Origin of the sequence: Lacrimispora struthionigena (assembly GCF_048627165.1) — a bacterium.
GTDB lineage: Bacteria > Bacillota > Clostridia > Lachnospirales > Lachnospiraceae > Lacrimispora.
This window is the reverse complement of record NZ_JBMBWP010000001.1, coordinates 1-57,671: the sequence shown is the minus strand read 5'-3', so window position 1 is coordinate 57,671 and position 57,671 is coordinate 1. Positions and strand designations below refer to the sequence as shown.

The following is a 57,671-nucleotide window of genomic DNA, read 5'->3' as shown; positions in this document are numbered from 1 at the left end:
CAGTGCGATGGGTCCGCCCACAGCTGCCTCTGGACAGGTATGGCCGATGGAAGCTCCTCTGGAAGCACCGCTGAACCGTCCGTCTGTGATAAGCGCTACGGTGGAACCAAGTCCCATACCAGCAATGGCTGAGGTTGGGTTTAACATCTCTCTCATTCCAGGTCCGCCTTTTGGACCTTCATATCGGATTACTACCACGTCTCCTGCAACGATCTTTCCGCCCTTGATTGCTTCAATGGCGTCCTCTTCACAGTCAAAGACTCTAGCAGGACCTTCGTGTTTTAACATTTCAGGAGCAACGGCAGAACGTTTTACAACCGCACTGTCCGGTGCTAAATTTCCTTTTAATATGGCGATTCCGCCAGTGCTGCTATAGGGATTTTCCACGGGGCGAATAACTTCCGCATCTTTATTTACACAGCCCTTAATGTTTTCTCCCACTGTTTTTCCAGTTGCCGTAATGCAGTCCAGTTCTAAAAGTCCCAGTTTGCTGATCTCATTCATGACTGCATAAATGCCGCCTGCCTCGTTTAAATCTTCTATATAAGTAGGGCCAGCCGGAGCAAGGTGACAAAGGTTTGGAGTTTTTGCACTGATCTCATTGGCGAGCTCCAGATTTAAGTCTACGCCTGCTTCATGGGCGATAGCCGGAAGATGAAGCATACTGTTGGTGCTGCATCCAAGAGCCATATCCATGGTAAGCGCATTTCTAAATGCCTTCTCACTCATAATATCACGTGGACATATATTTTTCTTTAACAGCTCCATAACCGCCATACCTGCATGTTTTGCAAGCTTCAAACGCTCGGAGTAAACGGCCGGAATGGTTCCATTTCCCTTTAAGCCCATTCCCAGAACCTCTGTTAAACAGTTCATACTGTTAGCCGTATACATACCAGAACAGGAACCGCAGGTCGGACATGCTTTCTGCTCATATTCCTTTACATCCTCTTCCGTCATCTTACCTGCAGTATAAGCTCCCACTGCTTCAAACATGCTGGAAAGGCTGGTCTTATGGCCCTGCACACGTCCAGCCAACATTGGTCCGCCACTGACGAACACTGTAGGTATGTTAATGCGCGCTGCTGCCATTAAAAGTCCGGGAACATTTTTATCACAATTGGGTACCATAACCAGAGCATCAAAGGCATGGGCTCTTGCAAGACATTCCGTGGAGTCTGCAACTAAATCCCTGGTGACCAGTGAATACTTCATGCCAATATGACCCATGGCAATTCCGTCACAGACTGCAATGGCGGGAACCATGACCGGTGTTCCGCCCGCCATGGCAACTCCCATTTTGACGGCATCGACTATTTTATCCAGATTCATATGGCCTGGTACAATTTCATTATAGGAACTGACAATACCAATTAAAGGCCTTTCCATCTCTTCCTCTGTCATTCCCAGTGCATTAAAAAGGGAACGATGAGGTGCCTGCTGCATACCTTTTTTAACTGAATCACTTTTCATCTGCTGCACACTCCTTTTCTTTTTTCATAACTTTCTGATTATATGGAAATCCGGGAGCGTATAAAATCAGATGTTTTATCCGCTTCCGGCTATTTACAAATTTTAAATTGTTGGGTGGCAAACGAGCTAAATAATCCGTTCTGCGATTAAATCACCCATTTCTGTTGTAGACACCTTTTTAAATCCATCGGAGTAAATGTCTCCGGTCCGGTATCCTTCTTTTAAAACCTGCTCCACGGCTGCTTCCACAGCATCTGCTTCCCTGTCTAAATCAAAGGAATAACGAAGCATCATGGCTGCGGATAGAATGGTTGCAATTGGATTTGCAATATTTTTTCCTGCGATATCAGGTGCAGAACCGTGGCTTGGTTCATACATACCAAATTTGCTTTCATTCATACTGGCTGAGGAGAGCATTCCGATGGATCCTGTAATCATGCTGGCTTCATCGGATAATATATCCCCGAACATGTTCTCCGTAAGAATTACATCAAACTGTCCCGGATTCATCACCAGCTGCATGGCACAGTTGTCTACCAGCATGTGATTGAGTGTCACTTCCGGATAATCCTGAGCCACCTCTTCCACCACTTTTCTCCATAGTCTGGAGGAGTCCAGTACATTGGCCTTATCTACACTGATGACCTGCTTTTTCCGCTTCATGGCAATATCAAACGCCTTTACTGCAATTCTGCGGATCTCATTCTCATTATAGGTAAGAGTATCCACTGCAGTCATCACACCGTCCACCTCTTTGGTGTAACGGTCTCCGAAGTAGAGTCCCCCCGTGAGTTCTCTCATGATGACCATATCAAAACCGTCACCGATAATCTCTTTTTTTAAAGGACAGGCATCAGCAAGTTCTTTATAGAGATAGGCTGGGCGGATATTTGCAAATAAATTAAGACCTTTACGGATGGCTAGCAGCCCCGCTTCAGGTCTCAGATTCGGTGCCACATCGTACCATTTTGAATTTCCCACATTCCCCCCGACTGCACCAAGGAGAACGGAGTCGCTTTTTTTTGCTGTTTCTAACGCTTCGTCCGTTAATGGGACGCCGTAAGTATCAATGGATATCCCTCCCATTAAGACTTCTGTATAATCAAACAGGTGGTGATAAACTGCCCCAACCTTATCTAATATCTTTCTCGCCTCTCCAATGATTTCAGGCCCTATCCCGTCGCCAGGGATTACTGCAATGTTATAGTTCATTTGTACTCTCCCTCTGTGTCACTGTAATCTGCTGATATATTTCTTCTCATAATAGAACATTTGTCAGGATTTTTCAACTAAAATAAAATATTTTTACTGGAAAACATATATGAGAAAGGAATTGATACTATAATTAACGGTTATAAAAGAAGAGAAAACAGGAAAAAGCAGTCCCGGAATTTTAGACCGAAACTGCTCTTTTCCTGTTTTGTCATTTGCTTATTTACTGATTTCCTCATTGACAGTCAGACATTTATCAACCGATGCCTTATCTATCTCATTTACAAAGGGAGAATTTTCTGTTCTTGTATAGTAGCAGCTTGAATCCTCATTAAGACTTCCTACTGAAAGCTGGAATGTCTCATCCTTTCCATTTTTGTTATAAGTATAAGAAATAACGGCAGAAGGCTGATCAAGACCATAATCCTTTAACTGGGAATCCGTTACATTATAGTTTGGACAGCTTTTCACCTTCAGGCCTGCAAGGGAATCAGCCAGTACATTTAATGGCGAATTGTCATCTACCTTATTTTCCGGGGAATCTGCAGAGTCCTTATACCACTCAATGGTTCCTTTCTCATCGTCCAGCTTTTTCTTTACAAACTGTTTCCTGCTGTCTGCCTTCATCACAGTAATGCCTGTAATATCGGTTCCGGCAATTGCCGGGAATTCTTCCAGAGCCATAAAGTCACTAAGACTGCTGTCTGTCTCCGTATAAAGGGAAGAACCGATGAGATAAGGGGTATCCTCTCCCTGAATTGCAGCATAGTAATCCCCGTCCGGAGTAGCATTTCCAAGGAGGATTACTGACTTTTTATTGTCTGCACCAGTGACTGTAATGGTACGGATGGGCTGATCCAGTCCATATGCACTAAATCCATCTCCGTCTTCCAGTTTTCTCACTGCTTCCAGCTTAGAGACAGTGGAAGCAATCCCGTCCATTTTGGTCTGCATCACCGGAAATTTCTCATCCTGGTCGTAGATCCATTTTCCATCCTTTTTTGTAAAGGAGATCTCATTGCCATCCCGGTCATAAGAAACTGACTGAATTTCAGAAAAGTCGGTCATATAAACTTTGGACGCCTCTTTCTGATTTTCCGTTTTTTTCTGGGATCGGTCCATGTACTGCCCCACTCCCACATACACTGCACAGAGTACCACTAACGCGGCAGCCCCAAATATCAGTCCGTTTTTTTTCTTCATAAGTCCTGCCTCCTTCTACAGACGTCTGCGCTTTAACCAGATCATAAGTCCGCAGCCAAGGGACGCCGCAGGAATAATTAAGATAAACAGGATTCCCCACATACCGCCATGTGTCACCGTATTATAGGTCACGTCAAGACTCTTGGAAGGGATGGAAACATTGGCTACGTCTTCAAAATTAGAAGTCACTGCGTTCATAAACAGAGTCAGGTTACTTAAGTTGGTAAAACTGGTATTTAAACTTTCATCAATCAGGGATGGGGTTGAAAATACAGTCAGGCGGGCTGAACCCGTATCCAGCTTCTTTTCTGAAACAGCTCCCAGAATATAGGTTCCTTTCTTCTGGGAATCGGGAGTAACCAGCATTCCCGCGTCACTGGTCTGCATAAACGGAGTTACATTGACTCCCTCCGGCAGATTTTCAGCCTGAGTAAATGCACCTGACTGGAGTACCAGTGCTGCACTCTTTATATCCACACCGTTAGTCACTTCACTGCCAGACTCTATGGTCGGGAAAATGTAGTAAGGATTGTTCTGATAAAAGTTCTTGGTATCTGCAGCCATACCATTTTCCAGGTTCAGTCCATATGCGCTCATGACAGAAGTAAGGTTGGGACGCTCTTTTTCTGAATATCCGGCAATGATTAACACGTGGCCGCCTTTGTCCAGATAATCGGAGATCATGGTCTTCTCATCATTGGCAAGATCGGAAGCGGGAGCATTCATAAGAAGAAGTTCGCAGCCCTCAGGAATCTTCCCGTCTTTTAAAAGATTAATGCTGTTAACCGTTAAATTGGATTTACCCAGCATATCGGTTACCGTAGCTCCAAATGCCGCTTCTCCATGTCCCTCTGTGACATAGATGGTTTTGGAAACATTGCTGGTCACATGAGAAATCGCTCCTGTCACCTGACCTTCTCCGTCAAACGCAGTCTCTTTTGCCTGCCCGTAATAGTAATAAGAGGACTCATCCATTTTTATAATATCGGTAAATGGAATGGATTGGGTTTTATTGGTAGATTCGCAGCTTACAAGAATTGTGCCATCTGTAGCATTCAGCTTTTTCACCTGTTCCGGGTGAAGTACAGAATCCACGGTTTCCACCTTAACATGGTTTGATAAATCCTCGTAACGTTTTAAAAAGCTGGTAATCCGTTTATCCACACTTGCAGGATCTCCTACCACATAAATGGTTACATCCTTATCCAGTGCTTTGATTAAGTCACTGGTGGTTCCTCCCAGGGTGTAGATCTGGCTGCTGCTCATATCCCATTGCCGCACCTTTTCGGGAAGACGTCCCACAATCAAATTGAGTATAATTACCGCAGCTATGACAATCACGGAAAGGATTGCAGTATAGCCGCCTTTTTTTAATTTTCTGGTCATTTCCATCCTCCTAACTCCATCTGCGTTTCTCTATGGACTGCACAGTCAGGAATACCAGCAGGAAGATTATGCTGATATAGGTAACCAAACCGCCCAGATCAAAAATATAATGAGTAGCAAAGTTCTGGAATACACCGGTGATTGCAACCTTTTCCATCACATTTGTCAGTGCCCGGTCAAACAAACCTTTTTTGATTAAGTATAATCCAACCATAACTATGATCCCAACTGCTTCTAAAATTACTGCAAGGCCGGTATGGCTGGTGATCCGGTTAACAATCAGCACTGCCAGAGACCAGAGCAGGAAAAATCCAATCAGGGATCCCAGTGCAGTAGTTGGTAAAAATCCCACCAGATTGGGCCACAAAAGCAGGAGAAGAATGATGCCAAAGGTTCCTACTGCAGCAATGATCTGGCTCTCTGTAAGGGAAGAAATAAACATACCAATGGCAATATAAACACATCCCAGTAAGAAAAACGCCAGAATTGCCGCATAGTCTGCCTTCAGATGGGCAGTTCCGTTCATCTTAATAATCAGCGGGCAAAGGCAGGACAAAACAACCGGAACTGCAAATACGGTAACCATGGAAAGATATTTTCCCAGTACTATTTTCCCCACGGAGACTGGAGAAGTTAACAATAGCTGATCGGTCTTAGTCTTTCTGTCATCTGCGAAACTTCTCATGGTCAGAACCGGAATTCCGATCATAATGATGGTTACCATTCCTGATAAGGTATAGGAAAAATACGGATATCCGCTCATCATGTTGTACGCCATGAAGTAAATTCCGATAAACAGCACCATAAATGCTATAAATACATATCCGGTCATGGACTGGAAGTAAGATTTCAGCTCTCTTCTATAAACAGCAGCCATTATAATTCCTCCTCTCCATCACTCTTATTTTCTGCATCTGTGTTTTCTGATTCCATATCTGCATTCAGTTCTCCATCTTCCTGAATTTCTTTTTGAATTTCTTCCTGACCATCTTCAGATTCTGCATCTGCCGTCAGCTCTAAGAATACTTCTTCCAGCGAAGCCTTGTTTACATGCATGGAAAGAATGGGGAGTCGGTTATCTGCAAAAGCAAAGAAGATGATTTCCCTGATATCCACTCCTTCTTCCCCAGTCCCAGCCAAGCGGAACGTTACCTTTTTTACTGCCTCTTCTCCACTTTCTTTCACGGTTACGTCAGCTGCCTGGGGAATGGTGTCAAGAATAGCACGGATCTGAACTTCTTCTCCCTTTATCAGCAGTTCCATACCGGAAGCATCTGCCATCTGGCGCTCTAGGTTTTCCGGTGTGTCGCTGGCAATCAGCCGTCCCCGGTCTATAATCAGTACATGATCGCAGACTGCGCTTACTTCGGATAGAATATGGGAACTTAGAATAACCGTATGCTTCTGACCCAGTTCTCTTATGGTATCCCGTATTTCTATGATCTGTTTTGGATCTAATCCCACGGTTGGCTCATCTAAAATAATAACCGGAGGGAAGCCCAGAACTGCCTGGGCAAGCCCTACTCTTTGTCTGTAGCCTTTGGAGAGGTTACGAATCAGGCGTCCGCTTACATCAGTAAGCTTCGCTAAGTTCATTACTTTAAGGACTTCCTCTTCCCTGTCTTTTTTCGGTATTTTCTTTAATTCTGCAGCAAAATCAAGCTGTTCCTTTACTGTCATATCGACGTAAAGAGGGGGTAGCTCCGGCAGATAACCAATGCACCTTTTTGCCTCCTCCGGATCCTCTAAAATGTTATGGCCATTAATCCACACATCACCCTCGGTCGCACCTATGTAACCGGTTATAATATTCATTGTAGTGGATTTTCCTGCTCCGTTGGGCCCCAGAAAACCATAGATCTTGCCATCCTGAATGGTAAAGTTTAAATGATCCACAGCCAGATGCCCGCCGTAATCTTTTACCAGGTTTTTGACTTCAATCAACTCTCTCTCCTCCTGTTCTATTTTCATAATCGTGTCCTTACTTAGGGTAAAAGGGAATTGTGAAGATTGTGTGATTTAACTTTGTTTATTGTGTGATAAAAGTATGAATTATTTCGACAATAGAAAAGACAAGAACAGCCTGGAGCATTCCATGCCCAGACTGTCCGTCATAAAGAGGTGATTTATTCAGCCGCCAACCGGTTGATTTTATGGTAAAACATATATTGCTGCAGGATTCCTGCATATCCCTCATACCGGTTAAGCGGGAAACCATTGGGATAATATGTGGTTATTATCTGCTTCACATGGGTATCTACCGGGAAAGCACCTACATGGTGAAGTCCGAACAGGCAGACACAATCTGCCACCTTCTTACCAATCCCATACTGTGTTAAAAGTGTTGCATGAGAATTCTCGTAATCCGCTTTCTTTAATTCGGACAACCACATCTCTCCATCCGGTCCGCTGCAGCACTGAGCGATATGAAGAATATACTTATCCCGGTATCCCAGCCCCAGATCAGACAAACCTGGAAGGCCGGCGGAGGCAATGGATTCAGGCGTAGGAAACGTCTTAAAGCTTCTGGTAACCTCATCCCATGTTCCAGCAGAAGACATTACCAGGCCTCTTCCCTTCTTTTCCTCTCCAAACCGGTTGCATAATTCCCTCACACTCCCCTTAATCCGTGGGATATTATTATTCTGGGATATTAGAAATGTAACCAGCATCTCCCATAAATCCTGGCGAAGAATCCTCACTCCCCAGCCGCACCGGATAGCTTCCCGTAAATAAGAGTCCTCTTCCGGTACCTGCTTCTTATATCCGCAGTAATCCCCTTCCAAATCAAAATAATGGGACCATATCTTTTGAAATTCTTCCTCTTCACAGGAAAAAAGAAACTCTTCCCCTTCTTTCACCGCTTCTATGTATTGCGCTCCAGCCGTAACAGACCAGATCCCCTGCTCCAGTTGTTCCATGCGAAAGCACTGCCCTGATTTCGCAATCTGACCCAGATCCATATCATCTATTTTAATCCGTACCATGACTGACTGCTCCAATCTCACTTTTTTCATCTAAATACTTCTCGTACTGATCAGTGAAATACGTGATCTTATGATCCACCTTGCATAAGTACTTCTTAAGTCCGGCAATCTGATCCTCTACTTCCTTTTTGTGGGCTATCAGCATGGAACACCGTTCTTTTAACGTCTCTTTCCCCTGTAGGCTCAGCTCCACAAATTCCCTGATCTGTTTGATCGCCATCCCTGTGTTTTTCAGACAGCAGATTAAAGACAGCCACTCTAAGTCCTCCTCGGAATAACGGCGGATTCCGCTTTCACTTCTGTCTACGAATGGAAGAAGCCCTTCCCGTTCATAATACCGGAGAACGTGTGGCTTTAAATGTGTCTTTTCTGATACCTGTTTTATGGTGTAATTCATTTTTATCCTTTTCCCGCAGATTTTCCAATCTGTCTCTTGACTTAAAGTTAACGTTAAGGTTTACAATACTTACTATACAATAGTTTGATCCTGTGATCAAGCGAAATCAACAAGGAGGTACCTGAATGAAATCTTTATCAGACAACTATATACTGGCTAATGGTGTGAAAATCCCCTGTATCGGCTTTGGCACCTGGAAAGCACAAAATGGAGAAACTGCAGTCAATGCAGTAAAGCAGGCTCTTAAGACTGGCTACCGTCACATCGATACTGCTGCACTCTATTACAATGAGGAAAGCGTTGGAACCGGAATTAAGGAAAGCGGTGTTCCAAGAGAAGAGATCTTTGTTACCAGCAAGCTGCAAAACCCTGAACATGGATATCAGCAAACACTGAATGCCTTTGAGGCGACCATGAAAAACTTAGATCTGGATTACTTAGACTTATACTTAATTCATTGGCCCAATCCCATTAAAACCCGTGCCAACTGGCAGGAAGCCAATGCCGGCACATGGAAAGCATTTGAAGAACTGTATGAGGCGGGCCGTATCCGTTCCATCGGTGTCAGCAATTTCCGGATTCATCACTTAGAAGAACTTATGAAGACAGCAAAAATTGCACCAATGGTAAACCAGATCCGACTTTGCCCGGGTGATACCCAGGATGAGCTGGTTTCTTACTTAAAGGAACACAATATACTGGTAGAAGCTTACAGTCCTCTGGGATCTGGAAAAATATTTGAAGTTCCGGAAATGATTGCACTGTCAGAGAAATATGGGAAATCCATTGCACAGATATGTGTGAGATGGAGCTTACAGATGGGCTTTCTTCCTTTGCCCAAGTCCGTCACAAAAGAGCGGATTGAAGAAAATGCCCATGTATTTGATTTTGAGCTTACAGCCGAAGATGTATCCATCATAGCCGGCTTAAAGGGCTGCTGCGGATATTCCACCAACCCGGATACCACAGATTTTTAAATAATGTATAGAAAAGAGGGGTATTACCATGTTAAATTTTGATTTTCACATTCCTACCCGCATCTGCTTTGGAAAAGACTCCCATAAGGAAATCGGAAGCCTTCTTGCTCCTTATGCAAAAAAGGTACTTTTGCATTACAGCGGGGACAGAATCAAAAAGAACGGTCTGTATGATACCGTTGTCCAGTCTTTAAAAGAAAATGGTATTGAATTTGCTGAGCTGGGAGGAGTCGTACCGAATCCACGGCTGTCACTTGTTTATGAAGGCATCAGACTATGCAAAGACCAGGGTATTGACTTAATTCTGGCAGTTGGCGGCGGAAGCGTGATTGACTCTGCAAAGGCGATCGCCATCGGGGTTTGCTATGAGGGAGACGTCTGGGACGTATATGAACAGGGTAAAGCCATTACTGCTGCCCTTCCGGTTGCTACGATTTTGACCATTCCGGCTGCAGGAAGCGAATCCAGCAACAGTACGGTTATTACCAACGAAGAAAAGCAGATGAAACTGGGATATGGAAGCGATCTGGTCCGTCCGGTCTTAAGTGTAATGAATCCCGAGTTTTTCTTTACTCTTCCGAAAAACCAGATTGCCAACGGTGTGGCTGATATGATGAGCCATATATTTGAGCGTTATTTTACCAATACTCTGAATACGGATCTGACAGACGGTCTCTGTGAAACCACGTTAAAATCAATTATGAGACATGCTCTTCTGGTTTCAGAAAATCCAAAGGACTACGACGCCTGGTGCCAGGTGGGACTGGGCGGCACCATTGCCCACAACGATCTACTGGGGCTTGGTCGCAGACAGGACTGGGCATGCCACGGTATGGAACATGAGCTGAGTGCAATATACGATGTGGCTCACGGTGCAGGACTGGCAGTCCTTACTCCCGCCTGGATGAAATATGTTTATAAAACAAACATCAACATGTTTGTCCAGTTTGCTGTTAACGTTATGGGTGTAGAAGGAAGCTTTCGGGATCCTGATTCCATCGTACTGGAAGGAATCAACCGCCTGTCTCAGTTCTTTGTGAAAATGGGTCTTCCCACAACACTTGAGGAGCTGGGTATTGACAGCACCAATTTAGAGCTGATGGCTAAAAAATCAACCGGAGAGGCTTATGGGGTGGAGCACCCACTTGGCGGTCTGAAAAAGCTGTACTGGCAGGATGTTCTGGAAATTTATAAAATGGCTTCAAAATCATAAAACAGAAAACAGGAGCCTGGGAGAAAAATTTATCTCCCGGGCTCCTGTTTGATTAAGCTTATAGCTTATTCCCAATAAACCACAACATTTTTTGCTGCATCATCTACATACGTCATATACCGTATGGATTTTTCAAACTGACTTCTTGGCATACTGATTAAAACAGAAGTATCCCATGGATTTATTACCACTACAGTATTTTTATTTACACTCTTAATGGAATAGGAATGACCGCCATCGCCAATAATTCCTCTGCCTGGATCTGCTATATTAAAATCACAGGCCGCTGTAATTCCTTCTCCATTCTGACACTTTGCAGCCATGATATTCATAATTTCTGTTTTATTTGTGGACCAGTATGTTCTTTGTCTGAATCCGGTCATCGTTGTAAATACATCACAGGCAAAACAACTGTTATAAACATTCATAGCCTGCTGTAAACCGGCTTCAATTACTCTGGCATCCAGGTCCCCTTCTATGTATGCGTTCTCAACATCCATTTCCGATACCGTTTGTCTTCCGGAACCAAAATTAAGTGTATAAGTTCCATTATAATTATCTGTAATCATTTTTCTAAAAATTTTTCTTCCATATTTGCTGTTATCCAGTGCCTGTATGGCAGAAACTGCTCCACAGTCATTGGCATCACCCTGATGGAATGTGCTTAGCTTCCCATCCAGTTGTGTTGCAGGGTCACCAGCATAAGCTGTAATTGGTGTAAAGGTGGCTCCAGCTGCAATTCCCACTGCTAAGCAGAAAGCTCCGAATTTAGTTTTGATTTTTCTCATATTAATATTCATTCTAATATCTATTCCTTTCGTTTCTCAAGTCTGAATTTGTAACGATGTCCGCAAGACTTTTTCATACTGTCCTTCTTCCACTCATAATGTCCCAAGTATTTAGTTCTGATTGATTTTCCTAGCTGCTGTTCATATCGATTCATCCCCCTGTTTCTTGTTTGTCTTTTGGATTCGCTATCGGATTAATTATACACTATTTTGTCACAATATGACGTATCATGTAAGAAATAGTAGTCTGCATGTAACTTTTGGTGGTTTTTTCGCTATTTTTCGACAATTTGCTTTTTATTTTATTACAAAAAAATCAGGGAGTTTCTGCTCCCTGACCCTTTGGCTTTTTTATTAATCATTTAATTTACTCAGACATTCCTTCAGTGCTTCAATATTTCTGTCAGCAAAGCAGTAACCTTCCATACCGCATTCCCTTGCACCTTCCACATTCATAAGCAGGTCATCAATAAAAAAGCATTCCTCCGGTTTTAGATGAAACCGTTGAAAGAGATGCCCGTACATCTCCTTTTGCGGCTTCATGCATTTTACTTCTGCAGAAAAGAGAACTCCATCAAAATACTCGATTCCCGGTATAATAGTCGTATAAGTCAACAGGCGGAGAGATGCATTGGAACATAAATAGATCCCATACCCCTGTTCCTTTAACTCCCGCACAAGTTCTCCCATCTCTTTTACAGGATACATATTATATTCATGCCAGTGTTTCAGGCAGAGCTCTGCCATTTCCTTTGCGTGGTCTGTGGACAGACGGGACTGCATTCTCTTTAAGGCATCCTCCTCAGATATCAGACCCATATCAAGCAACAGCCATTCCTGGGAATCGAAAACCGATGTGCAGACTTCCTTTCGTTCCGCTTCATCCTCCATAAATACTGCGCCAACCTTATGTCCTTCATAATCAACCAGTACTTTTCCCATATCGAATACTATGTTTTTTATCATCTGTCACTCTCCTGTAGTAATTCATTTCTATTTTTAAACCAAAAATAATAAGGTACTTCTGCAAGAAGCATGCAGGCCCAGCCGATGAGGCTGGCATATGCAACTCCCTTCATTCCCATCACAGGGACGAGAAGAGATACGAATACCACCCGCACAGAAATCTGGATCAGAGTTGAGATCAACGTAATGGACATATTCCCCATACCCCTGAAAAATCCCTGAATCCCATTGGTAAACGCAGGCATGAGGTAGAAAAATGCCATCAGCCCCAGATATTGTACACCGATGCCAACCATTCCCGTATCATTCTCTGATACAAACAGCTTCATCACAGGCTCTTTTATGATAAGGATTAGTATGCAGATGAAAACCCAGTATCCTGCCTCAATCATAAGTCCTGCACGAAATCCCTTCCTGATCCGGCTGCTGTTTTTTGCCCCTCTGTTCTGGGCTACAAAGGTCATGATCCCGCTGGAAATACTCTGCTCCGGCGTAAACGCAAAATCATCCACTCTGTTTACCGCATTGAATGCTGCAATGGTACTGACTCCAAGAGGATTGATCATCCCCTGAATCAGAAGCTTGCCGATGGGTTGGCAGGATTGCTGCAGCGCCGTAATTGCTCCCTGTCTTAGCGTCAGGTTTAATAACTCTTTGTCCAGCCGAATTTCCTTCCTGCCCACTCTGAGAAGTGGAACCTTTCTATATATGTATAGAATACAAAGCCCGGCAGATACCGCCTCTGCAATAACCGTAGCAACCGCTGCTCCGATCACATCCATATGAAACCATGCTACAAACACCACATCTAACAGTCCGTTTAATACAGAAGCCGCAGCCAGAAACCGAACCGGAGTTTTGGAATCTCCCACACTTCTTAGTGCAGATGCCACCGCATTATAAAAAAACGTAAAAGGCATTCCAAGAAATATAATCCGCAAATACATGGCTGAAGCTTCCAAAATCTGATCTGGGACCCGAAGCAGCCTTAAGATCCCCCTGGACGCCATAAATCCCAGTGTAGCAATAATGAGTGAAAAGAAACACCCAAAAATAAGTATGGTAGAAACCTCTTCTTTCAGCCTTTTTTCATCACCTGCTCCGAAGAATTCACTCATCAGCACCGATGCTCCGATGCAGATTCCTGTAATTCCTAAAATTACAATGCTCATAACAGGGTTTGCCGTTCCCACTGCAGCAAGGGCATCTTCTCCCGCATAACGCCCGACTATAATGGAATCCACCGCATTGTAAGTCAGCTGAAATAAATTACCCAGAACCAGAGGAATGGAGAAACGTATCAGCTGGGAGGAAATATTGCCTTTTGTCATATCTTTCATCTAGTAAGCCTTCCTTTAACGGATTAGTAGCTTCTCAACTGATCGCTTCCATCATCCTTAGTTTTCTCCAGACGTTTCACCTCTACGTAGTAGCCTGTTTTATCATTTACCTTAACATAAATACGGTCTCCCACTTTATGTCCCAGAATAGCGCTGCCAAGTGGTGACTCAGAACTGATTAAACCCTTTATGGAATTTCCACGGACGGTTGTCACCAGTTTATAGGTCTCCACCTCATCATCATCTTCAAAATACAGATCCACGGTATTATAAAGCCCGATTTCATCTTCTTTGGAATTGTCAGTAATAATTTGAGCCGTCTTAATCATTTTTTCCAGATAACGGATTCTGCTTTCGTTCTGATTTTTATCCTTTTTGGCTGCATGATATTCAAAGTTTTCGCTTAAATCTCCATGGGCTCTTGCTTCCTTAACCGCTTCCAGGGCTTCCCTGCGAACCACCAGTTTGCGGTGTTCTATTTCCTGTTTCATTTTTTCAATATCAATTTCTGTCAATTTGTCAAACACGTTACCACTTTCCCTTTCTTCCTGCTGGTTAAGAAAGGCTTTTACTCCCTTTTGGGCTTTCTTCCACCGGTTTTCTTTTATAGAGGGACAAAAGCCTGTCTAAATAAATGGATTTCAGCTGTTTGCTAGCCATTGCCTGCTTTAGCGGAGAAAGCTTTAAAATCGTTCCAAAAAGCGCTGCCATAGCACGGTGGCTGGCAAATGCCTGATTATCAAATATAAGATTCTGCAGAGTTCCCTTTTCAATGGCCTGGAGCACAAAGCGATGGGTACTGTTCACCGGCGTGATAATCTGTTTTGCCCTTTTTTCCAGTTTGATCGCTTTTACACTGCAGTTTCTGGCGCATACACCGCAGCCAAGGCAGATTTCCTCATCCACTACAGCTTTTCTCTTTCCATGCTCATCGGTTTCCATGGAGATTGCCAGAATGGGGCATGCCTTCTCACATTTGCCGCATCCCACACAAGTTTCCCCGGATATATGGGGAATGTAATTGGTAGTCGCAACGGGCTGCATGGGACTGAATTTTCTGGCTGCCTGAAGTGCTTCACAACAGCATCCGCAGCAGTTGCAGATAAACGCCGGGTGCTCCCGGACATTTTCTCCGATCTGCACCAGATTGCTGGCATAGGACCGTTCCAGTGCATCCATGGCTTCCTCTTTGGAAACCAGTCTTGTATAATCCCCATGTTCTGCCAGAGAACGGGCAACATTGTCAAAGGTCAGGCACACATCCCAGGGAGCATTGATTTCACAGGGATGACCGGCATGGGACATCTTATGACGGCAGTAGCAAAGCCCCAGTCCGATGTAATCCGCCTCCTTAACGATGTAGGAAGCCCGTTCATAATCCAGAATATGGTTGGTTTTATCCGTCATCAGCACAGGTTCCTGTACATAGACTCTTCCTAGTTTTGTTTCTGTAGCAAAAAATAAGTCCTTTATAAAGTCCTCTTCTACATTCATGTATTGATAGTAAAGCTCGCTTAAGTATTTCTGGTCAATATCTCCTCTTGTCCTCATCAGGGCAAATTCAATAAAACCAGCCATGGGAGGCGGCATAACAAACTTCCGGATTCCATTATGATAAGAATCCACCAGAAGGGCTTTTTCACAGAGATGGTTTAATAGCCGTTCTGCTTTCAGCTCCGTTGTCTCCCAGATTTTAGCTGCCTTTTTCACCGTAAACGGCCGTACCGGCAGCAGTGCCACCCATTTTGCTTCTTTCTCCGAATACAAAACCTGAAGAATTTTATAAAGCGTCTCCGACTCAGGCGCCCCTTGTGTAAACCAGTTAATGCGGTCACTTAAATTTAAGTACGCATCACGGGCTGTCAGATGACCCATTTTCATGCCTTCTTTCTTTATGCTTTTTTTGCAATAATCTCAATACGCCTCAAAGTGGTGCCCACACTCTTACTGGACTCAACCGTCATCCCAAACAGCCTTAACAGATTCTTCGTTCCCTCTTTGGTTAAATAAACCTCCGAAGCAGCCTGCCGCCAGAGAGTATTCCCCTTCTTTTGCAGAAGATCCATGGATTTATCCAGATCTGGTCCATCAAACCAGAGAATTCCACCATCTGCCAGGTTTTCAGTCGCTTTATCGAGAATTGCATTCATGTCCCGGTTGTCCGTGAGATGTTCAATGATAACCACTGCATAGCTCCCCTTTATAACGGGGCTGATGGGCTCAGTTCCATTTAGAACATCCATCTCATAACCAGCACTCACTGCCTCTTTATATAATTGACTGTTTTGACTGCCGATAAACAACATGGTATTGCCAGAGGCAAGCCTTTCAATATCCGCCAGTATTCTTTTACATTTTGCCTGAGAGTGTCCTGCTCTCTTTTTCCTTTTTACCACCCAAGGCTCTTCTTTTGCCAGATAGTAATTTCCGCACTCTTCACACTTCATAAAGATACGGACCGGACTTAACAGTTCTTTCCCCTCTTCATCTCCTTCAATATAAAGGGATGCTCCGTAATGCACCGTCCCTTTTCCTGCACAGACGGGGCAGATCTCAATCTCTGCAAACATTAAATTTCTCAGTTCTTTTAAAGCCTTAAAATACCAGCGGTACAAACGATCCCGGAATTCCCCGTCATAAACAAACAGCCAGTTTTTTATGACTTCTGCCAGCCATCTTGTCTCATGGATCACAGACTTGTCCGCCTGAAGTCCTTTTAAGTTTTCTTCCAGCGTGAGGAGTCCGGAAACAGCATCCTCTTTCAGCCGGTCATTTCCCTGAGAAGTAATCAGATGCTCGATCCCTTCCACTACACTGCTGCATAAATTGACCATCACTACCAGCTGATTCATTTTGCCTGTCGCCATACGTTGATCCTTTCCTGTCACTTGTTTCAGTTCCTTTGTACATATCCCCTGTTATTTTAGCACTTTTAAAAGGGGAAAGGCAAATACTTTCTTGTAGAGTGCCTGCAATCGGTCTATAATAATATCATTAAATGCAGGGATAGAAAGTTGATAATCAGAGAGGTTAACATGAATTTTGATAAAATAAAATACTTTATTGACTTGGTAGAATGCAGGAACTTTACAGAAACTGCAAAGAAAAACTTTGTATCACAGACTACAATCAGTCTACAGATTGCATCACTGGAAGAGGAAACAGATATTCAATTGATAGACAGGAAAAAAATCCCTATTGAACCTACCCCTGCCGGATGGCTGTTTTATGATGAGGCTGTCACCCTTTGGAAGCAATACAATCATATGAAAACCACATTGAATAATTATAAAATGAATCACGATCTGACAATCCGCGTAGAATATGCTGCAGCAACAGATATTCAGAGCATGCTTCGCTTAATGCCTTCTTTTAAAGAAAAGAATCCTAATATAAAATTAGAATTGGATAAAGTGCTGCTAAAAGATGTATCAGAATATCTGCTAAAGGGATTGTATGATATTGCTATCGCCTTTGATTCGGAGTTTAAGGATAAACCCGACATTCTCACTTATCCACTTTACAGCGGGCAGTATTGTGCAGTTGTCAGCCGCAGCCACCCTTTGTTTCACCATAAAACGATTTCCAAAGACGAATTGTATCAATATCCACTGATTATGCTGAATCCCGAATCCATTGGCAGTTCCTATGAACTGATGATACAGCATGCAGCCTTAGATGGATATCACCCCCAAATCGTCCGGTCCGCAGATGATATTGAGACTGAGCTGTTTTACATTGTTACTGAAAACCTGATTGGATTTTTTCCGGATAATTATAATCCTGCTTATTTGGAAAATGATGTCCGAATGATTCCTTTAGATGATACAAACCATACATTCCGTATCGAAATTGCTTATTTAAAGGATAATAAAAATATTGCTTTAAAACATTTTCTTAAGCATATAAAGAATTAGTTTTTTGAATGACCCATGTAATTATTTCATTGGACTTTGTTTAATTTTTAACATATTATAAAAATATAAACAAACAGAAGGAGGAACAATAACTATGGGCAAATTATTATTAACTGGAGCCGATGGTAATTTAGGTAAGCAGGCGGCTAAATATCTATTAGAGTTAGTTGAGAAGGACAAACTCATTTTTTGCGGTTATAACCAGGAATCCTTAAAAGAATTTACAAAACAGGGCATCGAAACTCATGTAACGAACTTTAACGACAGGGAAGGACTTGCCGAAGCCTTTGCCAATGCAGACAAAATTGCTTTAATTTCCATGCCTTTTGTGGGAAAAAAGCGTCAGAATGCTCACAAGAATGCAATCGATGCCGCTAAGAAAGCCAACGTCAGACAGATCATCTATACCTCTCTTGTAAATGCGGCAGATGAATCAAATCCCAGTGTTGAAAAAATCGACCATGCCTTCACAGAGGATTACATCAGACAGACCGGACTGGATTATATATTCCTCCGTAATTCACAATATGCAGAAGCCATGATTACCAACTATTTTACCTTTGCCAAAATGGATGGCGTATTAAAAAACAGCCAGGGAAGCGGAAAAATGGCTTATATTTCCCGTAAAGACTGTGCCAAAGCAATTGCTTATTCTCTTGTATCCGAACAATATCATGAATCCATTCTAAATATTAACGGACCTCAGTTAATGACCATTTCTGAATTTATCGAATATGGAAATCAGGCTACTGGAAACCATGTAACTTATGAGGAATTAACGGACGAAGAAAACTATGCCATTTTTGACTCTATGGGAGTACCAAGAACCACTGACGGAAAATTTAAGGATGATTCTGAAGCACCATTTTCATCAGAGGGTATGGTGACGTTTGCTCAAGCTATTCGCCTGGGTAAAATGGATATATTTACGGACGATTTTAAGAATCTAACCGGTCAGGAGCCGCTCACAGTTCAATATATGTTTGAACATGCAGATGACTTCCAGATTGGTGAACGGCATTCAAAGGATAATTAATAAATCAAAATCCATGGATTTCTGCTGGGTTTTTACAGAAATCCATGGATTTTCCTATGTGATACGATTTGATCAATAAACTTGTTTTGCATCCGGGGGAAGTTCTCTGACATGATTTAAATATCCCATACAGTTTGACGCTTCGGTTATGTCATAGAAAAAGCCACACTCACCTGACACAAATCCTGCCACCTCATGAAACAGGTTACACATTATTTCTACTGCTTCCCAGATATGTTCTGCCTCTGCATCCGCAAATGTCTTTAAAAATCTCTCCCATTCTCCCTCTGACAACCACCGGTACATATCCTTACCGGCCTTTCCGATACTGCATGAAAAACCGGTCACAATTCCGATCTTCCAGGATAACAGTGCCACCAGCTGGGGCCGTATGTAATGATTGAGCATATCCTGCACATATGGGATCTCGTTCCTCCACAATCCCTTGGCTACGTTATCAAGACACCACCAGAATTCATTACAGGTACATAAGAATTCTGTCTGCGTGGGCTTTTTTACCCAATGGCTTTGATCTGATGATTCCGGGATTACAGGTAGAATGTTATCTTTGTCCAACAGAATTTTACAGAGCCGGTCGGCATAGATATCTTTTAATGCATAATCCTGGGTCACCACAGTAAGATCCAATCTGTTTCCGTCAGAAAACTGCATTAACCACCCATAGCTTTCGTCCTTCTTATGGGGAAACGCCGGGTTTTCATCTGGATACTGCATAAAAAGCCGCTCTCCAAACCGGTCGATCCATGGTATATCTTTAATAAAAGACTCCGTCTCTTTTACTATGTAAACTACATCATAATCCTGAAACAGATCCCGCACTGCATTTGGATTTGTTCTGGACCCGCCCATGTAAACTCCTCTGATTCTGTCATCAGCCTCAGCTGTACCAAGGATCAGATCATACATTTCTTTTTCGGTTCTCATCATTTACCCCTCCTCTAATTTCATCCCCATTCTGCTTTCAGACAATCAATCAGACCAGAGAATTTATTAATATGGTAATCCGCATATTCTAAAATCTTTATTCTTTCCACCTCCGGTTTTACATCCAAATATTCGGAAAATACCGTTTTCATTCCAGCCATTTTTGCCCCCTGCAGCTCATCAGAACCGCCATCGCCTGCAAATACGCTCATTTCCGGCGTAGTGCCCATTTGCTCCATGGCATATTGGTATATCTTAATGTCAGGCTTTAACATTTTTACATTACATGAAAATATAGATAAATCAAACAACTCATAAAGTGGTGAATCTTTCCAATATTTACAGTCAATTACATCTGCATTACTGATCAGACACGTTTTAATACCCAGAGCCCTAATAGCTTTTAACGTTTTCAAAATCTCCTGATCCACATTGCCGAGGGCCCTCCTCATCCGCTTTTCCCGCCTATCCAAAAGCAATTCTTCCTGCTCTTTTGTTACAGGAAACGAGAGTGTTTCCACTATACCCTCAATAATCTTCTGTTCTGTATGAACCTCCCCCAGGGCCCGTTTCTTATAAAGGGCTGCCTCTTCTGAATAATGCTCCCATTCTGACGGACTAAGGTTTAAAACATCACATTCCATTGGACTTTGATTATGTGGGACAATCAGTGTAAAAAACAAATCACAAAAAAGTACTTTTATTATTTGTCACCTCCAGATAAGAAAACTTCACAACGAGAACAGATGATATGGTAAAAGATATAGCCTGAATTAGTGTCTGCACAGGCAGGAGGGCAGACCTTCGTACTGCCCTCCTGAAATTATTACTTATTTTCCTCCAGCAGCTTTCTCACATTACCAGAAGTAATTGCTTCCACATTGCGTTTTACTTTCTCTTCCGGCCAGTCCCACCATCTTAAAGAAAGAAGTGCGTCAATTACTGGCTGTTCAAAGCGGGGACGAATTGTTTTTGCAGGAACTCCTCCTACAATTGAATAAGGTTCCACATCCTTTGTTACAACCGCTCTGGTGCCGATCACTGCCCCATCACCAATATGTACTCCCTGCATAATAACCGCTTCATAACCAATCCAGACATCGTTTCCGATTACAATATCCCCCTTGTTGTCCCATGTATCCGTAATGCGTTCCACAGGAAGATCCCACTCATCAAAAAAAATTCCAAAAGGATAAGACGACAGAGATCTCTGGGTGTGATTGGCGGAAGTAAATATAAACTTCGCTCCGCATGCAATCGAACAGTACCTGCCAATGATCAAACGCTCTTTGTTAATTGGATAATGATAAAGCACATTATTTTTTTCAAAATTCACAGGATCGTTTACATAATCATTATAAATCGTATAATCCCCAACTGTAATTGCCGGGTCTTTTACTACATTCTTTAAGTATACCGTTTCTTTATCATGTTTTCTTGGATAAATTAAACCGCTATTCATACTTCTCCTTCCAGAATAACTTCCTGGCATTTCTATAAAATACCTTCTCTGCTCCATCCCTGCCAAATATTTCATGAACTGTATCATAAAAGCCTTCATAGCGTTTATAGCTGTCCCTGCCAAACACAGACGCGTCCGTTCCAAACAGGATTTTTTCCGGTCCGCATTTTTTAATGGCTTTTATCATCTCTTCTTTGGAAACTAAAGTAGTATCCCCATAAAGGTTTGGACAGCTTGCGATTAAATCACTGGCTCTTTCCCTGTCACCGCCTAAATCCATATGAACAGCCACAAATGTGACATCAGGATTATCAGCAGCTGCTTCATACACATACTCTATATTGCTGTATCCATCCCTCTGGGTATGAATACAAAACGGTATGTTATGCCTTCTGCAGATCTCTATATATGGCTTATAATCAGCAGAAGAAAAAGGTACGCCTGCAGTTTTGGGGTGAACCTTTAGCCCTCCCATACGCTCTTTATTTTCCAGCAGAAAACTGGAAATCCGTTCTTTATTCCGGTCAAATAGAGGACGCACCCAGAAAAGCAGCAAAAACCTGTCTCCATATACATTTATGCGCTTAAGGGCACAGCTGTTTAAAGCGATGGTATCCTGATCCGGGTATCTCTCAATTCCCTGTTCATCAAGGGAATTGAGACCGATATCAGAGATTACCGCCTGATCCACACCAAATCGGTTCATATCATTTACAAGTTCTTCTAATCTGATTTCATAAGAACCATAGCTCCCCATATGCACATGGGAATCTATGATCTTGTCAGTATTTTCCCACATCACGTTATGTTACGGCTAAATAAATCCGTCTCCTCTAAAAGGCTTTCGATCGTATCAAGATTTAAACGGTGAAGCAGCTCAATCACATAGGGATTTTCAGCCGGATGCTGATAGGTTGCTTTTTCTCCATATTCATTAACCAGCTCAGTTCCTTCCTCTTTACCCAGAATCGATCTTGGTCCGCCTACGCAGCCGCCCACACAGCCCATTCCTTCATAGAAGTTGGCATCAATCTTTCCGTCCATAATATCCTGAATCATCTTTTTGCAGGCAGGGACTCCATCCGCCTGCTTTGTGCGAATCTGAATTTCCTTCTGAGGGCTGATTGCCTTCACGGTATGTTCCACTGCTTCGCTTACTCCACCTTTTCTTGCATAGATGCGGCCTGCTTTGGAGGAATGATCCTTTTCACTTTCTTCCATTACTGCGGGATCAATTTCCAGAGCATCAAAAATATTTTTCACTTCCTGGAACGTAAGAACATAATCAACTGCACCAGCTAAATCCTTTTCCCTTGCTTCAGCCTTTTTTGCAAGACAGGGACCAATAAATACAGTCAGCGCATCTGGATGTAGTGCCTTTACCACTTTGGCACAGGCTACCATGGGGGACACGGAACCAGGTACATGGGGGACCAGCTGGTGATAAACCTTGCGGATCATACCAATCCACATGGGACAGCAGCAGCTTGTCAGCTGATAATCTCCGCTGCCCTTAATATTTTTATCAAATTCCAAAGCTTCTTTTAACGTCAGAATATCCGCAAATAAGGCAACTTCAAGCATTCCGTCAAATCCCACTTCTTTTAATGCACTTCTTAACTTTCCAGGTGTAACATCACTGGAAAACTGTCCTAAAAATGCCGGAGCTATCATGGCATAAACAGGCCCCTCTGCGCTTCTTACTGCTTTGAGAGCAGGAATGATATCGGTACTTGCCGCCAGCTTTTCTCTGACACAGCCGTCAATACATTTTTCGCAGCCCAGACATAATTCCGGTTCTACCACTATTCCATCTTTCTCAGCCTTAATCGCTCCAAACGGGCATCTTTTGACACATTCCTTTTGTTCCCCTTCTCCACAATCACAGTCACCTGTACGAATTACAATTGGATGCTTTTCGGGATTCAGCAGGCAGTCCAGATGATAGGGATCATAAGTATTGCCGTTTTCTGTTTCCGCCGGATCAAAATTTCCTGACAGTGCCTCGCTTACTGTACGCTCGTAAAGTTCTTTAAATGTCTGCATAAATTACCTCCCGCATGTATGCTTTCTGTTCTGTATCACATAATCTATTATCATTCCTTTTTTCTTTCTTACTATTCCAGTAAACTCCTAATCACAACGAATGATTGAAATATAAGTCTTTTGTGATTGCATATAACGTGTAATCACAGATTCCCATATTATTCTTACCTGCCTGGCGCATGGTTCCCTCATACAGCATTCCAGCTGCTTTCATAACTCTGCCGGAATTAGGATTATTGGTATCATGTCTTGCACATACCCGGTTTATGCCAGCTTCTTCAAACAGAAAGCCCATCACTGCCTTTAAAGCTTCCGTCATAATACCCTTTTTCCAATACTCTTCACCAATGCAATATCCGATCTCTGCCTCTTCAATCTCTTCATTCATACGTACCACCCCAATACTGCCAATGGCCTGATGGTTCTCCTTCCATTCAATACACCAGTTGAAATTCTTAGGATTTTCGTAATCCTTCACCCATGCGTTAAGAATCTCCTCTGAATCCGCTACTGACTTATGAACCGGCCATGTTAAAAATCTGGTCACATGACTGCTGTTTGCCCAGTTATAAAACATATCATGGGCATCCGCTTCGCAAAACGGACGTATAACCAACCTTTCTGTTTCCAAAACAACCGTACCTGGGAAATTCATCGCAATTCCTCCTGACTGATTTCTTTTACTGGAAAAGTAATCCAAATATAGCTTTATCATATCATATTTATCAATAAGGGAAAACAAAAAAATCAGGACAACATCTGCTGTCCTGATTCATTTCTGCTAAATAAAATACTCAATGGTATCTGCCGGTTTTCTCTGGGTTTCCCTGTTAAACAGGATTGTCGCCTCTCTTGTTTCCACCGGTCCAAGTGCATATGGCTCTTTTCCCGTCCCATTCATCAAATCCCATGGAACCTTCCGGTTTCTGAGACAAGGCATATCAGTAATCAGCTCCAGATTTTTCTGCTTGAACGGCTTTTTCCTGTAATAGGGATCAAACAGATAAACATAATCCTGATCGGAACCTGTTATCAGCACATAATGCCAGCAGCCATACATCACCCTGGCGACCACAGCACCCCCCTGCTGAAGTCCGTAAATTATTTTACTGTTTTCTCCCAGATACACATCGCTCCCGGTTAAGTAGTCACTTTGGACGGGAAATTTCTTCACTTTTCCAAACTGGTTAAACCAGTTGCTCATAAACATCATTGCCATCTGAGAAGTTCCATTTTTGCCAAATTCCCCCTTTGTATTGTAAGCGTCAAGACAAAACAACATGATGTGCTTGATAATATCAGGCGGTATTTCCTCCCTGCGGAAAAGAAAACTCATGGCATTCAGTAATGTAGTGGGTCCGCAATCAAATTCTGTCACCTGATAGCTTAATGGGTTTTTCATAAATTCAGCCCTTTCCTGCAGCAATGAAAAGCATTATATTTAAAATCGTCAAGATCACACCTATGGCAATAAGAAGAATCTTATCCCGAAGCCCATTTTTATATTTACCCATGACACTCTCTGAGGACGTGAGATAAATCTGCAAAAATACGGTAATGGGAAGCTGTACACTTAAAAGCATCTGGCTGTATACCAGCCCCTTAAATGGATCACGGATCAGGAAAATTACAAACGCAGAAATCACTAAAATCCACGTTACTCCAAACCTGGTATGAGGATCATCGGGATCATAAGGTTCCCCAAACATTCCCGCAAATATGGAACCTCCTGCCATTCCTGCAGTGGTAGTAGATGCTATTCCGGAAAACAGCAGTGCAACCGCAAAAATAATACTTGCCCCCGGTCCCACCAGTGGTTTTAGCATCTGTGCTGCCTGACCCAGCTCTGAGACATGCTCGCCTTTCGTGAAAAATGTGGTGGCTGCCAGTATAATCATCGCGCTGTTGATCGCCCAACCAATTATCATGGATAGTAAGGTATCAGCAAATTCATATTTCAATTGAAGCTTCTGAATGGATTCATCCTCTAAATTCCACTGTCTGCTCTGAATAATTTCCGAATGGAGAAATAAATTATGAGGCATAACCACTGCCCCCAGCACTGACATGATAATCAGCATGGAACCTTTGGGAAACTCAATGGTAGTCCATCCCCTTACTGCCTGATTCCAGTCTACATTTACCAAACTAAGTTCATAAATAAAAGACAAACCAATGATGGATACAAAGCCAATAATCCATTTTTCCAGCTTCTGGTAGGAATTGGTAAACAGCATCCATAAAATTAAAGCCAGTATGAGTACAGAAGCCAGCTTTACCGGAATCCGAAACAGCAGATTAAGCGCTATGGCCGCTCCAAGGATTTCCGCCATAGCGGTCGAAACAGCTGCCAGAACTGCGGTTGATAAAACAATTTTTGAAAGCCAGGGCTTTAAATGCTTGTGGGCTGCCTCTGCCAGGCAGTCTCCTGTTACAATTCCAAGGTGTGCCACATTGTGCTGGAGTATAATCAGCATAATGGTTGAAAGAGTGACCATCCAAAGCAGTGTGTATCCATAATCTGACCCTGCCGCGATATTGGAAGCCCAGTTTCCCGGATCAATAAATCCCACCGTGACTAAAAGCCCCGGTCCTACATAATGAAGCAATTCCTTAAGTCCAAACTTAGGTTTGTGATGTTTTGTGTTTTCCTTTTTTAAAAAATCAAACATGCCAATTACCTCCCTTCTTTATCTCTGACTATATTTCTTTCTCATGTATCCGTATGGCATCCCTTGTAATTTTAGCCTGATATAATGCCTGATCAGCACTCATAAACAATCTGGCGGCATTCATCCCGCTTCCATATTGTGCCAGTCCAAAACTGGCTGTCATCTGTAATTCCGGGTGCTCCTTCAATTCAACTTTCTTTAACTGATCCTGAATTAAAACCGCCGTCTCATATGCCTCATTTATATCAGTATGATGAAAAATGATACAGAATTCATCCCCGCCATACCGGTATACATTTGCCTTTATACAATTGTTTTTTAACAGCTGGGCAAAAGCGATCAGGCATTTATCACCGGTCTGATGTCCCCAGCTGTCATTGATGTTTTTAAATTTATCAATATCCGTGATCCCGAATATATAATTATCCTGGGGATTGCAGTCTTCTAAATCTCTCATGGCATCATGGAGTGCTTTCCGGTTATAGATTCCCGTCAGCTCGTCCATCTTCAGCCGCTTTGTCAAAGTGACCCGTTCTTCTTCAATGCGGATACTGGCCCGGTTTTTCCGCTTTTCATAGTGAATTACCACCATACAGATCATGGATACGGAAAACATAATAAACAATGCAATCAGAAAATTCCCCAGCCTGAGCGTACTTTGAAAAATTGAGGGTTTATCCACATCCCAGGTAATAAACAGCTCAGATATCACCAGTAACGCCATTCCACTGACAGAAGTACAGAGTGTAACCAGATAACTTGCATACACTGTGGTTAAAATTATGGCTGTCACAAACACATAATACGTAACAGTGAATGCACTGTGGGCCGTAAACAGGGAAAAACAGATGACTGTGTTTATTATGGATACTGTATAAATCTTAGCGGTCTGAGAAATTTTTTCTGATTTGACCACCATATGATCTATTACTGCACATAATCCATTCACGCCACTTGGCACCAGTATAAATTTGAAAACAAATCTGGGAACCGTCGTATTCAGCATGTCTGAATTCACCAGTATGAGACCCATAATGCATTCTACTGCCAGGGCAAATAGTACCATTCCGATGGATATCTTATAATGAAGACTGAGCCAGTCTTTATCTATTCTGGTATATTCCTTTTGTATCTCATTCACTTGGGCGGTTTCATTTGGTTCGGCTGCCATAGGTTTCTCCTGCTAGTTTCGTTCCTTATATTCTGAAATTGTAACACCAGTCAGTAAAACCGTCAATTTCTTTCATGGCAGCCGGTTAAAATTTATAACAAATCGTTTATTTATAAATAGTTAAGTATGAGCCAGTTCCGGAATCCGTAAACAATCCCCTTCAACTATGTCTAACGCTGATCCCTTTACATGCAGTACCGTATCGCTGTCTTTTATCTTTGAGCAGGTAAAACCCTGCTTATCAATTGGAGAAAACCCTAAAACCAGACTCTTTACCTCTCTCCCAAAGGCTGCAGCAATCCGGTCCAAATCCACCTTTTCGGGGGCAAAAACCTGCTGCAGATGCAGCTGCCCTTTCTTAAGAACGGCAAATACATATGCCTCCTGATCCGGAATAAAATAAATATATTTACTCATATAGTCCAGTGCATAAAACATGGTAAGTTCTTCATTGCTTTCCAACCACAGACTGCTTTGGGGGCAGCTTTCTTTCATCCCCCGCTTAAGCCTGAAAAGCTGATCATTTTCTCCAATCTGTATTTTTACAGCAGTTGCCTCCTGATCAATGGTCATGTTCTTAGCATATTCAAATTCATCTGACCTCCTGAAACCAAACTTCGGATAAAAATCCAGTACACTTTCATTGGCAAATAAAAACCAGCCTTCCGTCTTTCCTTCGTAATCACGCTGAATTTCCTCCATCAGCTGCCTGATCAGCCCTTGATTGCGGCAGGCTTTACTGGTCATTACCGTCCCCAGCTGAATGTAATGCCGCTGCACTCCATTTTCCCGAAACACCATGGGACTTACGGAAACATTTGCCAGGACCTCATCTTCCTTAAGAATGGAATAAGGGATATAATTATTCTTCCAATATCCGTTCTGATACCAGTTTTCGAAATCCAGACCAAATATCTGCCCAGCCAGCCGGTTAAAACTATTTTTTGCCCTTTCGTCCTCCTGATATCCTTTTCTTAACACGTAACCATCTCTCATCTTACTTTTCTCCTTTTATGAACTTGCACTATTATAATGCTGTATTCCCTGCTTCCAAACAAAAGCCGTCAATAGGGTAAAGCCTGCTGCAACCAGAATTCCCCACACAGCCCCGGCAAACGTCAGCTCCCCTGTGAGAAACTGAACCGGTATGGTCGCCATGATCCCATAAGGCAGAATCACATAAAAAATCACTTTGTAAACTCCGTAGAACACAATTCCCGGCAGCTGCATACATAAGGTGAGCCCTGCTTCCTCCAGAATGATTGTATTTCCACTGGTCAATATAAAAAACGTAAAAGACCGGATCAGTACCTCAACCAGATAATACAATACCGCCATAATTGCCACCCAGAACACATAACCCAATACCAGGATGGGAGTGATCTTAATTCCCCCCTCTTTAATCCCATAGGCAATAATCACTCCACTCAAAAACAGCAGTGGAACAGAACCCGGATTGATCCGCTCAAACGTCAGCCGAAGCAGCGGACTCCCCGGTTTCGTCAGATATAAATCCATATCTCCATTTTTAATTTTATCCGGAATGGCATTAATTCCGAAAAAATAGACCACCATATTGATGGCATTAATCATGGAAAATGTTCCGATATAAAGAATCATCTGCCCTTTCCCCCATGATCCAATCCGGTTCACATTGGAATAGATCACCTCAAACACACAAAGCTGGACGAGAAAAACGCAGCTATCCACAAAGAAAGGGCCGAAAAATCCCAGCCGGAACATCATTAAATTCTGCAACCGCAAATTAATTAAGACTTTTACTATCCGTAAATTTCTTTTTATTCTGCCCATCATATTCCCACCCCGTCATATTTAATTCTGTAATTCTGCCATGTAATGTGAATGACTGCCTGAAGAACCACGCACCAGCAGGAAAGAACCAGAAGCCCCAAACCCAGTTCCCCCTTAAGCCGCCCGATCAACAGCATGGAGGGCAGATATGTCACATAATAAAAAGGAAATGCTTTCATCAGCCAAAGGAAACGCTCCGGCAGCAGCGTAAGTGGAATAATACTGCCCGTGACAAACGCCACCAGATTATCTTTTATCATAAGAAAGGTTCCGATTTCCTCATACTTTAAAGTAAGGAGCCCCAGATAATAATTAAGCTGAGCCATGAAAAACAGCCCCAGTAGAATTAAAATACCTATTCCTGCCACAATCGCCGGATCCGGTGCAAAAACAAATCTGATCCGGAATACAAAAATCCAGATAACAGACGTAACAAAGTAAATAATAAGATGAAATAGCACCATCCCCATCTCCATGGCGACAAAATATCCCTGAATATTAACTGGCAGCACCATATATTTTGAAAATGTCCCATTCCTGATTCTCTGGCTGATCTCCATACTCACTTTAGTAGACATATCCAGCTGAGTAAGGAAAGAGCTGATAATATAGTAAGACATCATGCTGCTTAAGGTAAACCCCGCCACCTCATCTCTGCCAGCAAATATGGTTCCCCATAGTAAAGAGGCAAACAGAATCTTTGTTAATGAAAATAAAATCTGAATGACCGAATCTCCCCGCCAGGCAAGCTGGGTCTTAATAAAAATTATGAGTATTTCCAGGTATTTACGCAAGCCCGTCTCCCCCCTCCCGATAGATTCTTTCCACTATGGTTCCGATTTCCTCTTCCTCTACCGTTATATCAGTGGGAAGCAGATTCATTAGTTCTCTCAGTAGTCCAGCCGCATTTTCTTTCGGCACCATAATCACCTTTTTATAAGGTGTCTGTTCCAGAATCCTGGCTTCGAACTTAAGATTGGGCATTAGCGTGGGTTCTGAAAAGGTGAAGGTTATTTTTTTAAACTTCTGAAATCTCTCAAACAGCTTTTCAGTATCTCCATCATAGATCTTGCAGCCATGATTGATAACAATTGACCGTTTGCACAAAGCCTTAATATCCTCCATGTAGTGGGAAGTGAGTATAATGGTGGTCCCCCTTCTTTCATTAATCTCTGCCAAAAATCCCCTGATCTGTTTCGACGCAACTGCATCCAGTCCAATGGTGGGTTCATCTAAGAATATAATCTTTGGATTATGAAGCAGTGCAGCAATGAGTTCCATCTTCATTCTCTCTCCCAGAGACAGCGTCCTCACCTGAACATGCATCAGATCCTGTACCTGAAACAGTTTCACAAAATAATCCCTGGAACTTTTATACTCCTCCTCCGGTAATCCATAGATTTCTTTAAACAGGCGAAGTGTATCTTCCACGGTCAGTTCAAAGAACAGCTGACTCTTCTGACCCATAACGACTGCATACTGCTGTTTAAATCCATGCTCCAGATCATTGGGATAATACCCCAGTACGCTTACAGAACCACTCGTGGGTGCAATAATACCGGTGAGCATCTTCACAAGCGTTGTCTTGCCCGCTCCATTTGGTCCGATCAGGCCTACAAATTCTCCTTCCTGAATGGTAAGATCCAGATTACCAACCGCCTGTTTTTCTTCATATTCCCGTCTGATCAGCCCCTTAATACTTCCTATCATACCTGCCTGTTTCTTAAATCTTTTAAAATTTTTGGTTAACCCAGCCGTTTTAATAATTTCCATGTGTTTTCCCCTTCAATCAATAAAAAATGACCGCCGGTTCATCTGCCCCACAGGCATAATGCTTTAGCGATCTCAAATAAGACCTGCTTCCAGACAGATTGAGTAAAAAAGACAAAAAAAGCATAACTATACCGTTATGCTTTCAAAATGTCAGTCTGGAACAGACATATATTTGGAAGGTATGCGCTTTTGCAATGCAAAAGTCAAGCATTCAGTAAGGCAGATTTATCGGCATGGCAGCCGAAAAAGGGCAGACTAATCACGTAAATCGTCTTCGTCTTTCCTTTTCAACTATTTAGTTAGTTGCGATCTCCAATACTGACACACGTAACATACACTTACCTCTCTTTTCTTTATAATAATCTGATATTACCTTATAATGTAATATATGTCAATCTTTATCAGATACCACTTGTTTATAGGCTGCAAGAATGGTGGTATTACCAATACGGAATACCATTTCTACCCTCTCAAATCCCCCTTTTTTTAACATGGCAATCTGATTTGTAACAGTACATGGTGTATCATAATGGTAAAAATCCCCTTCTGGAATGCCCAGCTCATCTCTGAGCCTTTTATTCTCGGCAAAATGAAGATCTTCCTCTTCCTGATCTTCTACCATGTAGTCGCATTCAATGTAGCGTCCGTTACCTTTTAGGGCTTCAAAAATTTTCTGATATAACCCGATCTTTGCTTCATGCTTAAAATGATGCATTGTCTGAAATGAAATGGCACAGTCAAATGTATTCCTTTTCAGATCAACATCAAAATAATTTCCGCATATTAAATTCAGTTTCCTGCCGGGAAAATTATGCTTTAATTGATCAAGCATTTCCCTGGTTAAGTCAATGCCTGTAACCGACAGGTCCGGAAACCTTTTAAAAACCTGTTTTAGCTCCAGACCTGTTCCACAGCCCAGGTCCAGTAAATTTCTGCATGATACAGAAAGCAGCGATGGAATCAGCGCATAAGCCTGTTCACATCCTTCTACCCCAGAAAGCATATGCTCTTCATATTCATCAACTCGTGCTGCGAAAAAATCCTCCATCCGTTCCATATTAACCTCTCCTATCAACGTTTCAACCCCTTGCCATAAGAGTATCGCGGATGGGGGACTCACGCAACCTTAAACTTTTTTCTGAATTATTCAGCTCCTTATAATAACCTTCTTCGCACCGGTACAAGCCTGTATATCCAGCTTTGTTGCTTTAAAAAACTCCCGGAATCTTTTGGGACTTGTAATAATCAGTTCAGGAATCTCATCTTTCATGGACAGCTGCTTTTCCGTCTTTTCCTTCCGAACTGCTCCAATCAGCTCCTTCACCTGTTCCCCAAATTCCAGATAAATCTTGTTTGCTTCTCTCCGTTCCCAAAGCGTCTGGTGGATGGACAACATTTCCTCATGACTCCGATAAAAGTCCTGATAAATATACTCTGTTATGAACGGGGTATAAACTGCATACAGCTTCAATATACCAAGCAGACTGTAATACAGCCCATATTGTCCGGAATATCGTTGTGTTACGCCATGCTTTTCCGGCTGATAAAGACGTTCCTTTACAATTTCGATATAGTAATCACAGAAATCCCGCCAGAACAGATCATCAATTTCATGCCTTGCCTGACCAATTTCAAAATCGTCTAAAAGATCCTTTACAACACTGGTGGTTTCATTTACCCGTTCCAGCATCCACCGGTCAATAGGCAGCAGGGTCTCAGGATTAAATTCTTCCTTCTGTTCATAATCATTCAGCTGCATAATTGCAAACTTCGCCGCATTATAAAGCTTCGTCAAAAATCTCCTGGAACCCTTCATTTCATCTTCACTGAAAAATGTATCTGTACCCAGTTTGTTGCTTGCTGCCCAATACCGGATTGCATCCGCCGAATAGGTTTCAATAAGTGTCAGGGGCGAATTAGATGCATTGTTTTTTGATTTACTGATCTTCTCTCCGGGTTTTGCCAGTACAAACCCGCTGATCATAATGTCCTTCCAGGGGATTTCACCAGTGTGATAAAGACTTTTTACAATGGTATAAAACGCCCAGGTACGAATGATTTCATGAGCCTGATTTCTCATTCCCATAGGCAGAATCTCTTTGCTTCTGTCATAATCCTCACCATATCCGGCATTGATAAAAGGGGTAACGGAGGACGTTGCCCAGGTATCAAATACAGCTTCCTCCGGGAGAAACTGTGTGCATCCGCAGCTGCATGCCTTTCCTGGCAATTCCTCCAGTGGATTTACAGGCAGCTGGTCTTCTTCCGCAAAAACAGGTTCTTTGCATTCCTTACAATACCAGACCGGAAATGGAACTCCGAAATACCTCTGTCTGGAAATACACCAGTCCCATTTTAAATTCTCAACCCATATCTGATATCGTTTTTTCATATGAGCGGGATGCCAGCTGATCTCATCCGCTGCCTTTAAAAATCTGTCCTTTTCCGTCAATACATCAATATACCACTGGTTGGAAGGAATGATCTCCACTGCCTGGCCGCACCGTTCATGAACAGCCACACTGTGAGAAACTGCCTCCTGCTTTACAAGCAGCTCCCTGCTTTTTAATTCTTCCACCATGGTCCGCCTGGCCAGGGTGACTTCCATTCCCCCAATATAAGGAACTTCCCCGCTTATGGTTCCGTCCGGCAAAATTATTTTCTTATAAGGAAGATGATGGGTCTGGTACCAGGAAACATCTGTAGAATCACCAAAGGTTGCACACATAACAGCGCCCGTTCCTTTTTCCATGGATACCATTTCATCTGCCATAATGGGTATTTCAAAATCATACAGGGGAACTCTGGCCATTTTCCCGATGAACTTGTGATATCTTTCATCCTGGGGGTGAACAAAGACGCATACGCAGCCATACAGCAGTTCCGGTCTGGTGGTTGCGATCAGTAAATCTCCCAGAGAAGTTTTAAAATTCAGATAGTGAAAGCTGGATTCCAATTCCAGAGTTTCAAGCTCTGCCTGTGCGATGGAAGTCTGGCACTGGGTGCACCACAAAACAGGCGACTCTTTCCTGTAGGCCTTTTTCATCTTTACCAGATTAAGAAATGATCTCTGGGATATTTTCTGAGACAGAGAGGACACTGTCTGATAGCTAAACTCCCAGTCGACACTGAATCCAAGTTTTTGAAACAACCCCCTAAAATCAGTTTCATACGTTTCTATAGTCTCCACGCAAATATTCCGAAACTGGCTTCTTGGAAGCTGTCCCGCACGGATCTTTTTATCCCGTTCCACCAGCCGCTCCGTGGGAAGACCGTTGTCATCAAATCCCAGGGGATAGAATACATCATACCCCTGCATGCGTTTAAACCTGGCTATTATTTCAGCCTGTGTATAGGAAAACACATGACCGATATGAAGCGTTCCGCTGACAGTGGGAGGCGGCGTGTCAATGGAATAAACCGGCCGTTCCTTTCCCTGTCCATACTTGTAAATTTGGTTTTCTTCCCAGAAATTTGTTACCTGTTTCTCTGATTTTTGAAAATCATACTTCTTATCCATGATGGATACCTCCTGTAATATTTACTACAAAACAGACAAAAAAATTCACCCCAAGCTATGCTTAGGGCGAATTAACGTGTCCGCGGTACCACCTAAATTCAGAAATAATTTTCTGCTCTCAATACAATACGGGAAGATAAAAAAACTTCTTCCGATATCGCTTCCCCTGATAACGGTGGGAATCTCCGTTGGAGTCTACTGAGATAAAATCCGTTCAATCCAAAGCTCAAAGGCTACTTCCATGCTTCCATCACGAAGATTTTCACCAGCCATCTTCTCTCTGTTCATCCGGAATCGCATGTACTCCTCCTCGTCAACGCTTTTGTCTGTGTTTGTTATCCTAATTTTATCACAATTTTTCACGGTGTCAACGGGAAAATAACTGTTTTTTTATGTGATCAGAAAATATTTTCTCACAAACGGCTGAAATTACAATTAATGGATTTGCTTTTTTTTGCCTCCTATGGTATACTTATGTCAATTGGATATAAAAGAACCGTCTATCAGAGAAGGGCTTTTGCTGGTTTCATAGGATTTTGGAACCATTAAAAGCCCTTCTTTTTCAATAGCGCCCAATATATCCAAAAAATTTTACGAGGAGGATCACAATGAATACTATTACAGTGGAAAAACGTAATGAACAATTAAAAGCAAAACAATTGCGGAGAAAAGGCATTGTGCCTTGCTGCATTTTTGGTGGCAGTCTTCCCAACTCCATCTCAATCCAAATGGAGGAAAAAACTGCAGAAAAACTGCTTCGCAAGCAGAGACTTGGAAGTAAAGTTCAGCTTAAATTAGAAGATCAGACAATCGTAACTCAGATTAAGGACAGCAGCAGATGCTTTACAGATAGTAAAATCGAGCACATTAACTTCCAGGCTCTTGATCCAAAGACAAAGGTGAACAGCCTGGCACACGTTATCTTAGAAAATGCCGAATTTGTTACCGGAGTCTTAGATAAGATGCTGATGGAAGTCCCATATGCTTCTTTACCAGAAGACATGATCGATACCGTTACTGTAGACTTAGAGGGCAAGCCAATTGGTACGATCATAACAGTGGCTGATATTCCTGAATTCTTAAGTGACCGCATTGAGCTTCAGGTGGAAAAAGAAAGCATTATTATCAGAATTTCTGAAAAGAAATATGCTGCTGCAAGGGATGCAGAGCAGGAAGCCCAATAACGGGTACATAGAATAAGGGTGCTTCTATTAAGAGCCTTGATTGTCAATTTGCAATAAGACATGAGAGGCTCTGTGTTTTATTTCAAAAAAGAGGTGTAAAAGGTGCCATATATTAATCAGTGTTCCTCTTATCTGCAGGAAATAAATATTTTCTCCATCATAGTAAGACTGGGTATGTCCCTGATCGTCGGTGGTATATTGGGAACAGAGCGGGGGCTGCGAAATCGTCCCGCCGGTTTTATGACTTATGTACTGGTGTGTATTGGTTCCACAATGGTCATGCTTACCAATCAATACATCGCAGTTACTAATCCCGGAACTGACCCGACCCGGTTAGCCGCACAGGTCGTCAGCGGAATCGGCTTCCTGGGCGCCGGTACTATCATTGTTACCAGAAATGATGAAATTAGGGGTCTTACCACCGCTGCCGGACTGTGGTTGGCGGCCGGACTTGGAATTGCCATTGGAACGGGCTTTTACTCCGGAGCTGTTATCGGTATGTTCTTTTCGGTCTTTGCATTGATTGTATTAAAAAAAGTAGATATCTATATCAAACAGCACGCAAAAAGCATGGAGGTTTATCTGGAACACAATTCTCAATTTTCTCTGCGGAAGCTATCCGATTTTGCATGTGAACACCACTTTGTTCTGTATGATATGCAGCGGGGAAAAGTAAAAACGCTAGAGGAAGAATTCGGAACACTTATTTTTACAGTTGGCACTTCCCAAAAGTTCAATCATTCTGATGTACTGGAAAAAATATATACATTAGATGGAATTGAATACGTACGGGAGATTTCATAGATACAGGGAGGATCAGATGTCGGAAACAGAACAGCAGAATGTGGATGCAGCAGTTTTAGAAAAACAACTTGATTCAAATATAGACGATTCCATAAAAATGTATTTATTACAGGCAGGGGAAGCGCCTTTACTGACCAGGGAAGAAGAATATAATCTTGCCATGCTCTGCGCACAGGGCGATCAAAAGGCGAAAGAAACTCTTATTTGTTCGAATCTAAGGCTTGTAGTCAGTATTGCAAAAAAGCATGAAGCATATGTTCAATCCCTAACCCTGCTTGACCTCATTCAGGAGGGCAATATCGGCCTTATGAAAGCTGTGGAACGTTATGATTATAAACTGGGATACCGTTTTTCCACCTACGCCACATGGTGGATTCGTCAGGCTGTCACCCGGGGAATCGCAGAACAGGACAGAACCATACGACTGCCGGTGCATTACAAAGAAGATGTTAACATGATCAATCAACTCCTGCGCCGGTTTGATCAGGAACAGGAATCCTTTACAACCAAGGATATATCCGATATCACTGGACTTTCAGTTGATAAAATAGAGCGGATTATGATGGATTCTGCATCAGTTATATCACTGGATACCCCCATTGGCGATGATAACGCAAGTTTTTTAGGAGATTTTATTGAGGACAAAACCATATTATCTCCGGAAGAAAGTGTATCTGATATTATGTTAAGAGAAGAAATCAATAAGCAATTACAATCTCTGAAACCGAGAGAGCAGGTCGTGGTAAATATGAGATTTGGTCTTAACGGACATATGCCCCATACTCTGGAAGAGGTAGGAGATCATATCGGTGTTACAAGAGAACGAATCAGGCAGATTGAGGCCCGGGCCTTACGCACCCTTCGTCTCCCGAACCGAAGAAAATTCCTGGTGGATTTTATATAGACCCGACAATATAAGGGCAGACAGTTTAAACGCTGTCTGCCCTTATATTATTATCTTTATTAAACTTCCAACAGATAATTATTTTCTTCATTGGCCACTTCCAAGGTCCTGATTTCAAATGTTTTACAGCCCGATGAAATAAAGGGATCTGCCATTGCAATCCTTGTGGCTTCTTCCAGATTATCAGCTAAGTATACAACCATCCCACCCGGATAGTCACTGAACGGTCCGCAAATCACTAGTTTACCCTGGCTTTTCAGGCTTTTTAAATGCTCTACGTGTTCCTTAATTAATTCTTCATTCAAAGGCTTTTGATTTTTCATGAAATAAACATACATGGTCCTATCTCCTTTTATCTACCGTTCCATTACAAAGTGAGCCAACTGAACGTTCCCATCCATCTGAGTCCCGTCAATTTTAAATGGAAATTTTTTTGTATAGAAATTAACGTTTTCTTCTTTATCCGCTGGTGTGATTAAAGTAATCTTCTTCCAGTCCGAATAATGATCTAACATAAATTCAAGTGCACGCGAGCCAATTCCCTTTCCCTGATATTGTGGAATCACACAAAGGCAGCCAAGATAATATTCACCGTTTCCCAAAATTTCTACAGCAATGACACCAACAGCCTTATTATCACAGTAAATAATCTCTTTCGGGTACTTTTCCAGGGAATTCTCCATATTTTCACTGGATCTTCCATAAGCGGGGCATTCCCCATATCTGACATAATCGTCGTAGAATGCTTCATTATAAATATGAACTAATAAATCAGCATCTTCCTTTTCTGCTTTTCTATATGATAAATTCATGGTTATCCCTCCTACTTTTTTTATAGTGTTCTTTTACAAAAACTCTTTTTCATACTTTTTAAAAAATTGATAGTAAGCCTGTACATTAGACAGCTCCGTCCATTTTTTAATATCAACCGGATTCTCATCCATATCGTAAATCTTCGCCCCTCTCATGGATAGAAGAAATGGAGAATGAGTCGCAATAATAAACTGGCAATGAAAAAAACGCGCCGAATCTTCTAAGAATTTCAGCAGCTCCTGCTGCCGTTCCGGTGATAAACTGTTTTCAGGCTCGTCCAGTAAATACAGACCATTTTCCTTAATCTTTTCACAAAAATACAGATAAGCACTTTCTCCATTGGAATGCTCTCTTACATTCCCCATCAGGTTCTTTCTGATAAAACGGGACTGGGTATTACTCCGGGACATGTTAACCTTCTTAAGCTTCTCATAATCATCCAGAGATTTCATCTGAAAACTGGAATACTTTGAGTCCAGATATTCATCAAACAGCTTTTCCCGTTTTTGATGTATCCCCTCATTTAAAGACCTTATATTAAGCATAAAGTCAAAGACATCGTCGCTGGTAATAATCCGGCTGTCTCTTGTGATTGGTTCTTCCACCTCATAAGAACAAAGATCCGTATAGTCCTTAAAAAAATTAGACCGGTTGTAAAGGGCTTCCCGGGTAAGGCAAAGCTTCTCTGCAATTACGTTTAAAGCCGTTGTCTTACCCGACCCATTCCCACCATATAAAATCGTAACCGGCTCAAAATCCAGCCTGGTCAGATGATTCTTTGACAAAATCTGAAATGGATAAAAGGTATCATAACAAGTTCGTTTCTCTCCCATAGTGAAGCTGTATTCTTCTTCTATATCAGGAAATGAGAATTGTGACAGATAAATCATTTGTAAACTCCCCCCTATGTTAACTTTATCCACTATTGTACTATTTTACAGGTGAGATATCCACTCTTTTCTCAGATAAGATTCATAACCAATGATCCGTTCATCGATCCTGCGATGATAGCTGTAAGTGTAATTCTTAAAATGCTTCCCCCAGAAACGGAGTGCGTTTGGATTTAATGTTTCGCAGTCCACCCCCAGATAACGGATTCCTTCCTTTTTGCACACATTGCAGATATAATACAGCAAATCATCCGCCACATGGGTTCCCCGATATTCTTCTTTTACAAATGCACCGCAAATATTTTTCATGGATTCCGTTTCGCTGATAAATGTTTCCCCTTTGTCTTGTATCGACATGTATCCGATTACCGCTTCCTCTTTCAGGGCTGCAAATATACGGGTTTGTTCTTTTGGAAAATGCATCATATATTGCCGGATATCTGTTGGGAAAAAAATGGGCGAATCAGACATATGCTTTACTAATCCATATCTTAAATCAAGAATGCGTCCTTTATCATCTCCAATCAGCTCTGTAAAAGTAAAATCATTATGAAAAATATCCCTTAACTCAAATTCATTTAAATCCATAACAGCATCGCTGCACCGGATACCAAAACCATTTAATACCAGAGACCGGTCTACAAAAGGATCATCTGCATACCTGCTCAGGGCAACACTGGTAACTCCGGCCTCCTTTAATAATTGCTCCATTCCCGCTTCCATCAGCTTTGAGCAAAGTCTGCCCCTGTCATGACCGGAAAAGGCATTTCCGCCCAATGGAGAATAAGCTCCCCTGCAGGTTCCAAAGTACCCATCTATGGGTCCTGTAAATGCAAGATACCCGGCCATCTCCCCTTCACACATAGCAACTACTCCATAGTTTTTACGGAATAAACCAGTGATCAGTCCCCGTAACTGTTTCGTAACGTCAATTACCGGCAATTGCTTTATCTGTCTGCACTCATTTTCATATTCTCCTATTGCTAACTTCAATGCTTCTTCCACATGAACTTCTTCTGCTCTAATAATCTTCATTTACCATTCTCCCCTGCTTTTTTTATTACACTTCTTTTTAATAACAGCCTGCTTCCGGCTTTCCTTCGTTGCCTGAAACTTAGACTCTTTTTGGATTTTCCAGTAATTTTTCCACCTTTTTTCAGTCAATGTCCCCTCTTTCAGTGCCTGAGCAACTGCACATCCCGGTTCCCCGTTGTGGGTACAGTTACTAAATCTGCACTGTATTATTAAATCATTGATATCCGTAAAGCTGAAATCCATACCGTCATCCACAATCCACATTCCCAGTTCCCGCATCCCCGGTGTATCAATAATCCTGGCTCCATTATCCATTACGAACAGCTGGCGGTGAGTTGTTGTATGATGCCCTTTTGAATCATCTTCTCTGATTTCTCCAGTTTCCATAAGCTCTTTTCCCAGCAGATAATTGGTGAAGGTGGATTTTCCCACCCCTGATGACCCTAGGAATACAGTGGTCTTTTCAGGCATCAGATATTTTTTTAACTGTTCCATGCCTTCCCCCGTCACAGCACTTACCACACAGACATCAACACCCAGCGCAATCTGATTTACCAGTTCCACTTTTTCCTGAATATCTTCTGCAATATCTGCTTTCGTAAGGACAATAACAGGCTTCCCCCCACTTTGCCACGAGACGGTCAGATAACGCTCCAGCCGCTTTAAATTAAAATCATAATTCAGAGACATTAAAATAAAGACATAATCAAAATTAGCTGCTACAATCTGCTCTCCCATTCCCACATCAGGATCTTTCCTGGAAAATGCAGTCTTTCGTTCCAGTGTCTTAATAATCAGACAGTCACCCAGAGGATTATACTCTAACTCTACATTGTCACCAACCGTTGGGAATTCTTCCTCGCAATGATCCGTATAATATATTCCCGCCTTTAACCTGGCATACAGATCTTCCCCGTTTGCTCTCACCTCATAACGTTCCCTGTGAACTGCCGTGATAAAACCAATCATTTTTTCTTTCAAAAACAACCTCTCTTCCTGTTTTCTGTCAGTAAACGAATTACCAACGATTAAAAAAGGGCATAAAAATGCCGCGGTAATAGCCCTTATGAGCTGTCACTGCGGTTGGCTTTCCAAAAAAAGGCACAAAAAAAACACATCTTATCGTGTGTTTAACAGAGTTAAGCGATATATAAGAGTCTAAAAGCGGCATACAAAACATGTCTGTTATCCATATGCCCAATATTCAGTTATTCTTTCATTACCTCTTTCACAAATAATGCATTTGACATATCACATTCTCCTTTCAAGACCACTGATGGGTTATTTTGGTAATAACACTTCCAATTACACTTAAGATAACACATATTTTACCCATCGTCAATCATTACTTTTATACCTCCCACCAGAAACTGGTGAGAGGTCACTGAGAAGTACACAGTTATCAAATTATTTATTGATTTTTACAAATCGTTTTTTGCCAATCTTCATGACATCGCTATTAATCAAAACACTATTTATTTCATCCTCTTCCAATTTTTCACCGTTAATCTGGATTCCACCTTGTCTTATCAGGCGAATAAATTCACTTTTGCTCTTATATATCCCAGCTCAATCAGTCCCGGAATGCTGTCATTTACCGTATCTTTCTCCAAATCCAGGAGCAAGATGGGAATATCATTTGGGATTGCTTTTTTACTAAACGCCATTTCATAGTAAGCAATTGCGTTTTGCACCTCTAGTGCATTGTGGTACAGCCCAGTAATGATTTTTGCCAGTTGATACTTAATATCCCTCGGATTGACTCCATTTTCCAGATCGGCTTTTACCCTGTCAATTTCGTCCGGGTGTTCATCAGTGGTCAGCTCGTAATATTTAATGATCAGATCATCTGGCACTTCCATCACCTTTTTAAACATCACTTCTGCCGGCTCACTCACTCCGATATAATTTCCCAGGCTTTTACTCATTTTCTCTATGCCATCAAGTCCTTCAAGAATTGGCATAAATAAAGCGATTTGCTGGTCAGTTCCCATAGACTTTTGAAGCGTTCGCCCCATCAAAATGTTAAAGGTCTGATCTGTCCCCCCTAATTCAATGTCTGCTTTTATTTCTACAGAATCATAAGCCTGCATCAGCGGGTAAAAAAATTCATGGATTCCAATGGGAACACCATTCTTATAACGGTTCTGGAAATCATCCCGTTCCAGCATCCTGGCAACCGTAGACGTTGCAGCCAGTTTTATCACATCTTCAAAATTCAGCTTTGAAAGCCACTCACTGTTGAATCTTACCATTGTTTTTTCTTTGTCCAGTATTTTAAATATCTGTTCGCAGTAAGTCAGTGCATTTTCCTTTACTTTTTCGTCGGTCAATGCAACTCTTCCTTTTGATTTCCCAGTAGGATCTCCAATCCTGCCTGTAAAATCCCCGATTATAATAACTGCCTGATGTCCAAGCTCCTGCATCTGTCTGATCTTTCTTAAAACCACAGCATGACCAAGATGAATATCTGGTGCGGAAGGATCAAGTCCTAATTTAATGGTCAGCGGCTTTTCCTGTTTATAGGATTGTTCCAGTCTGGCAAGAAGCTCCTCCTCATTTACGCACTGGTGAACCCCTTTGCAGATAATACGCATTTGCTCCTTTGGTGTTAACATAACTCAAATTCTCCTTGTAATATTATTATTAATATTTGCATGCCTGATAAGAAATCCAGAAAAAAAGAGCTGAGTTAAATCAAATTAAAAAAACTCCCGTCCTTCTGTTACCAAAAGGACGAGAGTGACTCTCGTGTTACCACCTTAAGTTTATAGACAACTCACATTGTCTACCTCATCGGGTACGGCCATGGCGATACCCTTGCACCTGATTACGGTGTGCTCTCCGTCGCAGCCTACTTCTTAAATCGGTTCGGTGCGCAGCTCCAAGATGTATTCACACTTTCTATCCATGAGCCTCTCATCAACCGGCATCTTTCTGTTTGGAATTGAAAATGCTACTCTTTCTTTTCATAGCCTTTTCTTATACTCCGAATTATATATAATTCTTTGTAATGCAAATATTTAATTGAACAAATATTATCATGCTTTTTTTGTTTCGTCAAGCCTCAGTTTGACAGCTGCATAACGGTTCCTGGGTCCATATCTGTATTATTTCTTCCCTGATGTCATCATAATGCTTACCTGTCAGTCCAAAATCCATTTCTTTGTAAGTCCATATGGAACAGCCAATCTGATACTTCTCAAATATATCATGTACGTCACGGAACCAGCGCAGTGTGTCCGGAACAGGTGCCTGATCTATCACACCAAACTCTCCGCAGTACAGCTGAGTACCAGCTTTTTGTGCAGCCAGAACTGCTCCCTTCACCATTATCTCTAAAAACTCTTTGCCAATTGTCTCGGCTGTTGAGTTTAGGACTGCTTCCCCCTGTTCTCCCAGTACGGCAGACTGTAAGCGATAATATTCCATGCTTTCGGGATAAAAAACATCCTTTTGTGGGTCCATCTGTTTGACCCAATGTGCCTTTTGGTGGGTAAATAAAAGGGGCTCGTAAAAGTGAAAAGTAAAGATAATATTTTTATCTACCGGTTTTTTCAGTAATTTCAATGTACTTGCGCTGTTCCACTGAATACCGCCATAAATTATGGGTACAAATAAATCAATTTTACGTATGGCCGTCACCGTTTTGTCAATCAGGTCATTCCAAAGCAACGCATTTTCCTTTTCTACAACCTCGTTGAGCAATTCAAAAGCGACGTTGTCATAGTTTTTAAATTCCGTTGCAATCCTCTCCCAAAGATTCACAAAACGTTCCTGTAAATAAGCATTATGAAACAGATCATTTTTCTCCCTGTCCCCTGCATTATTAAAATCATAGCCATACGCTTTGTGAAGATCAAGGATTACATCCAGCTTATTTGCCCTGCAACAGTCACAGATACAATGAACCAGCCGGTAACCTTCCTCTTTGGGATTGCCTTCCTGATCTTCCAGAACTTCGTAATCAATGGGAAGGCGGATATGATCAAATCCCCATGCTGCAATCTGCTCAATATCCGCTTTTCCGATAAATGTACTGTAATGTTGCATATTGTGAGTGCACTGAGATAAATATCCCCCTAAATTTAACCCTCTTTTCAGTTTCATATCGCTTTACTACCTTTCCTTTCAGATAATTTTATACTATCTGATCTGACTTGCAAATGATATCATTTTCTTTTCTTTTATGTCGTTTTCATGATATAATATTAAAAGAAAATAACGGTGCTATGGAGGGTCTTCCCATGAATATAAAAAAAGAACTGGCATTTCAGGAATTTGTAAGAAGAGAAAATAATTTAATCCGCGCTCCTTATACACCTGAGCAGGAATTTTATTCCGTCATAAAATCAGGAAACACCACAAAAGTTCGGGAACTTTGCCAGGAATCCCTTTTATTAAAGAATGGACTGGGCATTCTTTCGTTTAATCACCTTCAAAATATAAAATATCATTTTGTTATCACTGCTGCACTGGTGGCCAGATATTGTATGGAGGGAGGAATGGAACTGTCAACAGCCTTCAGTCTCAGCGATTTTTATATACAAAAAGCGGATAGCTGTATGAAACCGGAAGAAGTTGCCGCGCTGCATCCCATTATGTGTCTGGACTATGCAAAACGCATGAAATTTATAAGAAAAAATAAAGCAACCTCAAGACATATAGCGGCATCCATTGACTATATCTGCGACAATCTTCATACCCGGATCACCATAGAAACACTTGCTTCTGCCATCGGATTAAACTCCTCCTATCTATCCCGCCTGTTCAAAAAAGAAGTAGGTATGACAGTCAGCCAGTATATCAGGGATAAAAAAATAGAGACTGCCAGTAATATGCTGATTTATTCCGACTACTCCCCCTCGCAGATCGCCTCTATATTGGCGTTTCCCAATCAGAGCTATTTTACAGAGATATTTCATAAAAAAACTGGAATGACTCCTCTCAAATATCGTAATCTCAACTTTCGAAATACAGAGATTGGAATTGAGGATTAGGTGTCTGAAGATAATTTTTTTCCAAGCATATCAACGAGCCTTTTCATCACTTTTCCAAAGAAACGTTTTACTAGATTTATATCCGCATCAAAAAAGTAAGGAGCATCAATCCAGCCCTTATCTCTCCAGTAAATACGATCTGCATCTGATGTATATATTTTACTTCGCAGACAGTTAAATAGAAATATATCATAGAATGTGGGTACTCTTTTATCTCTCTGCCCCATTATTTCATACAACTTTTTTGCCAGGCTTTTTATTCTCTTCTGCCCTTTTGCATATACGCGCTTATTAAATTTAAAAGTACCTTTGGGTTCTCTATTTTCGAAATACATAGGGGAAATAATCTGTACATCACCCACCAGATCCATTGCCCAACCAGATACTGTCATTTTTAAGTACTTGTAAACCTGTTTGCTCCCTCCTCCATCCGTGGTAACTACAATAAGTGCCGGTTTCCCACAAAGCTCCGGCCTGTGAAATAAATAAGACAAACGATCAATAAACAGTTTCATCTGTCCCGTAACCTGATAGGCATAGACTGGACTGGATAGAATAATTGCATCTGCATTTTTCATCTTCTCTTTTATTGACCCGATCTCATCATCCTTACAGGGACATAATAATTCACTTTTTTGAAAGCAGATGGCGCAGCCCCTGCATTCTGAAATATGGGACTGGCTTAATTGTAAATACTCGAACTCAATCCCAGAATCATACTTCTTTAATTCATTCAAAATCTCCATGCAGACCTGAAAACTATCTTTCCTCCTGGGACTTCCTGAAATAACCAAAACATTCATTTCCCGCTCCTTACTATCCAACGTTGGATATATAGATATTTTTTTGCACCAAAACCATAGTTTCGTTTTGGTGCATGATTCACAATTTAGCATTCATAATTCATAAAGTTTGTTTCTTTAATCAACGCTATAATCTCATCTGTTTCCTGAATGATTTTGTCCAGATTGTCTAACATCAGTCTATGCCAGTTTATCTGACTTTCTATGGTTGTTATCATATAATCCAAAGTAATTACTTCCATGGAACAGGGGTTTTGCTCCTTCTCTTTTCTCCAGTCATTAATCCGGCTTTTCTGCACTTTTAAATCACCCATATGGTTTTCCACGCATTGAATGATCTCTTCCTTCTGAAGGCTGGCAATTATGGGATATAAAAGAAATTTTTCCGATGCTGCTCCCTGCAAAGGCCTGCCCAACTCCTTGTATGCCAATATCTTAAGTACGTCTCTGCCATTTTGTGTTATTTCATAAATCTGCTTTTTCTTTTCTCCTTCTTCTGGTTTATCAATCATGCAGATATATCCGTCTTTTTCTAATTTTTTAATAGCATAATAAATAGAACCGGATTTTATGTTATTCCATTCAGACATACGATTGAGACTAATAAACCTCTGAATTTCATAGCCATGTGTCGGCTTAATACTAAAAAAGAATAGAATGAATAATTGTACCATGAAAAACACCTCATCTGTAATGATAAAGTAATTATATATCCAACGTTGGATATAATCAAGTTTTTTATTATTAAATCAGAGCAATGTGAAGTGCACCGTCCAGGATTGACTTTATCTGCTCTGGTGATAGCTTCATTCCATCTTCCACCCATCTGATCAGCATTCCATTTAAACCGCCTAGGCTGTAGGATAGGCAATAGGAACGTGTCATATCATTAAGTTCTATATCTGGTTTTACTTTTTGAAAAACAGCCGGGGCTATTTCTCCAGATATACGATAAATTATTTCCAGCATTTTATTTTTTTTAAGCAGGTTTAAAAAAATCTCATGCTGTTTCCAGAATTCAAAATATAAAGCAGCAACTTCCGTATAGTGGTGGGGAGACGTTTCGGTCACCATATGAATAAATCCCCCTGCCAGCATACTCATATATCCATCTAAAATATCCTCCCTGGTATTATATAAACGATAGAAGGTTCTGCGCGACAGTCCCGCTTCCTGACAGATCTGAGTTACCGTAATCATAGAGAAATCATACGTCTCCATCAGCTTAATTAAACCGTCCATCAGCATCCTTTTCGACTGTAGTGCAATTCTGTAATTCATTTTATTCATGTGATACTCCCCTAATCTGTCACGATTCCTTTGAATCTGTAACACAATAATGAATGCCATTGTAAAGTCCATCTCCATTCATTATAATAAGTCTCGTAATATGCGTCAATTGTAATACATTAGAATTGGAGGCGTAGAAGATGACTTATATAAAAAATATAACAGGAATTCAACAGCTTGATTTTCAAATAAACCGGGTAATTGCTTACGGGGATTCCGCCGGCGATGCAAAGAAAATTATTGAAAAAACCCGTGGCATCAAAGATCTGACAACATGGTTTCAGGTCTGGTCTGATCTGGGTAATTACTACAGCAATACGTCCCAACATTTGCGTACTGCTTATGCTTACAGAATGGCAGAATTTTTTCTAAATGAAGATCACCCACAAAAAAATCATATGTATGAAGAGTCTTATAAATATTTTCATATGGCATTCAGGCAAATGGGACTAAACTATACGGTACATGAAATATCTTTTATGAATACATACATACACAGTCTCTGTTTTAAAAGTGAAAGTGAAAAAAATATTGTATTAATATGCGGCGGCTACGATTCCTTTATTGAAGAATTTGTCCCTGCTATCCTTGACTTTGCAAACAATGGTTATACTGTCATACTTTTTGAAGGGGGAGGACAGGGAAAAACATTAAAAAATGGTCTTACATTCATGGCCGACTGGGAAAAACCGACTTCCTGCGTGCTGGATTATTATAATATAAATTCCTGTACCATGGTTGGTATCTCATGGGGCGGATATCTTGCAGTCAGGGCTGCCGCCTTTGAGCCTAGGATCGAAGCAGTGGTTGCCTTTGATGTACTTGAAAATGGTTTTCTCTGTATGACTGACATGTTCCCATCCATTATAAAACCTATGGTAAGGTATTTTGTACTTCAAGAGAAAAAAAGAATCTCCAACCGGATTCTTCAAATTCTCAGAAAGAAAAGCCTGATTGCCGATTGGGCTATGATGCAGGGAATGTACATAACAGGAACTAAAACACCCTATGATTTTTACAGAGAGTTATTAAATCACTCTTTGCCCAAGGATATATGTGACAAACTGACCTGCCATGTACTACTGCTTGCCGGGGAAAAGGATCACTACATCCCAAATGATCAGTTTTACCGCCTTTCAAATAAAATCAGACATGCTAAAAGTCTCACCACAAGGATGTTTACAGAAGCAGAGGGTGGGGAACAGCACTGTCAGACAGGGAATTACCAGTTAGCAGTTGACGAGATACTGAATTGGATAAATCAACGAAAAAACTAATTTGCCGTTTCCCTGACGGTTTTCTGATGTAGATATAATATCACTTCTAATAAAGATGGCAGGATCATTTCCGTCATTTTTTGATATTTTATGTTTGGTTTTTTTATGTCCGGTACACAGATCACAGGAATCCTGGCTGAGTATGAAGCCTGAATTCCTGCCTCGCTATCTTCCAGTACAAGACATTTTTCAGGATCAACCTTTAGTTTTTTACATGCTTTCAAAAATATATCCGGATTGGGTTTTCCCCTTTCAACTTCTGTACCAAACACCATTTCATCAAAGTAACCATCTATTCCATGTTGTACCAAAGCATATAATGCTCTGTCTTTGGTACTGGATGATGCCAACGCAATTTTATATTGATTATTCTTTAAATAATCCAACAACTCTCTGACACCCGGTTTTAACGAAACACCTTTTATAAAATACTCTTTCTCCCGTGATAACGTGTAATCCAGTCCTTCCTGTACAGAAATCGGAAGCTGGTAAAGATCCACCAGAGTTTCCATATTCCCCAGTTCTGTTTTTCCACTATAGTTTTGCGCATAATTCTCTATGGTAAAAGAGTGTCCATATTTGTTTAGTAGCTCCTGGTATAATTGATATGATATTACTTCACTATCAATTAACAATCCGTCCAAATCAAAAATAACTGCTTCCATCATGCTCTGTTCCTCTCTCTTTTTAAATAATTTTATTCTCCTGCTGAAATCCGGGTCTCACTCAGGAAAATTCCCTGCGGTAAATAAATGGAGCTGCTAAAATAACAAGCGCGCAAATCACCCATAAAACGGGTTCACAGACACACACAGCTATGTACCCCCACACAGGCACAATCCAAAGTGAAAACCAGACTTTTCCAATCAGTTCGATAACACTGCATAACAGAGGTATTACCGGATGCCCCATTCCCTGCAAGGCACTCCGCATGATTACCAAAAAAGCCATAGGCGGAATCATCGGAATACTAATTTGAAGGTAAAGCACTGCACTGGAAACAATTTCCGTACTGCTGCTCCCTGTAATTAACTTTATTGCATTTTCCGCAAACAGAAAGGTAAATGTTATAGCAAACAGCCACCAGATGCCATAGATCAGCAAAGATGTCTTAATACCTTTTGTAATTCGGGAACGGCAGTTGGCTCCATAGTTCTGGCTGGAATAAGTAGCAATACTTACTGCAAGGGCAAGACCCGGATTATAGAACAATTCGGCCAAACGGCGGGCTCCCATCTGAGCAGCAATATAAGCGCTGCCAAGGGCATTGATACTGCTTTGTAAAACAACGCTGCCGATATTATAAATCGTATTCATAAGCGCCATACTAAGCCCGGTCCATAGCAATTTCATAACAAAACCCCGCTTTACCTTTATATCATTTTTATGGATACGAAGTTCCTGATAGTTTTTGACTATATAAATAAAACATAGAACAGCACTGATTCCCTGGGCAGATACAGTTGCCAACGCTGCTCCCTGTACCCCCATTGCCAGGTTTCCCATAAACAAAAAATCCAGTCCCACATTCAATACACTACTAAAAAGAAGAAACAGCAGTGGAGTAACGCTGTTGCCAACCGCCTGAAGCAAGCTGAATTCCAGATTATAAGCCATGGACAGAGGTATCCCTGCCAGTATAATGGTAAAGTAACAAAGTGCTCCATCTAATGTATCTTCCGGAACTTGTATCTTCAATAAAAGCAAATGCCTCACCATAAAAAAACCGGCTGTAAGAGCTGCTGCAAAGATGCCGGAGATAATTGCCATCCAGCAAACAGACTGTTTCATTTCCTTTTGTTCCCCAGCACCAAAATACTTGCTTACAATTAAGGCCATACCATTATTTAATCCAAAAGCAAAATTAATAATCATGCTATAAAGTGCCACAGTGGCACCAATTTGCGCCAAAGCACCGTCACCAAGCAGGTGCCCTGCTATAGAAGTATCCGCCAGACTATAGAACTGCTGCAACAGATTTCCGAAGAAAAGCGGCAGAGAAAAACGTAAAAGTAAATGAAACGGGCTGCCTTGTGTCATATCAAGAACGCGACTTTTGTAATTCGTCACCATAAAAAACCTACCTCTCTGATATACGACTGAAGCATAAATGAAAGCTTACGATTTACCTGTTATTTTTAAACTTATTATAACCGCAAATTCAAGTTGCTGCTTTCACAGAAACGTCATATACTATAAAAAAAACGACAAAAAGGGAGAGGCTTTTATGATACGAAATAGTTGTTTTGTTTCAACGGATTGTAGCAGAAAGGAATTGCTGGAACACGACTCACAGCTCTTCAATCTCCTTGCCAACGAAGGTGATATTCATCAGTACATTGCCAGCTGTATCCCTTCCCACTGGCACTGTGAATTGGAAATTATTATGTTATTGCAGGGCAGTATACAGATCCAAATCAAAGACAATACCTATTACCTGGAATCCGGAGAAGGGTGCTTTATCAATACTGGTGTACTGCATTCCCTTACTGCCGTTGTGCCATCCCCTTGTGTATATCATTCTTTTGTATTTGATCACGGGATTGCAAGTGGTACACCTGGCAGTATATTCGATACGAAGTATGTTCGTCCTTTACTAGATACAGGACCAGATTTTCTAAAATTCACAACGGTTGCAGGAGATAACCCATTTTTTCAACAGTTTGAAATTGCTTTTACTGCCTGTACAGAGGAAAATTACGGATATGAATTTCAAGTTCGGGAAGCACTGACAAATATTTTGCTTTATGCAAAGGAAAAGCATCAGATCAGCCCCTCCCGCAGAATGCCGACTCTTCAGGAATCCCGTATAAAGCAAATGTTAGAATGGATTAATAATAATTTAAGATGTGTGATAACAGTAAAGGAAATTGCAGATACAGCAAATATCTGTACAAGAGAATGTCAGAGAATATTTAGCCAGTATCTGCATTACAGCCCCATGGAATATATCCAGCATAAGCGGCTTTTAAAAGCTGCAGAGCTGCTTTCCGCCACAGATGCCTTGATTACTGAAATTGCTTTAGACTGTGGTTTTTCCAGCTCCAGCTATTTTTCAAAGCAGTTCAAATCATTGGTTGGCGCCACCCCCACCCAGTACCGCGCTGCAATACAGAAAAACCGGCTCTAATATGAAGTTTACTAGGGAGTCGCATCATTTTCCTCTTCGTATGCATCCTCCATTTTCACCGAATCTTCCATCTGCTCCTCAAGGAACTTCACACGGATAACTGCCTGAGGCCAGTTAATAGAAATCTGACTATGTCTGCTTTTCCCCCTGGCTTCTCCTGCTATTATTTGCAATAGTTCCTCCATAACAGTCTTCGTGAGATATCCGCCTCGCCAATGAAAGGTGAAGACTTTCCCTTTCTTGATTGCCTGCTGGCATCGCTTGGCTATCTCTTCCATTTTGGTGAAAGAAAGTTTTTTGTCCTTGTAATAGAAATGATCTCCATCTCCGCACGCCGGAATCATAGATATCACAGGTTCATGATCCTTGAAAATCCCCTTATCATCCAGGTTAAAATAGTCATACCTCAGTTCTTTTTTTCCTAATGTATTATCAAATGTGGCGTCCAGATGATACCACATCCCATTGATCCGAACCACGTTCCAGGCGTGCCTGTATTTGATGTTCTTTTCCGGATTGTTTTCTGAAATAACAACAATACAGGGAATGGAAAGCCGGTCACAAAGGATCTTTACCGACTTTGCAATTCCCTCACAAACGCCCACTCCCTGCCCCAAAGGACCCAGGATCTCATGGGAATACTGTTTTTTCAGCTTATCATAAGTAACATTTTCACAGATAAAATCATGAATGTATTGTTCTTTCTCCCAATCACTTTTATCTTTCACCACCCTGGCAAGCTTCTCCACTCTGGCGGTCATTGCCACCTGATGTTCTTTAATCTTATTCTTATCAAATAAATAAACCGGCTTCATCTTTACCAGTGTGGAGTTATCGTAAAAGGAGTATTGAAAAGTAGAAGCATAAAATATCTCCGGACAATCCAATCTTAACTTAAAAAAGATATCGCTCAGCTCAGCCCCATCGATTCTTTGAACATCAAAGCTCTGTGAAAGTGACTCCAGGCCGCTCTTAATGACCTGGTAAATTCTTTGTTGCTGCTTATTCATCTGACTATAGTAATATGGTTCCATTTAATATATCTCCTGTTCTATCTCAACCCCTATACGCACTACCCCCAGCAAAGTTCTTTCAGCGTCTGTAAATACAGATCTTTATCCCACCTCTGAACAATGTCAATCTTGGAAAACTCTCCCTTACCCTGGGTAATCTTATACCCCTTGTAACCAGCCCTGATTGCCTCACTGAATATTTCAAGACAAGTGCTTTCCAGATATTCCAGATCCCCATAGCAAATATCTTCAAATTGTTCTTTCATAAAATTAAGCAGCTCTTCATCTGTAATCTCATCCTGCATTTCATTCTTATACAGAAAAAATACTTCCTGGAGTCGGATCAACGTATCCAAATAATTATCCTGTGAAATAAATGCAGAATCGCAGAAGATATATATAATCTGTGGAATCACGCTCTGGCCAAATTCAACTCTGCGTTCTGCTTTCAGCGTATGGTTTTTCTCTTCAATCAAAAGTCCCGTATCTTCTTCCGATAATTGAAGCCCATATTTTGATGTATACTGGTTCGTTTCCTGTATCTGCTTCATCCACTGCTGCCGATTCATGACCTCAAGCCAATTTTGCTCATCCATATACATACCTCCATTCGTGTAAGTAGTATATCCCTTTTGGGCTGAATTTTGTAGTCTTGAGTTTTAACCGTTTTCATGGTAAAATATAAGTGTAGAGAGGAGATTATCCTCTCTACAAATTCGTTTACTGCATGCTCTTATGATACAAGTCAGAAAAATACATTCCATTCTTTAATAGTTCATCAAATGTTCCCTGCTCAACAATATACCCATCGTAAAACACAATAATCCGGTCAAAATTTATGATGGAGGTCAGTCGGTGTGAAATTGCTATGACCGTCTTCTCTGACAAAAGATTCAAGACTTCATTCATAACAGCCTCTTCCGTTATATTATCCAAGGCAGAAGTCGCTTCATCCAGTATAACTACATTGTTTTTTTGAAACCACAGTCTGGCTAATGCCAGCCTCTGCCTTTCACCTCCGGATAATATCATACCACGTTCACCGATAAGCGTATCAATTCCATTATCCATTTTTGACACAGAATCATCCAACCTCATTTTCTTTAATATTTCCCGGATGTATTGGTCATTTTGATTCTGGTTATGAACAATATTTTCCCTTACGGTACCGTCAAATACCGGAGCCTCCTGTGAGATATAGCTTACATTTTTATACAGACTCTCCAGACAAATGTCCCTTAGTTCATTACCATCTATCTGAATACTGCCAGAATCATATTTTAATAATCCTAATAAGAGTTTAATCAGTGTTGTCTTTCCGGAACCACTGCTCCCCACAAGCGCTATTTTTTCCCCCTTGTGAATCTCAACATTCAAATTATTAATGACTTTCTTGTTATTATATTGAAAGCAAAGATTTGTTATTTTAATTTCGCCTTGTTGTACTTTAACACTCTTTCCTTTCTCTAATTGCTCATCCTCTTTCATGTCAAGAATTTTTTCAAATCTGCTGTATGTAGCCTTATCCAGTTTATACTGGACAGTTAATACATTAAAGATCGCAATTGGTGTATAGGCATTTTCAACCAGAGAAATAAGTGCCACTGAGGTTCCGATAGAAACAGATTGATTCAACCAGGCGTACACAAGGATTCCTACATTTAGAAATGCCACAAGTATTGCGAATATGGTGAAGAATGCTTCATGGATCATATTCATCTTTACTTTAGATTTTATAATCTCATTTTTCGACTTTATTGCCTTTTCTATTTCATAAGGGAATCGGCAGCTCATTCGGAATGTCACCATCTCCATAAATCCACGGACCAGATAATGATTCATCATTTCTTCATTGCACAAGATTTTTTCTTTGATTGAATATAGTAACTTCAGTAGTAAATTCGTTGTGATAAATACAAAAACATAACCGAACAATATTAAATAAGTGATAAACGGGTTCAATTTCCATATAAAAAAGATGCTGAATAAAATAGTTGGCATTAATTGTCTGCAAACGCATAACCAATAATCAAAAATAATTCCTTTTCCTGCATTTGCCCCATTCTCAATGCTTTGTGTAAGCTTTCCTGTACCCAAAGTTTGATACTCAATATACTGGATTTTACTAACCTTTTTTAAAGCCTGTACTTTAAAATCCAGATAAATTCCATTTCGAAGCTTTTGCTTAGGATATTCGTCAAAATAATTTAACAAGTAAAAACTAATTAATACAATTCCATATACCACAATAGTATTTAATCTGATTGTGTGATTATTGAACTCATCAATTATTTTTTGAAAATATTTTATTTTATAGTTTGTTAAAAATGCAATTAATAAACCTGTTATAACGTATAAGGCAATCGCCTTTTTATTCTCTTTTATGATTTCTTTTATTTGGCTCATTCCTGTACTCCTTTTTTATTTAAACTGAAAAGGGTCAGTACAGTTGAGACTGTTAACATATTTTAAAATTTACCTCAGCACAATCTGCTAACAGATTATATCAACTGTACTGAGTAGTTACCTCGGATGCTTTTCAAAAGGATACACCGCCTGTCTTTGATAATTATATTCATTTACCTGGGAGCTAATTTATATTAGTCTATATTAATATAATCAGCCCATCCATTTTTTTAAATGCCTTTTTTATCTGCTTCTACCTCAGGAAGATCATAAGTGGATATCATTCCATTTTCTAACTGAGCCTTTGATTCCATTAACCAATCATAATAACTTTTATTTCCCTTTACAAATATATTTTCAATCATATTGTTATAGGATTCTTCAGATAGCATAATAACATTTTTGTTACCCTTTCTTGTAACTGTTATTGTCTCATAGTCATCTGTGATTTTATCCATATATGTCTTCATATTATCTCTTAACGTTGTATAGTTGACTGCCAGCATAAAAGCACCTCTCTCTGGTACAGATGTCTGTACGGCAATAGTAATATTATATATTCACTTTTATATTAGTATACTACATAAGAAAAAATAGTGATATAGAGATTTATCTTACTACTATCTCTTTTTATATTTGTATCTTATGTTATCTACTAGTCTATATACTTTCTATCAAGAAGCTGTATCAATTCTAAAGTATTCTCTTTTATCAAATCCAGAGATCTATTATCATAAATCACTTCAATTCCACTGCTTAGTAACTCCTCATATATATTATTTGCAATTTTTTTTCAGCATTTTCATCAGATCGAACCGCACAAATATGAACTTGCCAAGGTGCGATTACCATAGGCCATATTGGACCAAATTCATCATGATGGGCCTCACAAACTGATGCAGCCAGTCTACCGATATTAATCGCGTAATACCATACTAGGATATTGTGTAGTTCCTTCTTCATCAGCATAAGTCATATTCATAGATTTAGTATATTTTGTTCCAAGCTGAAATATATTACCTACTTCAACTCCACAAGAAATTGAGATGGATCTTTTACCACAGCATAGGCAAATACCACCATCTTGAATTTTGGCAAGTTCATGAAAAGTAGCATTTTCTATAATCAATATTTAATATTCTCTTATATAGTCTTGCGACAAGTTAGCGACATAGCTTTTACTACATTTCAACTACTTAACATAAGCTATTTTTGAAGTAAAATTGACTGACTAAGAAATATTTGTCAAACATTGTTGACATCTGATTTTGGATATGTAATAATAGATACGTAGAATCACGTTTTTGAAAGGGGATATTAATATGAAAGCAACATACCAAGAGTTTATCGAGTCAAACCCAAATTACAGAAAGTATGAATTTAATAAAGAGGCAAGAGAAATTTTCGAAAATATCTTATCAAAAGACACCAACATTATTTCAATGATTGAAGCATCTGAAACAGGCAAGCCTGCATTAACAGCATGTGTTCTGGAAATTGAAAATTATTATGATAATTCTCCAGTAAAAGAGTTTGATTTAGAAGACAACTTTACAAAACAAGGTCTTGGACGAATGGTTAAAAAAATACTAGAGCCGTTCGGTTATACCGTGGTGGGTCAAAAGGATATGCCGAAAGCTCTAAACACACGCTATGTTGTATCAGCAAGTACATATAAGCTTACAGAAACACCAAAACTAAAAATTGTAAAAACCATAGTTAATTGCTAAGGTTTAGCATAATCATATAAAGCCCCAAAAAATAAAGTCCCGAAACACTGTGTTTCGGGACTTTTGTAAACTTTAAAATTATCTCTTTGGACTCTGTGAACGCCCATTAATAGGCGCTTTTTTTATGCTTTGCAAGTTACAAGTATATTACCATTATAGTCTTGTGTATTCTCACGCCGCCCCGCCATTATAATTCCGTACAGTAATCAAGTGCTATCCAGCCTGCTCCACTCTTTAATTTTCCCCAGCCTTTCACGCTGCCTTTTCCCTCTTTCTCTTCTGTAATAGTAAATGTACCTTTTCCTGTGCTTTCCCCTGTCGCTGCATAATTTGTGCCCGCTCCTGTTCGTATGCGTAGGTTTAAAATATCAACCTTAACCTTATATGGCGTTTTTATCTCCGCTGCCTTTACCTCGCCTTGGCTGCTGTTGTTATCCCCAGCATATTTGTTGTAATAAATCGCCCCGTATTCAGCCCTCTTTTTCTTCACTATTTCGCTCTGGTCTGCTGGCTTCTCGTAGCCAGTTAATACCGCATCAGATGCAGCCTGCACCGTTCCTGCTCCCTTTAACGCTGTTATAGCTCCGCAATGCCATGCTATGTTAGCATCTTCCACGCTCTGCCATATCTCCCCGTCAAACCCAATAAAATAATGAGCTGACGCATTGCGGTTGCTACCAGCGTAATATTGGCAATTTGCTCTTGCACCGCCCTGCGCTCCTACGTAGTGAATGACAATATACTTTATTCTTGAAATGCTGCCCGTATTGTGGTTGTATCCCGTTAATAATAGATTAATTGATTTCATATATTTACCGCCTTTCTGCATAAAATAAGCGCCTGCGGTTTCCCGTAAGCGCTTAAGTTTGTCTACAAACTTCAATTTTACTGTTCTTTTTATAAACTGACTACTATTTATATCATCTTAGTAAGTCGATAAACTGAAATTTTTATAGATTTTATTTTCTTCTCTTTTTAAAAAAAATATTATATAAATAGCTTCTTAGTGTAAACGATTTTACATCACTAGGTAAAATCTGTAGCATTTCTTTTTTTTCACTTATTAAATCTTTTATTACTTCTTGGTCATAATAAT

At 40.9% G+C, this 57,671-nt stretch carries 59 protein-coding genes and 2 other annotated features (1 of these 61 running past the window's edge); of the genes, 11 read left to right on the top strand and 48 right to left on the bottom strand.

Annotated features, from left to right (window positions below; all coding sequences use genetic code 11):
• From ilvD to ACOAOT_RS00260, 8 genes are all read right to left on the bottom strand, one after another.
• Positions 1–1,473 carry the 5' portion of a dihydroxy-acid dehydratase gene (ilvD, locus tag ACOAOT_RS00295; protein ID WP_420215113.1) on the bottom strand. It extends 189 nt beyond the left edge of the window, so 1,473 of the gene's 1,662 nt are visible here — the first part of the coding sequence; the start codon lies at positions 1,471–1,473; the stop codon falls past the left edge of the window.
• Positions 1,474–1,599: 126 nt separating this feature from the next.
• Complete coding sequence (leuB, locus tag ACOAOT_RS00290; protein ID WP_104438331.1) at positions 1,600–2,685, bottom strand: 3-isopropylmalate dehydrogenase; 1,086 nt, start codon at positions 2,683–2,685, stop codon at positions 1,600–1,602.
• A gap of 219 nt (positions 2,686–2,904) precedes the next feature.
• Positions 2,905–3,888 (bottom strand): DUF4340 domain-containing protein, encoded by a 984-nt coding sequence (locus ACOAOT_RS00285; RefSeq protein ID WP_420215112.1) that lies wholly within the window; start codon positions 3,886–3,888, stop codon positions 2,905–2,907.
• Between the two features lie 15 nt (positions 3,889–3,903).
• Complete coding sequence (locus ACOAOT_RS00280) at positions 3,904–5,274, bottom strand: Gldg family protein (protein WP_420215111.1); 1,371 nt, start codon at positions 5,272–5,274, stop codon at positions 3,904–3,906.
• A gap of 10 nt (positions 5,275–5,284) precedes the next feature.
• On the bottom strand, positions 5,285–6,151 hold the full coding sequence (locus tag ACOAOT_RS00275) for an ABC transporter permease subunit (protein WP_420215110.1): 867 nt from the start codon (positions 6,149–6,151) through the stop codon (positions 5,285–5,287).
• Positions 6,151–7,218 (bottom strand): ABC transporter ATP-binding protein, encoded by a 1,068-nt coding sequence (locus ACOAOT_RS00270; protein ID WP_420215109.1) that lies wholly within the window; start codon positions 7,216–7,218, stop codon positions 6,151–6,153. The genes ACOAOT_RS00275 and ACOAOT_RS00270 overlap by 1 nt, the downstream gene beginning before the upstream one ends.
• 182 nt (positions 7,219–7,400) lie before the next feature.
• Complete coding sequence (locus ACOAOT_RS00265) at positions 7,401–8,291, bottom strand: DNA-3-methyladenine glycosylase family protein (protein WP_420215108.1); 891 nt, start codon at positions 8,289–8,291, stop codon at positions 7,401–7,403.
• Entirely contained in the window at positions 8,248–8,658 is a 411-nt protein-coding gene (locus tag ACOAOT_RS00260) for a MerR family transcriptional regulator (protein ID WP_170820951.1), read from the bottom strand. The genes ACOAOT_RS00265 and ACOAOT_RS00260 overlap by 44 nt, the downstream gene beginning before the upstream one ends.
• 125 nt (positions 8,659–8,783) lie before the next feature.
• On the opposite strand from ACOAOT_RS00260, the gene ACOAOT_RS00255 reads away from it, so the two are divergent.
• Together ACOAOT_RS00255 and ACOAOT_RS00250 are read left to right on the top strand one after the other, a co-directional pair.
• Positions 8,784–9,635 carry an aldo/keto reductase gene (locus ACOAOT_RS00255; RefSeq protein WP_420215107.1) on the top strand — a complete coding sequence of 284 codons (852 nt, stop codon included), beginning with the start codon at positions 8,784–8,786 and terminating at the stop codon, positions 9,633–9,635.
• Positions 9,636–9,663: 28 nt separating this feature from the next.
• Positions 9,664–10,848 (top strand): iron-containing alcohol dehydrogenase, encoded by a 1,185-nt coding sequence (locus ACOAOT_RS00250; RefSeq protein ID WP_420215106.1) that lies wholly within the window; start codon positions 9,664–9,666, stop codon positions 10,846–10,848.
• Positions 10,849–10,913: 65 nt separating this feature from the next.
• Here ACOAOT_RS00250 and ACOAOT_RS00245 read toward each other — a convergent pair whose 3' ends face one another.
• The 6 genes from ACOAOT_RS00245 to ACOAOT_RS00220 all read right to left on the bottom strand — a co-directional run bounded on the left by ACOAOT_RS00245 (position 10,914) and on the right by ACOAOT_RS00220 (position 16,809).
• Positions 10,914–11,636: a hypothetical protein gene (locus ACOAOT_RS00245; RefSeq protein WP_420215105.1), complete on the bottom strand. Its 723-nt coding sequence runs from the start codon at positions 11,634–11,636 to the stop codon at positions 10,914–10,916.
• 354 nt (positions 11,637–11,990) lie between these two features.
• Positions 11,991–12,602 carry an HAD family hydrolase gene (locus ACOAOT_RS00240; RefSeq protein WP_420215104.1) on the bottom strand — a complete coding sequence of 204 codons (612 nt, stop codon included), beginning with the start codon at positions 12,600–12,602 and terminating at the stop codon, positions 11,991–11,993.
• The gene (locus ACOAOT_RS00235) at positions 12,599–13,942 is read right to left on the bottom strand and encodes an MATE family efflux transporter (protein ID WP_420215103.1); all 1,344 of its coding nucleotides are present in this window, start codon (positions 13,940–13,942) and stop codon (positions 12,599–12,601) included. The genes ACOAOT_RS00240 and ACOAOT_RS00235 overlap by 4 nt, the downstream gene beginning before the upstream one ends.
• A 23-nt stretch (positions 13,943–13,965) precedes the next feature.
• On the bottom strand, positions 13,966–14,469 hold the full coding sequence (locus ACOAOT_RS00230; protein ID WP_420215102.1) for a GreA/GreB family elongation factor: 504 nt from the start codon (positions 14,467–14,469) through the stop codon (positions 13,966–13,968).
• Between the two features lie 28 nt (positions 14,470–14,497).
• Positions 14,498–15,817, bottom strand: a complete 1,320-nt coding sequence (locus ACOAOT_RS00225; RefSeq protein ID WP_420215101.1) for a 4Fe-4S dicluster domain-containing protein — start codon at positions 15,815–15,817, stop codon at positions 14,498–14,500.
• Positions 15,818–15,834: 17 nt separating this feature from the next.
• Positions 15,835–16,809 (bottom strand): hypothetical protein, encoded by a 975-nt coding sequence (locus ACOAOT_RS00220; protein ID WP_420215100.1) that lies wholly within the window; start codon positions 16,807–16,809, stop codon positions 15,835–15,837.
• 168 nt (positions 16,810–16,977) lie between these two features.
• Between ACOAOT_RS00220 and ACOAOT_RS00215 the strand changes: the two genes are divergently transcribed.
• Positions 16,978–17,859, top strand: coding sequence for a LysR family transcriptional regulator (locus ACOAOT_RS00215; protein WP_420215099.1), 882 nt, complete (start codon positions 16,978–16,980; stop codon positions 17,857–17,859).
• 94 nt (positions 17,860–17,953) lie between these two features.
• Positions 17,954–18,895: an NAD(P)H-binding protein gene (locus tag ACOAOT_RS00210; protein ID WP_420215098.1), complete on the top strand. Its 942-nt coding sequence runs from the start codon at positions 17,954–17,956 to the stop codon at positions 18,893–18,895.
• A gap of 72 nt (positions 18,896–18,967) precedes the next feature.
• Here ACOAOT_RS00210 and ACOAOT_RS00205 read toward each other — a convergent pair whose 3' ends face one another.
• From ACOAOT_RS00205 to ACOAOT_RS00135, 15 genes are all read right to left on the bottom strand, one after another.
• Complete coding sequence (locus ACOAOT_RS00205; protein WP_420215097.1) at positions 18,968–19,843, bottom strand: aminoglycoside 6-adenylyltransferase; 876 nt, start codon at positions 19,841–19,843, stop codon at positions 18,968–18,970.
• 17 nt (positions 19,844–19,860) lie between these two features.
• On the bottom strand, positions 19,861–20,484 hold the full coding sequence (locus ACOAOT_RS00200) for an HAD family hydrolase (protein ID WP_420215096.1): 624 nt from the start codon (positions 20,482–20,484) through the stop codon (positions 19,861–19,863).
• A gap of 182 nt (positions 20,485–20,666) precedes the next feature.
• Positions 20,667–21,302, bottom strand: coding sequence for a CatB-related O-acetyltransferase (locus ACOAOT_RS00195; RefSeq protein ID WP_420215095.1), 636 nt, complete (start codon positions 21,300–21,302; stop codon positions 20,667–20,669).
• The gene (locus ACOAOT_RS00190; protein WP_420216627.1) at positions 21,295–22,101 is read right to left on the bottom strand and encodes an amidohydrolase family protein; all 807 of its coding nucleotides are present in this window, start codon (positions 22,099–22,101) and stop codon (positions 21,295–21,297) included. The genes ACOAOT_RS00195 and ACOAOT_RS00190 overlap by 8 nt, the downstream gene beginning before the upstream one ends.
• On the bottom strand, positions 22,101–23,348 hold the full coding sequence (locus ACOAOT_RS00185; RefSeq protein WP_420215094.1) for a [Fe-Fe] hydrogenase large subunit C-terminal domain-containing protein: 1,248 nt from the start codon (positions 23,346–23,348) through the stop codon (positions 22,101–22,103). The genes ACOAOT_RS00190 and ACOAOT_RS00185 overlap by 1 nt, the downstream gene beginning before the upstream one ends.
• A gap of 91 nt (positions 23,349–23,439) precedes the next feature.
• Positions 23,440–24,003 carry a GNAT family N-acetyltransferase gene (locus ACOAOT_RS00180; RefSeq protein ID WP_420215093.1) on the bottom strand — a complete coding sequence of 188 codons (564 nt, stop codon included), beginning with the start codon at positions 24,001–24,003 and terminating at the stop codon, positions 23,440–23,442.
• Between the two features lie 126 nt (positions 24,004–24,129).
• Positions 24,130–24,750 (bottom strand): C39 family peptidase, encoded by a 621-nt coding sequence (locus ACOAOT_RS00175; RefSeq protein WP_420215092.1) that lies wholly within the window; start codon positions 24,748–24,750, stop codon positions 24,130–24,132.
• Positions 24,751–24,754: 4 nt separating this feature from the next.
• Positions 24,755–26,020 (bottom strand): Nramp family divalent metal transporter, encoded by a 1,266-nt coding sequence (locus tag ACOAOT_RS00170; protein WP_420215091.1) that lies wholly within the window; start codon positions 26,018–26,020, stop codon positions 24,755–24,757.
• 28 nt (positions 26,021–26,048) lie between these two features.
• Positions 26,049–27,191 (bottom strand): GGDEF domain-containing protein, encoded by a 1,143-nt coding sequence (locus tag ACOAOT_RS00165; RefSeq protein ID WP_420215090.1) that lies wholly within the window; start codon positions 27,189–27,191, stop codon positions 26,049–26,051.
• Between the two features lie 120 nt (positions 27,192–27,311).
• Complete coding sequence (locus ACOAOT_RS00160) at positions 27,312–28,187, bottom strand: GNAT family N-acetyltransferase (RefSeq protein WP_420215089.1); 876 nt, start codon at positions 28,185–28,187, stop codon at positions 27,312–27,314.
• 15 nt (positions 28,188–28,202) lie between these two features.
• A complete protein-coding gene (locus ACOAOT_RS00155; protein ID WP_420215088.1) occupies positions 28,203–29,006 on the bottom strand; it encodes an ABC-2 family transporter protein in 804 nt (267 codons plus the stop codon).
• Positions 29,003–29,797, bottom strand: coding sequence for an ABC transporter permease (locus ACOAOT_RS00150; RefSeq protein ID WP_420215087.1), 795 nt, complete (start codon positions 29,795–29,797; stop codon positions 29,003–29,005). Before ACOAOT_RS00150 ends, ACOAOT_RS00155 begins: the two co-directional genes overlap by 4 nt.
• A complete protein-coding gene (locus ACOAOT_RS00145; protein ID WP_420215086.1) occupies positions 29,790–30,776 on the bottom strand; it encodes an ABC transporter ATP-binding protein in 987 nt (328 codons plus the stop codon). Before ACOAOT_RS00145 ends, ACOAOT_RS00150 begins: the two co-directional genes overlap by 8 nt.
• A gap of 391 nt (positions 30,777–31,167) precedes the next feature.
• The gene (locus ACOAOT_RS00140; RefSeq protein WP_420215085.1) at positions 31,168–31,833 is read right to left on the bottom strand and encodes a class I SAM-dependent methyltransferase; all 666 of its coding nucleotides are present in this window, start codon (positions 31,831–31,833) and stop codon (positions 31,168–31,170) included.
• Between the two features lie 90 nt (positions 31,834–31,923).
• Complete coding sequence (locus ACOAOT_RS00135; RefSeq protein WP_420215084.1) at positions 31,924–34,296, bottom strand: valine--tRNA ligase; 2,373 nt, start codon at positions 34,294–34,296, stop codon at positions 31,924–31,926.
• A 59-nt stretch (positions 34,297–34,355) separates the two neighbouring features.
• Positions 34,356–34,622, bottom strand: a binding site (T-box leader).
• A 282-nt stretch (positions 34,623–34,904) separates the two neighbouring features.
• Here ACOAOT_RS00135 and ACOAOT_RS00130 point away from each other — a divergent pair.
• The 3 genes from ACOAOT_RS00130 (at position 34,905) to ACOAOT_RS00120 (ending at position 37,188) form a co-directional block, all read left to right on the top strand.
• The gene (locus ACOAOT_RS00130; RefSeq protein WP_420215083.1) at positions 34,905–35,480 is read left to right on the top strand and encodes a 50S ribosomal protein L25/general stress protein Ctc; all 576 of its coding nucleotides are present in this window, start codon (positions 34,905–34,907) and stop codon (positions 35,478–35,480) included.
• A gap of 102 nt (positions 35,481–35,582) precedes the next feature.
• Positions 35,583–36,284 (top strand): MgtC/SapB family protein, encoded by a 702-nt coding sequence (locus ACOAOT_RS00125; protein ID WP_420215082.1) that lies wholly within the window; start codon positions 35,583–35,585, stop codon positions 36,282–36,284.
• A 16-nt stretch (positions 36,285–36,300) separates the two neighbouring features.
• Positions 36,301–37,188: a sigma-70 family RNA polymerase sigma factor gene (locus ACOAOT_RS00120; RefSeq protein WP_420215081.1), complete on the top strand. Its 888-nt coding sequence runs from the start codon at positions 36,301–36,303 to the stop codon at positions 37,186–37,188.
• Positions 37,189–37,247: 59 nt separating this feature from the next.
• Here ACOAOT_RS00120 and ACOAOT_RS00115 read toward each other — a convergent pair whose 3' ends face one another.
• The 8 genes from ACOAOT_RS00115 to ACOAOT_RS00080 all read right to left on the bottom strand — a co-directional run bounded on the left by ACOAOT_RS00115 (position 37,248) and on the right by ACOAOT_RS00080 (position 44,036).
• Positions 37,248–37,526, bottom strand: a complete 279-nt coding sequence (locus ACOAOT_RS00115) for a YciI family protein (protein WP_420215080.1) — start codon at positions 37,524–37,526, stop codon at positions 37,248–37,250.
• Between the two features lie 18 nt (positions 37,527–37,544).
• The gene (locus ACOAOT_RS00110) at positions 37,545–38,000 is read right to left on the bottom strand and encodes a GNAT family N-acetyltransferase (protein WP_420215079.1); all 456 of its coding nucleotides are present in this window, start codon (positions 37,998–38,000) and stop codon (positions 37,545–37,547) included.
• Positions 38,001–38,033: 33 nt separating this feature from the next.
• Positions 38,034–38,891, bottom strand: coding sequence for an AAA family ATPase (locus tag ACOAOT_RS00105; RefSeq protein WP_420215078.1), 858 nt, complete (start codon positions 38,889–38,891; stop codon positions 38,034–38,036).
• A gap of 45 nt (positions 38,892–38,936) precedes the next feature.
• Positions 38,937–39,926: a GNAT family N-acetyltransferase gene (locus ACOAOT_RS00100; RefSeq protein ID WP_420215077.1), complete on the bottom strand. Its 990-nt coding sequence runs from the start codon at positions 39,924–39,926 to the stop codon at positions 38,937–38,939.
• Complete coding sequence (rsgA, locus tag ACOAOT_RS00095) at positions 39,927–40,907, bottom strand: ribosome small subunit-dependent GTPase A (protein WP_420215076.1); 981 nt, start codon at positions 40,905–40,907, stop codon at positions 39,927–39,929.
• A 426-nt stretch (positions 40,908–41,333) separates the two neighbouring features.
• Positions 41,334–41,459, bottom strand: coding sequence for a hypothetical protein (locus ACOAOT_RS00090; protein WP_420216626.1), 126 nt, complete (start codon positions 41,457–41,459; stop codon positions 41,334–41,336).
• A complete protein-coding gene (gene tyrS / locus ACOAOT_RS00085) occupies positions 41,456–42,544 on the bottom strand; it encodes a tyrosine--tRNA ligase (RefSeq protein WP_420215075.1) in 1,089 nt (362 codons plus the stop codon). The genes ACOAOT_RS00090 and tyrS overlap by 4 nt, the downstream gene beginning before the upstream one ends.
• Positions 42,545–42,655: 111 nt before the next feature.
• Positions 42,656–42,908 (bottom strand) — a binding site (T-box leader).
• Positions 42,909–42,986: 78 nt separating this feature from the next.
• Positions 42,987–44,036 carry a glycoside hydrolase family 5 protein gene (locus ACOAOT_RS00080; protein WP_420215074.1) on the bottom strand — a complete coding sequence of 350 codons (1,050 nt, stop codon included), beginning with the start codon at positions 44,034–44,036 and terminating at the stop codon, positions 42,987–42,989.
• A gap of 137 nt (positions 44,037–44,173) precedes the next feature.
• On the opposite strand from ACOAOT_RS00080, the gene ACOAOT_RS00075 reads away from it, so the two are divergent.
• Complete coding sequence (locus tag ACOAOT_RS00075) at positions 44,174–44,926, top strand: AraC family transcriptional regulator (RefSeq protein ID WP_420215073.1); 753 nt, start codon at positions 44,174–44,176, stop codon at positions 44,924–44,926.
• Here the strand turns inward: ACOAOT_RS00075 and ACOAOT_RS00070 are convergent.
• From ACOAOT_RS00070 to ACOAOT_RS00060, 3 genes are all read right to left on the bottom strand, one after another.
• The gene (locus tag ACOAOT_RS00070) at positions 44,923–45,729 is read right to left on the bottom strand and encodes a flavodoxin family protein (protein WP_420215072.1); all 807 of its coding nucleotides are present in this window, start codon (positions 45,727–45,729) and stop codon (positions 44,923–44,925) included. The two genes, ACOAOT_RS00075 and ACOAOT_RS00070, sit on opposite strands and share 4 nt — an antisense overlap.
• Positions 45,730–45,815: 86 nt before the next feature.
• Positions 45,816–46,403 (bottom strand): PadR family transcriptional regulator, encoded by a 588-nt coding sequence (locus tag ACOAOT_RS00065; RefSeq protein ID WP_420215071.1) that lies wholly within the window; start codon positions 46,401–46,403, stop codon positions 45,816–45,818.
• Positions 46,404–46,473: 70 nt separating this feature from the next.
• Entirely contained in the window at positions 46,474–47,019 is a 546-nt protein-coding gene (locus ACOAOT_RS00060) for a TetR/AcrR family transcriptional regulator (RefSeq protein ID WP_420215070.1), read from the bottom strand.
• Between the two features lie 140 nt (positions 47,020–47,159).
• On the opposite strand from ACOAOT_RS00060, the gene ACOAOT_RS00055 reads away from it, so the two are divergent.
• Complete coding sequence (locus ACOAOT_RS00055; RefSeq protein WP_420215069.1) at positions 47,160–48,296, top strand: alpha/beta hydrolase family protein; 1,137 nt, start codon at positions 47,160–47,162, stop codon at positions 48,294–48,296.
• On the opposite strand, the gene ACOAOT_RS00050 is transcribed toward ACOAOT_RS00055, so the two are convergent.
• Together ACOAOT_RS00050 and ACOAOT_RS00045 are read right to left on the bottom strand one after the other, a co-directional pair.
• Positions 48,293–48,964, bottom strand: a complete 672-nt coding sequence (locus ACOAOT_RS00050) for an HAD family hydrolase (protein WP_420215068.1) — start codon at positions 48,962–48,964, stop codon at positions 48,293–48,295. The genes ACOAOT_RS00055 and ACOAOT_RS00050 overlap by 4 nt on opposite strands.
• Before the next feature lie 58 nt (positions 48,965–49,022).
• The gene (locus ACOAOT_RS00045; protein WP_420215067.1) at positions 49,023–50,369 is read right to left on the bottom strand and encodes an MATE family efflux transporter; all 1,347 of its coding nucleotides are present in this window, start codon (positions 50,367–50,369) and stop codon (positions 49,023–49,025) included.
• Between the two features lie 154 nt (positions 50,370–50,523).
• On the opposite strand from ACOAOT_RS00045, the gene ACOAOT_RS00040 reads away from it, so the two are divergent.
• Positions 50,524–51,426 carry an AraC family transcriptional regulator gene (locus ACOAOT_RS00040; RefSeq protein ID WP_420215066.1) on the top strand — a complete coding sequence of 301 codons (903 nt, stop codon included), beginning with the start codon at positions 50,524–50,526 and terminating at the stop codon, positions 51,424–51,426.
• A gap of 11 nt (positions 51,427–51,437) precedes the next feature.
• On the opposite strand, the gene ACOAOT_RS00035 is transcribed toward ACOAOT_RS00040, so the two are convergent.
• The 5 genes from ACOAOT_RS00035 to ACOAOT_RS00015 all read right to left on the bottom strand — a co-directional run bounded on the left by ACOAOT_RS00035 (position 51,438) and on the right by ACOAOT_RS00015 (position 55,974).
• Positions 51,438–52,460 (bottom strand): transglutaminase domain-containing protein, encoded by a 1,023-nt coding sequence (locus tag ACOAOT_RS00035; RefSeq protein ID WP_420215065.1) that lies wholly within the window; start codon positions 52,458–52,460, stop codon positions 51,438–51,440.
• Positions 52,461–52,498: 38 nt separating this feature from the next.
• Positions 52,499–53,035: a DUF6323 family protein gene (locus tag ACOAOT_RS00030; RefSeq protein ID WP_420215064.1), complete on the bottom strand. Its 537-nt coding sequence runs from the start codon at positions 53,033–53,035 to the stop codon at positions 52,499–52,501.
• Between the two features lie 124 nt (positions 53,036–53,159).
• A complete protein-coding gene (locus ACOAOT_RS00025; RefSeq protein WP_420215063.1) occupies positions 53,160–54,845 on the bottom strand; it encodes an ABC transporter ATP-binding protein in 1,686 nt (561 codons plus the stop codon).
• Between the two features lie 230 nt (positions 54,846–55,075).
• Positions 55,076–55,351, bottom strand: a complete 276-nt coding sequence (locus tag ACOAOT_RS00020) for a type II toxin-antitoxin system Phd/YefM family antitoxin (RefSeq protein WP_420215062.1) — start codon at positions 55,349–55,351, stop codon at positions 55,076–55,078.
• A 410-nt stretch (positions 55,352–55,761) separates the two neighbouring features.
• Positions 55,762–55,974 carry a hypothetical protein gene (locus ACOAOT_RS00015; protein ID WP_420215061.1) on the bottom strand — a complete coding sequence of 71 codons (213 nt, stop codon included), beginning with the start codon at positions 55,972–55,974 and terminating at the stop codon, positions 55,762–55,764.
• A 193-nt stretch (positions 55,975–56,167) separates the two neighbouring features.
• Between ACOAOT_RS00015 and ACOAOT_RS00010 the strand changes: the two genes are divergently transcribed.
• Entirely contained in the window at positions 56,168–56,575 is a 408-nt protein-coding gene (locus ACOAOT_RS00010) for a hypothetical protein (protein WP_420215060.1), read from the top strand.
• 187 nt (positions 56,576–56,762) lie between these two features.
• Here ACOAOT_RS00010 and ACOAOT_RS00005 read toward each other — a convergent pair whose 3' ends face one another.
• Complete coding sequence (locus ACOAOT_RS00005) at positions 56,763–57,383, bottom strand: N-acetylmuramoyl-L-alanine amidase (RefSeq protein WP_420215059.1); 621 nt, start codon at positions 57,381–57,383, stop codon at positions 56,763–56,765.
• Positions 57,384–57,671: the final 288 nt, after the last annotated feature.

Coding starts and splice junctions, on each gene's coding strand:
- leuB (WP_104438331.1), bottom strand. CDS start 2,685: ATGAACTATAACATTGCAGTAATCCCTGGCGACGGGATAGGGCCTGAA.
- ACOAOT_RS00285 (WP_420215112.1), bottom strand. CDS start 3,888: ATGAAGAAAAAAAACGGACTGATATTTGGGGCTGCCGCGTTAGTGGTA.
- ACOAOT_RS00280 (WP_420215111.1), bottom strand. CDS start 5,274: ATGACCAGAAAATTAAAAAAAGGCGGCTATACTGCAATCCTTTCCGTG.
- ACOAOT_RS00275 (WP_420215110.1), bottom strand. CDS start 6,151: ATGGCTGCTGTTTATAGAAGAGAGCTGAAATCTTACTTCCAGTCCATG.
- ACOAOT_RS00265 (WP_420215108.1), bottom strand. CDS start 8,291: ATGAAAAAAGTGAGATTGGAGCAGTCAGTCATGGTACGGATTAAAATA.
- ACOAOT_RS00260 (WP_170820951.1), bottom strand. CDS start 8,658: ATGAATTACACCATAAAACAGGTATCAGAAAAGACACATTTAAAGCCA.
- ACOAOT_RS00255 (WP_420215107.1), top strand. CDS start 8,784: ATGAAATCTTTATCAGACAACTATATACTGGCTAATGGTGTGAAAATC.
- ACOAOT_RS00250 (WP_420215106.1), top strand. CDS start 9,664: ATGTTAAATTTTGATTTTCACATTCCTACCCGCATCTGCTTTGGAAAA.
- ACOAOT_RS00245 (WP_420215105.1), bottom strand. CDS start 11,636: ATGAGAAAAATCAAAACTAAATTCGGAGCTTTCTGCTTAGCAGTGGGA.
- ACOAOT_RS00240 (WP_420215104.1), bottom strand. CDS start 12,602: ATGATAAAAAACATAGTATTCGATATGGGAAAAGTACTGGTTGATTAT.
- ACOAOT_RS00235 (WP_420215103.1), bottom strand. CDS start 13,942: ATGAAAGATATGACAAAAGGCAATATTTCCTCCCAGCTGATACGTTTC.
- ACOAOT_RS00225 (WP_420215101.1), bottom strand. CDS start 15,817: ATGGGTCATCTGACAGCCCGTGATGCGTACTTAAATTTAAGTGACCGC.
- ACOAOT_RS00220 (WP_420215100.1), bottom strand. CDS start 16,809: ATGGCGACAGGCAAAATGAATCAGCTGGTAGTGATGGTCAATTTATGC.
- ACOAOT_RS00215 (WP_420215099.1), top strand. CDS start 16,978: ATGAATTTTGATAAAATAAAATACTTTATTGACTTGGTAGAATGCAGG.
- ACOAOT_RS00210 (WP_420215098.1), top strand. CDS start 17,954: ATGGGCAAATTATTATTAACTGGAGCCGATGGTAATTTAGGTAAGCAG.
- ACOAOT_RS00205 (WP_420215097.1), bottom strand. CDS start 19,843: ATGATGAGAACCGAAAAAGAAATGTATGATCTGATCCTTGGTACAGCT.
- ACOAOT_RS00200 (WP_420215096.1), bottom strand. CDS start 20,484: ATGGAATGTGATGTTTTAAACCTTAGTCCGTCAGAATGGGAGCATTAT.
- ACOAOT_RS00195 (WP_420215095.1), bottom strand. CDS start 21,302: ATGAATAGCGGTTTAATTTATCCAAGAAAACATGATAAAGAAACGGTA.
- ACOAOT_RS00190 (WP_420216627.1), bottom strand. CDS start 22,101: ATGTGGGAAAATACTGACAAGATCATAGATTCCCATGTGCATATGGGG.
- ACOAOT_RS00185 (WP_420215094.1), bottom strand. CDS start 23,348: ATGCAGACATTTAAAGAACTTTACGAGCGTACAGTAAGCGAGGCACTG.
- ACOAOT_RS00180 (WP_420215093.1), bottom strand. CDS start 24,003: ATGAATTTCCCAGGTACGGTTGTTTTGGAAACAGAAAGGTTGGTTATA.
- ACOAOT_RS00175 (WP_420215092.1), bottom strand. CDS start 24,750: ATGAAAAACCCATTAAGCTATCAGGTGACAGAATTTGATTGCGGACCC.
- ACOAOT_RS00170 (WP_420215091.1), bottom strand. CDS start 26,020: ATGTTTGATTTTTTAAAAAAGGAAAACACAAAACATCACAAACCTAAG.
- ACOAOT_RS00165 (WP_420215090.1), bottom strand. CDS start 27,191: ATGGCAGCCGAACCAAATGAAACCGCCCAAGTGAATGAGATACAAAAG.
- ACOAOT_RS00160 (WP_420215089.1), bottom strand. CDS start 28,187: ATGAGAGATGGTTACGTGTTAAGAAAAGGATATCAGGAGGACGAAAGG.
- ACOAOT_RS00155 (WP_420215088.1), bottom strand. CDS start 29,006: ATGATGGGCAGAATAAAAAGAAATTTACGGATAGTAAAAGTCTTAATT.
- ACOAOT_RS00145 (WP_420215086.1), bottom strand. CDS start 30,776: ATGGAAATTATTAAAACGGCTGGGTTAACCAAAAATTTTAAAAGATTT.
- ACOAOT_RS00140 (WP_420215085.1), bottom strand. CDS start 31,833: ATGGAACGGATGGAGGATTTTTTCGCAGCACGAGTTGATGAATATGAA.
- ACOAOT_RS00135 (WP_420215084.1), bottom strand. CDS start 34,296: ATGGATAAGAAGTATGATTTTCAAAAATCAGAGAAACAGGTAACAAAT.
- ACOAOT_RS00130 (WP_420215083.1), top strand. CDS start 34,905: ATGAATACTATTACAGTGGAAAAACGTAATGAACAATTAAAAGCAAAA.
- ACOAOT_RS00120 (WP_420215081.1), top strand. CDS start 36,301: ATGTCGGAAACAGAACAGCAGAATGTGGATGCAGCAGTTTTAGAAAAA.
- ACOAOT_RS00115 (WP_420215080.1), bottom strand. CDS start 37,526: ATGTATGTTTATTTCATGAAAAATCAAAAGCCTTTGAATGAAGAATTA.
- ACOAOT_RS00110 (WP_420215079.1), bottom strand. CDS start 38,000: ATGAATTTATCATATAGAAAAGCAGAAAAGGAAGATGCTGATTTATTA.
- ACOAOT_RS00105 (WP_420215078.1), bottom strand. CDS start 38,891: ATGATTTATCTGTCACAATTCTCATTTCCTGATATAGAAGAAGAATAC.
- ACOAOT_RS00100 (WP_420215077.1), bottom strand. CDS start 39,926: ATGAAGATTATTAGAGCAGAAGAAGTTCATGTGGAAGAAGCATTGAAG.
- tyrS (WP_420215075.1), bottom strand. CDS start 42,544: ATGTTAACACCAAAGGAGCAAATGCGTATTATCTGCAAAGGGGTTCAC.
- ACOAOT_RS00080 (WP_420215074.1), bottom strand. CDS start 44,036: ATGAAACTGAAAAGAGGGTTAAATTTAGGGGGATATTTATCTCAGTGC.
- ACOAOT_RS00075 (WP_420215073.1), top strand. CDS start 44,174: ATGAATATAAAAAAAGAACTGGCATTTCAGGAATTTGTAAGAAGAGAA.
- ACOAOT_RS00070 (WP_420215072.1), bottom strand. CDS start 45,729: ATGAATGTTTTGGTTATTTCAGGAAGTCCCAGGAGGAAAGATAGTTTT.
- ACOAOT_RS00065 (WP_420215071.1), bottom strand. CDS start 46,403: ATGGTACAATTATTCATTCTATTCTTTTTTAGTATTAAGCCGACACAT.
- ACOAOT_RS00060 (WP_420215070.1), bottom strand. CDS start 47,019: ATGAATAAAATGAATTACAGAATTGCACTACAGTCGAAAAGGATGCTG.
- ACOAOT_RS00055 (WP_420215069.1), top strand. CDS start 47,160: ATGACTTATATAAAAAATATAACAGGAATTCAACAGCTTGATTTTCAA.
- ACOAOT_RS00050 (WP_420215068.1), bottom strand. CDS start 48,964: ATGATGGAAGCAGTTATTTTTGATTTGGACGGATTGTTAATTGATAGT.
- ACOAOT_RS00045 (WP_420215067.1), bottom strand. CDS start 50,369: ATGGTGACGAATTACAAAAGTCGCGTTCTTGATATGACACAAGGCAGC.
- ACOAOT_RS00040 (WP_420215066.1), top strand. CDS start 50,524: ATGATACGAAATAGTTGTTTTGTTTCAACGGATTGTAGCAGAAAGGAA.
- ACOAOT_RS00035 (WP_420215065.1), bottom strand. CDS start 52,460: ATGGAACCATATTACTATAGTCAGATGAATAAGCAGCAACAAAGAATT.
- ACOAOT_RS00030 (WP_420215064.1), bottom strand. CDS start 53,035: ATGGATGAGCAAAATTGGCTTGAGGTCATGAATCGGCAGCAGTGGATG.
- ACOAOT_RS00025 (WP_420215063.1), bottom strand. CDS start 54,845: ATGAGCCAAATAAAAGAAATCATAAAAGAGAATAAAAAGGCGATTGCC.
- ACOAOT_RS00020 (WP_420215062.1), bottom strand. CDS start 55,351: ATGCTGGCAGTCAACTATACAACGTTAAGAGATAATATGAAGACATAT.
- ACOAOT_RS00010 (WP_420215060.1), top strand. CDS start 56,168: ATGAAAGCAACATACCAAGAGTTTATCGAGTCAAACCCAAATTACAGA.
- ACOAOT_RS00005 (WP_420215059.1), bottom strand. CDS start 57,383: ATGAAATCAATTAATCTATTATTAACGGGATACAACCACAATACGGGC.